Consider the following 55,360-nt stretch of genomic DNA (forward strand, 5'->3'; position numbering starts at 1 on the left):
CTGGGTACCCTAGTTCGGGGTCCAATCGGGGGCGGATCCCCGCCCACCGGGCCCCCGCCACGGGAGCAAGGAATCAGCTCGAGCGGCGCATCGCCCGTACGCCGACCACGAGGCCGAGAGCGGCCACGACGGCCGCACCGGCGACACCCTGCGCGATCACGTCGGCCGGGTAGGTGCCGGCGAAGAGCGCGCGCGTCGCGTCGACGACGTACGTCATCGGGTTGAGCATCGAGACGACCTCGAGCCAGCGGGGCGCCCCGTCGACCGGCAGCAGGACGCCGGCGGTGAGCAGCGCGGGGAAGAGCAAGGTCTGCTGGATCGTCCAGAACATCCAGTCCTGGCCCTTCGACGCCAGCGCCAGTGCAAAGGACAGCGCGCCGACGCCGATGCTGAACAGCGACAGGACGAGTGCCGCGACCAGCACGCCGCCGAGGTGCAGGTCGAAGCTGAACGGCGTCACCACCGCGACGATGATCGCGACCTGCATCAGCATCGGCACGACCTCCTTGAGCGCCCGGCCGACCAGGAGCGCCGGTCGCCCGAGCGGCGAGACCAGCTGGCGCTCGTGCGAGCCGGACTGCATCTCCTCCATGAGGTTCGCACCGGTGAAGGACGCGCCCATCAGCGCCGTCATCGCGACGATGCCCGGCACGAACCACTGCAGCGCCGACCCGTCGCCCACCTGCGGCAGCAGAGGCGCGAAGAGCCCGAGGAAGACCAGCGGCTGGATCATCGCGAAGACCACGGACATCGGCTCGCGCCAGACCGGCTTGAGCTCCCGGTTCATCACGTTGACGGTGTCTGCGACGAAGGTGCTCATGCTGCTACCTCGCTCTCGATCTCGGTGGACCCGTCGGCGGGCGCCGACGAGGGGGACTGCTGGGTCTCGCGCAGGCTGCGGCCGGTCAGGTCGAGGAAGACGTCGTCGAGGGTGGGCCTCGCGACCTCCACCCGCGTCGGCGGTACGCCGTCCGCGGCCAGGTCGGCGAGCACCTCGCCGACCAGCGTCGAACCGTCCTTCACCCGCAGGTCGACGGACTCGGCGGAGACGTCGACGCGCGACTCGGGCACCCGTGACAGCCGGGTTGCCGCCCGTGCCGCGTCTGACGCCGTACCGAACCCGAGCCGGACCAGGTCGCCCAGCCCGGACTTGAGACGGGCCGCCGAGTCGTCGGCAATGACGCGGCCGTGGTCGACGACGACCACGCGGCCGGCGAGCGCGTCGGCCTCCTCGAGGTAGTGGGTGGTGAGGACGACGGTGCTGCCGCTCTCGGCGTGCAGGCGCCGGATCAGCTCCTGCAGGTTGGCCCGGTTCTGCGGGTCGAGGCCGGTCGACGGCTCGTCGAGGAACAGCACCCGCGGCAGGTGCACCAGGCCCATCGCGATGTCGAGGCGGCGACGCTGCCCGCCCGACAGCGTCGAGACCTTGCGGTCGGCGACGGCCTCGAGTTCGAGGTCCGCCACCAGCTCGGCCGCGCGTCGCCGGGCGTCCGCGCGGGACAGGCCGTGGGCCCGGCCCTGGCTGATCAGCTCGTCGCGACCGAGCTGCCGGTGCCCGGCGCCGTTCCCCTGCCCGACGAAGCCGATCGCCCGGCGCACCTCGCGCTGGCCGCTCACCACGTCGTGGCCTGCCACCGACGCGGTGCCGGAGGTGGGTGGGATGAGGGTCGTGAGCATCCGCAGGGTCGTCGACTTCCCGGCCCCGTTGGGCCCGAGGAAGGCGACCAGCTCGCCCTGCCCGATCTCGAGGTCGAGGCCGCTGACGGCCTCGACGGTCTGCTTGCGCGAGGTGAAGTGGCGGGTCAGGCCACGCGTCACGATCGCCGGTCCATGTGGGTGGTTGTGGGTCATGTGGACGACGCTAAGGATGCATCAGGTCAGTTCCTGACCGCATTACGAATATTCTGGACGACATGAGCACGAGCGAGCGGATGCTGCGGCTGCTGTCATTGCTCCAGACCCACCGCTACTGGCCCGGACCGGAGCTCGCGGACCGGCTGGAGGTCAGCGCGCGCACGCTCCGCCGCGACGTCGAGCGGCTGCGCGACCTCGGCTACACCGTCGACGCCGTCCGCGGCGCAGCCGGTGGCTACCAGCTGCGCGCCGGCGGGTCGCTCCCGCCGCTGCTCCTGGAGGACGAGGAGGCCGTCGCGATCGCGGTCGGCCTGCGTACGGCGGCCGCGAGCGCCGTCGCCGGGACGGACGACTGGTCGGTGCAGGCGCTGTCGAAGGTGCTGTCGCTGATGCCGCCCCGGCTGCGCCGCCAGATGGATGCCATCGCCAGCCAGACCGATGCGCCCGGCCCGTGGGAGGGGTCGCCGGTCGTCGACGCGACCGTCCTCACCACCCTCGCCCAGGCCTGCCGCGACAGCGAGCTGGTGCGCTTCGACTACACCGCGCGTGAAGGCGAGGTGACCCACCGCCGCGTCGAGCCGCTCCGGCTGGTGAGCCTCGGCCGCCGCTGGTACCTCGTCGCCTGGGACCGCGACCGGACGGACTGGCGCAGCTTCCGCCTCGACCGGATCTCCGACGCGGAGCCCACCGGTCAGCGGTTCCGCGCCCGCGACCTGCCCGCCGACGACGCGCTCGCCTTCGTGCAGCAGGGCATCCGCCGGATGCCCCAGCGCCACGCCGTACGGGTGCGGCTGGCGATGCCCGCGGACGAGCTCGCACACCGGGTCGGCCGGTGGGGCACGGTCACGGCCGACGGCGCCGGGTGCGTCCTGGAGATGAACGTCGACGACCTCGACTGGCCGCTGATGGTGATCGCCTCCTCGGGCGCCGAGTTCGTCGTCGAGTCCCCGCCCGAGCTCGTCGAGAAGGTCGCCGAGGTGACCGCGCGGTTCTCGCGCGCGTCCGCCTAGGCTCGAGCGCATGGCCCGTCCCCGGCTCGACCGGCGCGCCCTGCTCGCAGGGATCGGCGTCGTGACGCTGGCGGGGTGCGCCTCCGGTCCCGAGCCGCCCGGCTCGCGGACGACCGATGCCGACCAAGCAGGGGAGCGGCCAGTGAGCGGCGCACCGGAACGGATCACCTACGGCGACGACCCGAGCCAGTGGGTCGACCTGCACACGCCCGACGGCGACAGCCGCGGGCTCGTGGTCGTGGTCCACGGCGGCTTCTGGAAGGCGCAGTACGGCGCGGAGTACGGCGCCCCGCTCGCCGAGGACCTCGTCCAGCGCGGGTGGACCGCGGCCAACGTCGAGTACCGCCGGGTCGGCAACGGCGGCGGGTTCCCCGAGACCCTCGACGACGTCCACGCCGCCATCGGCGCCGTGGCGGCTGACGTGGACGGACCGGTCATCACCCTCGGCCACTCGGCCGGCGGTCACCTCGCCACGTGGGCCGGGGCGCGCGGGCGCTTCGACCGGTGGTCCGGCGGGCCGGCCCTCACCCATGTCGTCAGTCAGGCCGGGGTGCTCGACCTGGGCGCCGCGGTCGCGGACGGGCTCGGCACCGACGCGGCCCGCGCGTTCCTCGGCGACGCCGGCGAGTCGTCGTACGACGAGGTCGACCCGCTCACGCAGGTCCCGCTCGACGTGCCGATGTGGGCCGTCCACGCGGCCGACGACGACATCGTCCCGTTCAGCCAGGCGAGCACCTACGTCGACGCCGCCACCGCGGCCGGCGCCGAGGCGACGCTCGTCGAGGTGACCGGGGGCCACTTCGGCGTCATCGAGCCGGGCAGCGACGCCTGGGCCGCCTGCGTCGAGGTCCTCGACTCCCTCGGCTGACCCTCACCGGGGTAGTCCGCATCAAAATTCATCCTGCGAAGCCGTCGTCGGTGAAAACTGATGCGGACTACCCCGCGACGGTCCAGCCCCGGCGGTTGATCAGGCGGCGGCGGGCTGGGTCACAGCCGCCGGCTGCTCCTCGAGGTGAGGCCACATCTCCGGGCGCGGGATGCGACGCACGGTCGCGCTGGCGGTCGGGATGAGTGCGCTGATCGTGACGATGACGAGCAGGCCGACCGTGGCCGCGCGGCCCCCGAGGTGCTCGAGCAGGACGCCGCCCAGGACGGGGGCCAGCGGCATCAGGCACATGCCGACGAACTGCATCGAGGAGGCCACCCGGCCCTGGAGGTGGCGTGGCGTGATCGCCATGCGGTACGACTGCGAGCCGGCGTTGCCCGCCGGGTTGAGCAGGATGCCGAGGAACAGCACCGCGCCGACGACCAGCGGGGAGGTCCAGAACAGCAGGGGCACGAGCAGCGGGACCCAGCTCCACGCCACCGCGAGCGTGAGCCGGCCGGTCGGGACGCGGTCGATGACCCGCGGCGCCACGAGCGCGCCGAGGATGCCGCCGAGGCCGGCCAGCATGTCGATCACGCCGATGGCACCGGGGTGCACGCCGTCCTGGACCAGGCTCATGATCGCGACGTAGAAGACCGCGTTGACCGCCAGGTTGCTGGTGGCCGCGAACGCCATCATCGTGCGGAAGTAGGGCCGGCCGAGCACGTAGCGCAGGCCCTCGGCCAGGTCGGCGCGCACGGTGCCCGGCGCGCGGTCGGACTGCGGCGAGAGGTCCGTCCGGATCCGCGACAGCGTCACGAACGAGATCGCGAAGGTGACCGCGTCGAAGACGAACGGCATCGCCCGTCCGAGCCCGACGAGGAACGCGCCGAGCGGGCCGCCGACGAGGGCGGCGACGTGGTGACGCGCCTGGTTCTGGCTGAGCGCGGTCGGCAGCTCCTCGCGGGTGACCACCGAGCGCACCGCCGACGCCTCCGCCGGGCCGAACACGCCGGTGCCGATCCCGGTGAGCAGCGCCGCGACCACGAGGTGCCAGAGCCGGAGCTCGCCCGCCAAGGCGGCGACGGCGACGAGTCCGTAGACGACCGACCCCGAGCCGCTGGCGAGCATCATCAGCCGCTTGCGGTCGCTGCGGTCCACCACGGCACCGGCCGGCAGGAGCGCGGCGACCATGCCGGTCAGGAAGGCGGCGGTCGGCAGGCCCGCGAGCACGGCCGAGCCGGTGAGGCCGTAGCCGACGAGCGAGAAGGCGAACATGCTCACCGCGCTGCCGAGCTGGCTGACCGCCTCCCCGGTCCAGAGCGCGGTGAAGTCGCGGTTGCGGGCGAGGGAGCGATAGGCCATCATGTCCCGCACCATATGTTGCGCAAGCAATGTTGCGCAATAGTGCGTGCGGAACTTGGTACGGTGGGTGCATGGCCGAGACGAGGGGGACCGTGCACGACCCGCGGGTGCTGCGGGCCATCGCCCACCCCGTGCGCAACCGGATCCTCACCGAGCTGGCGGCGGGCGGTCCGATGCGCGCCGCCGACCTGGCGCAGGAGCTCGGCATCCCGGCCAACCAGGCGAGCTTCCACCTCCGGCAGCTCGCCAAGTACGGCCTCATCGTGGAGGCGCCGGAGGCCGCGCGCGACCAGCGCGACCGCGTCTGGAGGTCGGCCGACGACGGCAGCCTGAGCATCGACGTCGGCGCCATGGAGAAGGAGCCCGGCGGCAAGGCCGCTGCGACGGTGTTCCTCCGCAACGCCGCCGGCTACGCGCACCAGCTCGTCGACGCCGCCTACGGGCGGGACCGGCGCCCGGACACCCACCGCTCCACGATGGACACCGCCGTCCGGCTGACCAAGGACGAGGCGGCGCAGCTCTCGGCCGAGGTCGCTGCCCTCGTCCAGCAGTGGACCGAGCGCAACCAGGGCCGCGGCGACGGGCGGACGACGTACGCCTTCCACGCGATGCTGCTGCCGCAGCCCGACGGGACGGACGACCACGGTGAAGGCAGTTCGGGCGACTGAGCCGCAACGCCGCGCTCGACGGACGCTGACCTGTCGCGAACTGCCTGCACGGTGTCCGGCTAGCCTCGAGCGGTGCCCGCGCGCCTGAAGGTCCTGACCCCCGATGCCCTCGCGAGTGCGCAGGCCGCGGCCGACACCAAGGCGCTGGTCAAGCACTACCTCGCGGTCCTCGAGCAGCGCGCGCCGGGGAAGTCCGTCGAGGTCCGCGTGCCGCCGTATGCCGCCGTGCAGGTGATCCCCGGCGTCCGCCACACCCGCGGCACCCCGCCGGCCGTCGTCGAGACCGACGCCGACACGTGGCTGTCGGTCGCCACCGGTCGTACGACGTGGCACGAGGCGCTCGACAGCGGCAGGGTCGTCGCCAGCGGTGAGCGCACCGACCTCTCGCCCTACCTCCCCCTGGGCTGACCCCGGCAGCGGCTAGCCTCCGCACCATGCACGTGAGCTCCCTCGGATTCCGCACCGACCTCGCCCTGCTGACCGCGTCTGGCAGCGTGGTCGAGGACCGCGGCACGCACCTGGTGGTGCGCTCGCCGGACAACCCGTCCTACTTCTGGGGCAACTTCATCCTCCTCGCGCACCCGCCCGTCCCGGGTGGCGAGAAGGAGGTCGTCGGCGCCTTCCACACCGAGTTCCCGCTGGCCGACCACGTCAGCATCGGCATCGACACCGCCGAGCTCACCGACGAGGCACGCGCCGCGTTCGAGGCGGCGGGGATGACGGTCGACGTCGCCACCGTGCTCACAGCGTCGTCGCTGGTCGCGCCGGGCGAGGTCGAGGCGGAGGTCCGCGAGCTGACCAGCGACGAGGACTGGGAGGCGCGGGCGCGGCTGAGCCAGCAGCTCTACCCCCAGACCTCCGAGGAGACGTTCATGACCTTCGCGCGCCAGAAGAACGCCCAGGAGCGGCGGCTCGTCGACGCCGGACAGGGCACGCGCTTCGGGGCGTTCGTCGACGGCACGCTCGCCTCGACCGCCGGCATCTTCGTCACCGAGGAGGGCCGCGCGCGCTACCAGAGCGTCGAGACGCACCCCGACCACCGCCGCCAGGGCCTCGCGTCGGCGGTCGTGCACGCCGCAGGTCAGCACGGCCTGACCCGGCTCGGCGTACGCACCCTCGTCATCGTCGCGGACACCTACGGTGAGGCGATCGGTCTTTACCGGCGCCTCGGGTTCGCCGACGTCGAGCGCCAGCTGATGATGGAGAAGCGCAGCGGCGAGTGGGCCACTCTCGACTCCTGAAGGGCCGGTCCTAGGGTTGCCGCATGAGCATCGACATCGCCGCCCGTCTCGCCGAGGTCATGCCCGGCGTCCGCCGCGACCTGGAGGACCTGGTCCGCATCCAGTCGGTGTCCGCCGACCCGGCCCGGGCGGGCGAGGTCGAGCGCAGCGCCGAGGCGACCCGCGACCTCTTCGCGGCCGAGGGCTTCGAGGCCGAGATCGTCCGGGCGTACGACGGTGCGCCGCCGGCCGTGATCGCCAGGAAGTCCGGTCCCGAGGGCGCGCCGACCGTCCTGCTCTACGCCCACCACGACGTCCAGCCGGAGAACGACCACGCCGACTGGGACTCCCCGCCGTGGGAGCCGACCGAGCGAGGCGACCGGCTCTACGCGCGTGGCGCGGCCGACGACAAGGCCGGCATCGCCGCCCACCTCGGCGCGGTCCGCATCTTCGGCGACGACCTCCCGGTCAACCTCGTGATGTTCATCGAGGGCGAGGAGGAGGTCGGCTCCGACACCCTCGTCGACCTGCTCACCACCCACAAGGACCGGCTCGAGGCCGACGTCATCGTCATCGCCGACTCCGGCAACTGGGACATCGGCGAGCCCGCGCTGACCACCTCGCTGCGCGGGCTGGTGCGGATGGACGTCGAGGTCCGCACCCTGACCCACGCGGTGCACAGCGGCATGTGGGGCGGCCTGGTCCCCGACTCGATCATGACGCTCAGCCGCCTGATCGCCAGCCTCAACAACGACGACGGCAGCGTGGCGATCGAGGGCCTCCACTCCGGCCCGGCGGCAGACGTGGAGTACCCCGAGGCCCGCCTGCGTGCCGAGTCCGGCGCCGCCGAGGGCATCGAGTGGATCGGCGCCGGCAGCGTCGTCGAGCGGCTCTGGACCCAGCCGGCGCTGTCCATCACCGGCCTCGACGCCCCCAAGGTGGAGGGCGCCTCCAACACGCTCGTCCCCGCCGCCCGCTGCCGGATCAGCCTCCGCATCGCGCCGGGCGACACCACGGCCAACGCCGTCCAGTGCCTGCAGGCCCACCTCGAGAAGCACGTCCCGTGGGGCGCCACGCTCAGCACGACGGTCGTCGACACCGGCGAGGCCACGCAGATCGACGCCAGCGGACCGGCGTACGACGCCGCGCGCGCCGCCTTCGCCGAGGCCTGGGACGGCACCGCCCCGGTCGACATGGGCGTCGGCGGCTCGATCCCGTTCATCGCGGAGTTCCTCGAGGCCTTCCCCCAGGCGAGCGTGCTCGTCACCGGCGTCGAGGACCCCGACACCCGCGCCCACGGCGCCAACGAGGGCCTGCACCTCGCCGAGTTCGAGAAGGTCGTCAAGGCCGAGGCCCTCCTGCTCCGCAACCTCGGCGACCTCCCGCGCTGACTGGGACCCGCCGGTAGCCTCGCGACATGGCGACCTTCCGTGCTCGTGACCGTTCGTCGGCGGTGCTCCGGTCGCCGCGGGGCGAGGTGTGGGCGGCGCTGACCGATCCGGACCTGATCGCGAAGATCACGCCCTACGTCACCTCGATCACCGCCGACGGCGACCGGTGGGTCTGGCGGATGGGCACGATCCCGGTCCTCGGCATCTCGGTCGCACCGACGTTCACCGAGGTGATGGAGCTGCACCCCGAGGAGCGGATCGTCTTCAGCCACGACCCGGCCCGGAAGGACGAGATGACGGCCGTCGAGGGCACCTACGTCCTCGCCGACCACGCCGGCGGTGGCACCGACGTGAGCATCGACCTCGAGATCGCGTGCAGCCTCCCGCTCCCGGGCCTGGCCCGGCCGGCGGTCGAGCGGGTGATGGCCGGGGTCGTGAAGCACATGGGCTCGGTGTTCTCGCGCAACCTCCTCAAGCACCTGGGCGAAGCGTGAAGGTCCTCGTCCTCGGCGCGACCGGCTACGTCGGCTCCCGCCTCGTCCCGCACCTGCTCGACCTGGGCCACGACGTCGTCGCGGCGTCGTCGTCGCAACCGGACCCCGACCGCTTCGGCTGGGACGAGCGGGTGGTGATGGCGCGGTGCGACGTCACCGACGCCGCGTCCGTCGCGGATGCCGTCGCCGGCGTCGACGCGGTCGTCTACCTCGTCCACTCGCTCCAGCGCAGCGACTTCACGGACCGCGACCGCATCGGGGCCGAGACCGTCGCGGCCGCGGTGGAGGAGCACGGCGTACGACGCCTCGTCTACCTCTCCGGGCTCGTGCCCGACGCCCCCGAGAGCGAGCTGTCCGCGCACATCTCGAGCCGGCTCGAGGTCGAGCGGATCCTCCTCGCGGCGGACACCGAGGCGACGGCGCTGCGGGCCGGGGTCGTCATCGGCGCCGGCTCGACGTCGTTCGAGATCATCCGGCAGATCGCGACGCTCTTCGTGGTCCAGCCGGTGCCGCTGTGGATGAACCACCGGGTCCAGCCCATCGCCGTCTCCGACGTGCTCCGCGCGATCGGCGAGGCGCTCGACGACGACGGGCCGCGCGGGGCGGTGGACATCGGCGGTCCCGACGTCGTGACCTACCCGAGCCTGATGAGCGCCTGCTCGCGCGGGGCCGGACTGTCCCGCGTACGACTGCCCGCACCGGTCGCGCCCGCCGGCATCGTCGGACTGGCCACCGCGCTCGCCACGACCGCGCCGTTCCACACCGTCACCTCGCTCATCGAGTCGCTGCACCACGACATGGTCTGCCGCCCCGGGCACACGTGGACACCGCGCGACGGCGGCCCCCTGCTCGGCCTCGCCGAGGCGATCGACCGCGCCAGCGACCCGTCGTACGACGGCCCGGAGGGCGCCCTGTCCTCCGACCCCTCCTGGACCCGGCCGCACCGGCTGCTGGAGGCGCTGCCCCTCCCCGCGACCACCCGCGCCGCGGCCCGGCTCGCCCTCCACCGGGTCCGGACGCTGCTCGCCTGACCGCGGCCGAAGGGTGGACCGACCTTGCACTCTGACAGCGTCACTGTCAGAGTGGGGTGTGGTTCCTGGGGAGGGACCTCAGCCTCGGGAGGCCGCCGGGGCCGACCAGATCGGGTGACTCGGTGCCTGACTCCCGCGACCTCCACGACCCCCGCGACGCCCACGCCCTCGAGGCGTCCCCCTACGCCGTCGACCGACGGCGGTTCGTCGGCTACGTCCTCGCCGGTGCGACCCTCGTGGCCGCCGCCGATCTCGTGCTCGCCGACGCTCCGCCCGCAGGCGCGGCGGTCCCGACGCTGCCCCAGCCGGCCGAGCTCTACGACCTCAACGACATGCTCACCGACGCTGCACGACCGACCGCGAACCTGATCACCGTCACGATCGACGAGGACGGCACCGCGAGCTTCGAGCTGCCGCGCGCCGAGGTCGGCCAGGGGATCACCACCTCGACCGCGATGCTGGTCGCCGAGGAGCTCGACCTGCCGGTCGAGCGGGTGCGCGTGACCCTCGCGCCGGCGCGTCCCGAGCTGCTCTTCAACCAGCTCACCGGAGGCTCCAACACCACCATCTCGACCTACACCCCGATCCGGGTCGCCGCGGCCGTCGCCCGAGCCGCGCTGCTCGACGCGGCCGCGATCGTGCTGGGTGACACCGTCGCCGGCCTGGTCGCCAAGGGCGGCGTGATCACGGCGCGCGACGGCTCGTCGGTCACCTACGGCGAGCTGGCCGTCAGGGCAGCCGGCGGTGCCGGCGGCCGCGCGGTCGAGGTCGAGCTCAAGTCCGAGGCCGAGTTCACCGTGATCGGTACGCCGACCAACCGGGTGGACGCGCTGGCCGCCGTCACCGGGCAGAAGGACTACACGACCGACCTCGCCGTCCCCGGGGCGCTGCCCACCATGGTGTGCCGTGCACCCACGCTGAACGGCACGCCGGTCGCCGTACGCAACCAGGCGCAGGTCGAGGCGATGCCGGGCGTCACCCACGTGGCCCAGGTGAGCACCGGCGTGGCCGTGCGCGCCGCGACGTTCGGTCAGTGCATCGACGCCGTGCGCGCCCTCGACGTGGTCTGGAAGGACGGACCGGTCGCCGGCGAGAGCGACGCGACGATCCTGCGCAAGGTCCGCGCCGCGCAGCTGCCGATGCCGGCGCTGCCCGACACCCCGCTCGCCCAGACGGTGTCGGGCGACTTCACCTTCTGGTTCCGCAGCAACTCCCCGATGGACACCAACAGCGCGATCGCCGACGTCCGCCCCGACGGCGCCACGATCTGGGCTGGTCTCAAGTCGCCGATCGTCGCCCAGCAGCGCATCGCGGAGAGGCTCGGCATGAGCCAGGACCGGGTGACGGTCAACGTCGTCACGGCCGGCGGGTCCTTCGGCCGGCGGCTCTTCTTCGACGGCGCCCTCGAGGCCGCGGAGGTCTCGCAGGCGATGGGTGTGCCGGTCAAGCTCATGTGGCACCGCGCCGACGACGCCCGCGTCGGTCGTACGCACCCGCTGGGCACGTGCCGTGTCCAGGCCACCGTGAGCGGCAGCAACGTCCTGGCGTTCAACCAGTCGCTCACCTGCGTCGAGACCGACTTCCGCCACGGGCTCGGCGAGATCATCACCGCTGCCGCCGCCGACCTGCCGGCCGGCGTCGGCAACCTCGGCTTCGCCGAGACGATCTTCGCCCTCACGCAGGAGGTGCCCTACGACTTCGGAGCAGTGACGCAGACGCTCGTCGAGACCGACGACCGCTTCAACACCGGGTCGATGCGCAACATCTACTCGCCCGACGTCCGCGTCGCCAGCGAGCTCGTCGTCGACAAGCTGGCGGCGAAGATGAAGATGGACCCCTACCAGTTCCGCCGCAGGTTCCAGCGCAACGAGCGGCTCCTGAAGGTCCTCGACACCGTCGCCCAGGCGGGCGAGTGGGGCCGGTCGATGCCGGCCGGGACGGCGCAGGGCATCGCGATCCACAAGGAGTACAAGGGCGTCTCGGCCTGCCTGGTCGAGATCGACACGCGGCCCGCCACGACGGGACGGCAGGTCCGCGACGCCGTCACGGGACCGCGCGTCACCCGCGTGACCTTCGCGATCGACGCCGGACTCGTCATCAACCCGCGCGGGCTCGAGGCGCAGATGCAGGGCGGCATCAACGACGGCATCGCGCTGGCGCTGACCTCCAGCCTGCACCTGCGCGACGGCCACTTCCTCGAGGCGAGCTGGGACAACTACTTCTACACGCGTCAGTGGAACACCCCGCCCGACGTCCGCGTCATCGTGGTGCCCTCCGAGGAGAAGGTCCCCGGCGGTGCCGGCGAGGCCGGGGTCGCCGCGACGTTCGCCGCGGTGGCGTGTGCCTACGCCCGGGCGACCGGCACCATGCCGACCGAGTTCCCGATCAACCACCGCACGCTCTCGTTCGAGCCCAAGTCCTTCGTCCCGCCGATCCCGCAGTCGCCGGTCAACGGCCTCGAGCTCACGTCCTGAACCGCTGAGGAGCACCGACATGCCAGAGCAGACCTTCATCGTCAACGGCGAGCGCGTCACGGTCGACGTCGAGGACGACGTACGACTCCTCTGGGTCCTGCGAGACCTGCTGGGGATCACCGGGCCCAAGTACGGCTGCGGGATCAACGTGTGCAAGGCGTGCACGTCCCACATCAACGGCAAGGCGTTCAACCCGTGCGCCGTGCCGGTCGGCGAGCTCGCGGACGACGACGAGGTGACGACCATCGAGGGCCTGCCCGGGGAGGTGGCCGAGCAGCAGCGCGGCGCACACGGCCTGCACCCGATGCAGGAGGCGTGGCTCGAGCGCGACGTGGTGCAGTGCGGCTACTGCCAGCCCGGCCAGATCATGGCCGCTGTCGCGCTGGTCAACCGGGTGAAGGCCGAGGGACGCCAGGTCACGGGCGCCGACCTCGACACGATCCGCAACATCTGTCGCTGCGGCACCTACACGAGGATCCGCGAGGCGATCACGGACGGCGCTTCGAGGATGTGATCCGACGGCCGTAGACTCGCGTCGTGCCCTACCAGATGAGCAAGCGCACTGGTGGCGACGGCCGCCTGACCACGGCCATCGACCCCCAGGACCAGGGCCCCCAGGACGCCTGCGGTGTCTTCGGGGTGTGGGCCCCCGGCGAGGACGTCGCCAAGCTGACCTACTTCGGCCTGTACGCCTTGCAGCACCGCGGGCAGGAGTCCGCGGGCATCGCGGTCAGCAACGGCCGCCAGATCCTCGTCTACAAGGACATGGGCCTGGTCTCGCAGGTCTTCGACGAGTCGACGCTCGAGTCGCTCAAGGGCCACCTCGCGATCGGCCACTCGCGCTACTCGACGACCGGTGCGTCCACGTGGCAGAACGCCCAGCCGACCTTCCGGCCGACCGTCGACGGCTCGATCGCGCTGGGCCACAACGGCAACCTGATCAACACCCACGAGCTCGCCCAGATGGTCGCGGACCTCCCCGGTCCCGACGACGAGCTCGACCTCCACACGCGTCCCCAGGGCGAGTCGACCAACGACACCAGCCTCGTCACCGCGCTCCTCGCCCACCACCCCGACACCTCGCTCGAGCAGCGCGCGCTCGAGGTGCTGCCGCAGGTGCGTGGCGCCTTCTGCTTCGTCTGGATGAACGAGGGCACCCTCTACGCCGCCCGCGACCCGCAGGGCATCCGTCCGCTCGTCCTCGGCCGCCTCGAGCGCGGCTGGGTGGTCGCCAGCGAGGACGCCGCCCTCGCCACGATCGGCGCCAGCCTGGTGCGCGAGGTGGAGCCCGGCGAGATGGTCGTCATCGACGAGAACGGGCTGCGCTCGCACAGGTTCGCCGAGCCCGACCGCAAGGGCTGCGTCTTCGAGTACGTCTACCTCGCCCGCCCCGACGCCACGATCAGCGGTCGCAGCGTCCACGAGTCGCGGGTCGAGATGGGTCGCCAGCTCGCCCGCGAGTTCCCCGTCGAGGCCGACCTGGTCATCCCGGTCCCGGAGTCCGGCACGCCTGCGGCGTCGGGGTACGCCGAGGAGTCGGGGATCCCGTTCGGCCAGGGCTTCGTCAAGAACGCCTACGTCGGCCGCACGTTCATCCAGCCCAGCCAGACGCTGCGCCAGCTCGGCATCCGGCTCAAGCTCAACGCCCTCGAGCACATGATCCGCGGCAAGCGGGTCGTCGTGGTCGACGACTCGATCGTGCGCGGCAACACGCAGCGGGCGCAGGTGCGGATGCTCCGCGAGGCGGGCGCCGTCGAGGTCCACGTGCGGATCTCCAGCCCGCCGGTGAAGTGGCCCTGCTTCTACGGCATCGACTTCGCCACCCGCGCCGAGCTGATCGCCAACGGGCTCTCACCCGACGAGATCGCGGCCAGCATCGGCGCGGACAGCCTCGGCTACATCTCGCTCGACGGGATGATCGACGCGACCAAGCAGCAGCGCACCCAGCTGTGCACGGCCTGCTTCACCGGCGAGTACCCCGTCGAGCTCCCCGACGAGAGCCTGCTCGGCAAGCACCTGCTCGAGGCCACGCTGCAGTCGCCCACCATGGGGCGCGCGCTCCCGGTCCTCAACAACCCCTGACCCATACCGAGAACAGCCGAGACCAGCCGGACGCCACAGGAGCCCGCGTGACCGATCAGCCCACCGCACCCACTCCCGGCGCCTACGCCGCGGCAGGCGTCTCGATCGAGGCGGCCGACCGTGCGATCGACCTGATGAAGGGGTGGGTCGAGAAGGCCCGCCGTCCCGAGATGATCGGCGGCCTGGGCGGCTTCGCGGGGCTCTTCGACGCCTCGGCGCTGACCCGCTACGAGCAGCCCCTGCTGGCGACCTCCACCGACGGTGTCGGCACGAAGGTCGCGATCGCGCAGCTGATGGACGTGCACGACACCATCGGCTTCGACCTCGTCGGGATGGTCGTCGACGACCTCGTCGTGTGCGGCGCCGAGCCGCTCTTCATGACCGACTACATCGCCTGCGGTCGCGTCGTGCCGGAGCGGATCGCCGCGATTGTCAAGGGCATCGCCGAGGCGTGCGTGGTCGCCGGCTGCGCGCTCATCGGCGGCGAGACCGCCGAGCACCCGGGCCTGCTCGACCCCGACGACTACGACGTCGCGGGCGCGACGACCGGTGTCGTCGAGGCCAGCAAGCTCCTCGGCCCCGGGCGGGTCCGCCCCGGCGACGTGGTGATCGCGATGGAGGCCAGCGGGCTGCACTCCAACGGCTACTCGCTGGTCCGCCACGTGCTGCTGAACGACGCGGGCTGGACCGTCGACCGCCACGTCGACGACTTCGGTCGCACGCTCGGTGAGGAGCTGCTCGAGCCGACCCGCATCTACGCCAAGGCCTGCCTCGACCTCGCCGAGCGCACCGAGACCCACGCCATGTCCCACGTGACCGGCGGCGGGCTCGCCGCCAACCTCGAGCGGGTGCTCCCGGCCGAGGTGTCGGTCCGCCTCGACCGCTCGACGTGGACGCCGCAGCCGGTCTTCGACGTCGTACGACGGGTGGGCTCGGTGTCGCAGCCCGACCTCGAGGCGACCCTCAACTGCGGGGTCGGGATGGTGTCGCTCACCGCCCCCGAGTCGGTCGACACGGCGATCTCCGTCCTGGCCGGGCACGGCATCACGGCGTGGGTCGCCGGCGAGGTCCGCCTCGACGACGAGCAGGGCGGCAGGGTCGTCCTGGAGGGCCAGCACCCCGGGTGGTGAGCCCGATCTGCCGTCAATTGTTCAGCCGTCGGCAGAAAACCGGGATGTGGTGTGCGGGAACAGCCACCGCTCAGGTAGCGTTGCCCTCACGACATGTGACCGTTCAGACCGGGCGCGCCTCAGGCGGCCCCGGCCAAGTGTGCGAGGGGGTCGACCCTATGGGGCGCGGCCGAGCGAAGGCGAAGCAGACCAAGGTCGCACGCGACCTGAAGTACCGGACTCATGAGACGGACTTCGGCGCGTTGGCGAAGGAGCTGCACGGTGAGGACACCCATCGGCCGACTGAGGTCGAGCCGGACGAGGACGAGTGGGCGGACTATGCCGACCCCCGTCGTCGCGCAGACTGACTGATCCCGGTCACGCCGGCCGGTCCGGCTGGTGACGGCGCACCCGGTACCGGGTGCTGCGACGTACGACCGCGCCCCGAACTACACGTGAGCGGGCGCTTCCTGCCCGTCTGAGGACGTGACCGGGCACTTCCTGCTCGTGTGCGAGCGCTGACGGGCAGGAATCGCCCGGTCGGCGGTCACGACCGGCAGGAAGTGCCCGGTCACGTGTAGTGAGGTCAGAGGTGGATGCCGCGCAGGCGGCCGACCTCGCGCATTCGGCGCTCGGCGAGCCGGTCGGCGGCCTCGGCCGACGTGATGCCCTCGGCCTTCGCGAGCTCGAAGACCCGCCGGGTGGTGTCGAAGATGCCGCTGGCGCGCTGCTGGGCACGCTCGAAGGAGAAGCCCTCGAGCTCGTCGGCGACCTGGATGACCCCGCCGGAGTTCACGCAGTAGTCGGGGGCGTACAGGATGCCGCGCTCGGCGATCTGCTTCTCGATGCCGGGGTGCGCGAGCTGGTTGTTGGCCGCGCCGCAGATGATCGTCGCGCGCAGGACCTCGAGCACCTCGTCGCTGATCGCGCCGCCCATCGCGCACGGGGCATAGACGTCGATCTCGCTCGCGACCAGGTCGTCGGTGGTGGCGACCGCCGTGACATCGGGGTGCTCGGCGCGGACCGCCTCGACCGACGGGGCGTGCACGTCGGTGACGACGACCTTCGCGCCGTCCTCGACGAGGTGGCGCACGAGGTGGCGGCCGACCTTGCCGACACCGGCGATGCCGACGGTGCGTCCGGCGAGCGTGGGCTCGCCCCACACCTGCTCGGCCGCGGCGCGCATGCCCTGGAAGGTGCCGTAGGCGGTCAGCACCGAGCTGTCGCCCGCGCCGCCGTGGGCGACGGTGCGGCCGGTGACGTAGTCGCACTCGCGGGCGATGTGGTCCATGTCGACCGAGAACGTCCCCACGTCGCACGCGGTGTAGTAGCGCCCGCCCAGCGACTGCACGAAGCGACCGTAGGCGCGCAGGAGCGCCTCGGTCTTGAGCACGGCCGGGTCGCCGATGATGACGGCCTTGCCGCCACCGAGGTCGAGGCCGGCGAGCGCGTTCTTGTAGGACATCCCGCGCGAGAGGTTGAGCACGTCGACGGTCGCGTCGTCGGTGCTGGCGTAGGGGTAGAACCGCGTGCCGCCGAGGCCCGGCCCGAGCGCCGTGGAGTGGAGGGCGACGATGGCCCGCAGGCCCGTCGCGCTGTCGTTGCAGAAGACGACCTGCTCGTGCTCACTGCCGAGCTCGAAGACGTCGACGCCGGAAGGTGCTCCAGACATGCTCTTGCGTCCTTTTCTGGTGGGGTGCGGCCGCGGGGTGTGCGGACCTGGTCGGAGCGGTCGAGGGGTGGTGACCGCCGTCACGGTCAGCGTATCGCCGCTGTCGGGGCACCTCGAATCAGCGTGACCGCATCACCACGAGGTCACCGTGGGTCCCGTAGCCGAGCAGGTCGCCGCCGGTCCGGCTGCCGTCGAAGGTCACCATCACCCAGCCGTCGTCGACCGCGGCGAGCGTGGGCCAGGGCAGGTTGGTGGGGTAGGGCGCGGCGAGGACGCCGAGGTCCGTCATGTCGAGGTCGAGCACCGGGAACCTCGCCCGCACGCCTCGTCGCGAGTCGCGTCCGTCGCTGGCGAGCACGACCATCCGGCCGTCCACCTCGAGCAGGGTCGTGCCCTCGGTCGCCGTGCGGTCGACGGCAGCGGCGCGCAGCCGCAGCTCGTCGAGCGACGGTCCCGCCGCGAGCGCGGGATGGAAGTCGAAGAACCTCCGCGCGCTGACGAACCCCACGAGCCACTCGCCTGCTCCGTCCGGGGCGTCGCGGCGGACGAGGTGGGGGTCCCACGTGGCGATCGACGCCAGGCCGTCGGTCGGCAGCGGCAGCTCGCGGGTGTCGAGGACGTGCGTGCCGCGGAGGAGGTCGGCGTCGGACTCGGCGAGGGTGACCCGCAACCCCGCCGGCGTACGACGACCGGCGCGGGTCGTGGGGGTCTCGAAGTCACCCCACGTGCTGGTCGCCACCAGCCACCGTCCCTCGGTGCGGACCAGGTGGGTGGCGTGGTCACCGAAGACCCCGGGCCGGTCCGGTCGGCGGAAGAAGAGGTCGCCGGCGTGCTCGACCTCGAGGTCCGGGCCGAGGCGCCAGGTGCTGGTGTGGGCGGTGTCGAAGAAGCCGGGGCCTGCGGAGGTGGCGGTCAGCCACGTCGCGCCGTCCTCCCGCAGCGGGCGTCCGGTCTCGTCGGTGACGAACCGGACGTCGCGCAGCCCGAGCTGGCCGAAACCCCCGGCCGTCCCGCCGTGGTCCGGCAGCTCGACGCGCAGGTCGGCCAGCAGGGACTCGTCGCGGGTGTCGACGGTCTCGCGCAGGTCGTGGCGCGCGCGGGCCACCCACGAGCCGGCCTCGTGGACCCAGGCCGTCACGTGCGTGCCGGTGAGGGTCAGCCCCAGCTCGGTGGCCGTCTCCCGGGCCTGGTGGAAGCGCCGGCTGCGCAGCGCTCGTGTCGCCCCGCCGTCCGTGAGGGCCAGTGACACCGACCCGTCGCGCACCTCCGCCCGGATGCGGTGGCTGCCGAGGTGGATCGCCAGCGGCGACCGGTCCCGCGCGGCGGTCGTCGCGGCGACGTACGGCGCCACGGCGGGCATCGTGACGACGCCGCCGGCAGTGGCGTCGACCCGGACCGCGCCGGGCGCGACGAGGTCGACCGGCCGCACCCGGCGGACGACCTCGAGGCGGGGGAGCTCGGGCATCACCGCGCCGGCACGCCCCGCACAGTCGTCCCGGGGGCGACGTCGCGCACCACGACCGAGCCGGCGCCGACCACGGCGCCCTCCCCGACCTCGGTGCCGGGCAGGACCTGGGCGCCGCTGCCGATCTGCGCGCCGCGTCGCAGCACCGGCGGCCCTGAGGGGCGCGACCCCATCGTCAGCCCCCCGTTGATGATGACCTGGGCGCCGAAGAAGCAGTCGTCCTCCACGACGACCCCGCTCGCGAGGCCGACGTAGCCCTGCATCCGGACCCGCTCGCCGAGGACGCAGTCGCGCCCGATCGTGCACGCGTGGCCGATCGAGGCGTCGGCCCCGACCTGCGAGCCCTCCCGGACCAGGCAGTGGTCGCCGAGCCAGCTGTGCGGGCCGAGGACGGCGCCGACGTTGACCACGGTGAAGCACCCGACCACGGCGTCCTCCCCGATGACGGTGGGGGCGGGCGCGGGTGCGGGCGAGCCGGACCCACGGCCCATGCGCGGCTGCCGGCCGATCACCGCCCCGTCGTCGACCCGGCAGCCGTCGTGCAGCACGGTGCCCGCGTGCAGCACGACGTTGGCGCCCAGCTCGACACGGGCGCCGATCACCACGTCGGGCGCGAGGAGGAGGTGCGGTGCGAGGTCCGACTGCCGCAGGTCAGTCATCCTCGCCGCCCGGCTCGCCCGCGCCGCCGAGGCGGCGCACCTTGCGACGCAGCCGCCGGTTGCGCTGCTGGTAGTCGTCGACGCGTGCGCGGAGGTTGTCCAGCTCGGCCTCCGCGGCCCTCAGGAGGTCCGCGGCCTCCCAGGCCGACCTGCGCGCCTCGACGGCCTCGGCCTCGGCCGCGTCCGCCCGGTCGTTGACGCGCCGCGCCATCGCGCGCAGGCCGAACAGCTCGGCCTCGGCGGCCCACCGCCGTCCGATCTGGCGGCTCAGCTCCAGCTCGAGCGTCGGTGGTCGGCCCGGACCGGCCCCGATCGACGACAGCACCTCGAGGACGGACTGGGCGTGCATGCGGGCGTCGTGCTGGCGCAGGACCAGCTCGCGGCCCAGTCGCCCCCACTCCGGGTCGTAGGCCGCGATGTCGGCGGCCATCCGCGCGACGTCGAGGCCGGTGCCGCCGGTCTGCCCGGTGAAGCCGTCGGCCTCGATGGCCGGGTAGGTCTCCGGCGTGACCCAGCCGTCGCCGCCGAAGCTGTCGAAGAGGTAGGCGGGACGGCCGCACGCCATCGCCTCGAGGACCACCCGGCCCTTGCCGACGACGACGTCGACGTCGTTCATGCGCAGCTCGGGGGCCAGGTCGACGTCGTCGATGCCCAGCGACACCAGCTCGACGCCGTGGGCACCCCACGCGTCCTCGAGCGCCTGCCGGGGAGCTCCGTCGAGGTAGGAGCTGAGGACCAGGGCCCGTCGAGGCGGCGCGTGCGGCGCCGAGAGCGGGGAGAAGCGCTGCGTGTCGATCGGCTGCGTCAGTCGTACGACGCGGACGTCGGCGTTGAGCGCCTCGACCCGTCGTCGTACGCGGTCGTTCAGCACGATCACCGCGGTCGCGATGCCCGGCACGAGCGGTGGTTGCTGGAAGTCGAACAGCGAGCTGTGGCAGACGAACGCCTGCGGGACCCCCGGCCACGCGTGGGCCAGGTCGTGGGCGACGACACCGTCCTGCGTCACCACGGCGTCGGCCGGCTCCCCGAGGTCCTCGAGGCGGTCGACGGTGGTGATGCCCTGCTGTGCCGCGGACCGCGCCATGTCCCCGGCGGTGCGCGCGTAGATGCGCACGTCGTGGCCCAGGCGCACGAGGTTCTCACCGAGGGTCAGGAGGTACGTCTGGCTGCCGCCGACCTCGTGGAACGCCGAGTTGGCCAGCACTATGCGCACGGTGGTCCTCCGGGAGGTCGGCGGTGGTCGGTGGGCAGTCATCCTCGCGGACGGTCGTGGTGCGCAGAAAGGCCCCGACCGGGACGTGGTCGGGGCCTTCCTGTGCTTGTGGGCAGGGGCGGGGTCGAACCGCCGACCTATCACTTTTCAGGCGATCGCTCGTACCAACTGAGCTACCTGCCCAAGCGGGACGAGGATACATGAGGGCGCCGGTGCACCCTGAATCGGCCCGGAACGGCTCAGTCCGTCGAGGACGGCACCGACGCGAGGGGGTCCGCGGGGAGCTCGAGCCAGAAGGTGGAGCCCGTCCCGGGGACCGACTCGCCCTGCACCGCGCCACCGTCGCGCTCGGCCATGGTGCGCGAGATCGTCAGCCCCAGGCCGGTGCCCTTGCGCCCGTCGGCCGCGAAGCGGACGAACGGCTCGAAGGCGCGCGAGAGCTGCTCGGCGTCGAGTCCGGGGCCGTCGTCGCGCACGACGATCCGCACCATCGGGTGGCCGCTCTCGCCGACGAGCCGGTCGGCGGAGATGTGGACGGTGCCGCCGGCGGCGCGGTGGTGGTTGATGGCGTTGCCGACGAGGTTGGTCAGGATCTGGCGCACGGCGGACGCGTGGGCCCACACGGTCACAGCGGGGTCGATGTCGACGGTCATCTCCACCGAGCCGGTGGCGGCGGGCGAGAGGTGCCAGTGCACGACGTCGGCGACGGCGTCGGCGACCCCGACCTGGGTGCGGCCGTCGTCGCCGGCGAGGGTGCGGCCGGCGCCGAGCAGGCTGTCGACGATGGCGAGCAGCTGCTCGGACGCGCGCACGATCCGCGGACCGTCGCGCAGCACCCCGGACACGACGTCGTCGGGGGTGCCGTGCTCGGCGTCGTCGATGAGGCCCTCCGTGTAGCCGAGGACCGCCGTCACCGGCGTGCGCAGCTCGTGCCCGACCGCGCCGAAGAGCTGCTGGTAGCCCAGCTGCGCCTCGGCGCTGGCGTCCAGCGCCTCGGCGAGCGCACGCCGGGCCTGCTCGAGGGTCAGCCGGGAGGTGATCGCAGCCGTGAGCAGCCGGAAGTCGTCGAGCAGCTGCGCGGGCCACGCGCCGGCCTCGTCGCACGACAGCGACATGCTGCCGAACATCCCCCCGCGCGAGCGGAACGAGGTAGCGACGAAGCTGCCGACCCCCTCGCGCTCGAGCTGGTCGCGGTCCTCGGCCGCCTCCGGGGGGAGGAGCGCGCGATCGGTCAGGACGACCATGCGGCTCTCGCGTCCGCGCTGGGAGAGCCACGGCATCGTCAGCGCCGCCTCGGGGCCGGCCCCCGGCGGTGGCAGGAGGGTGCGGGTCGACCCCGGCGGTGTCCACTCGCGCACCCACGCCCGACCGCCGAGCTGGATCCACCTGCTCGGGTCGTCGGGGGTGAAGCTGGTCAGGACGGCGGTGACGGTCTGGACGCGCGGCTCGGCCAGGAGGTGGTCGACGGTGCGCTGCAGCGCCTCCTCGAGGGCGAGGTCCTCGTCGACGACCTCGGCGGCGAGGGCGGCGGCGGTCGCGGAGACCGGGCCCGCGGCGACGCTGGTCTGCAGCGCGGAGTCCTCGCTCACAGAGACCCTCCTCGCCCCGCGTCGTCGACGGCGTCGTCGATCGTCAGGAGACACGGTAGCGGTGCGATGCCCCGGCTCTGGTCGATCCCCACGTGCCCCGCGAGGCCCAGCCGGTGCCGGCCCGCCCACGTCGCGAGGTGCACGAGCTGGGCGAGCCCGAGCGTCCTCCCGGGGCAGGCGTGTGGACCGGCGCCGAACGGCAGCCACGCCCCGGGGCGGTGGGACCCGTCGGTCCATCGGGACGGGTCGAACCCGGCGAGCGCGTCCGGGTCACCGGGCACCAGCTCGGGGAGCCGGCCGAGGAGCAGCGGGCTCACCAGGACGACGCGTCCGGCCGGGACCTCCGTGCCGGCGAGGTCGACCGGCTCCGTGGTGATGCGGGCCGTGACCCACGTCGGTGGCGTCAGCCGCAGCGTCTCCCAGACCGCGTGCAGCGGATCGCGGTCGGGGTCCTCCGCGGTGTCGGCGGGGTGCGCGGCGAGCCAGGCGAGCAGCCACGCGCCCGCGGCGATCGGGACCTGCACGCCCGCGGCGAGCATGGTCGCGACCTGCTCGGGCGGCGTCGCGAGGTCGGGCACGGCCCTCAGGGCGTCGTCGAGGGCGAAGCGGGCGTCGCGCTCGGCACGCCTGGCGCGGCTCCATCGACCGGGCGGTCGCCGCGCGGAGATGACGGGTGCGAGCGCGTCGATCCACGCGAGGGTCAGGTCGGCGACCCGGTCGCGGGTGGGCACGTCGGTGACGAGCACCGCCGCCACCGTCGAGCGGGCCACCGGACGCCGCAGCAGCACCGTGGCGTCGTACGGCGTCCCGGGGGCGGTGCGGTCGTGCTCGGCGATCGCCGAATGCCACTCCGTCTCGAGCACCTCGCGTCCCCTGGCCACCTCGGCGGGGGTGAGGGGAGGGAGCACGACGTGGCCCGAGCGGGTCTCGCCCCGGCTGGCCGAGAGGTCGCCGCTGCGGCTCACGTCACCGGGGAAGTCGAAGCGGTCGGGCTCGGTCAGCACCCGCCGCGCGAGCGCGGGCGTGGTGACCAGCCACGGTCCGTGGGGGCCGAGGGCGACGGCCCCCGACCGTGGGGCCGAGAGGACAGCGCCGAGCCGGCCACCGGCCGACTCGACGCTGTCCAGGTGCATCACGGTGTGAGCATCACTGTCGATGCCTCACGTCCGAGTGCCGGACCAGCCTCAGCGACGGCCGGGGGCCGGACGCCACAGGTAGTAGGACTGCAGCTGGTTGTTGGCACGGGCGGACTCGATGCGGGTGCGGATGCGGTTCATCATGATTTCTTCTCCAGGGGGATTGCCGAGAAGCACGGTCGGTCGACCGCGCCCCGACGCCACCCGGAGTCCGAACCCCCGTGAAGCTGTCAGGGTCGGGAGTCAGGACTCCACGTCGGGCAGCGTCTCGGCAATCAGATCAGTCAATTGCTGAATCCGCAGCGGCTTCTGCATGACTGTCTCAACTCCGAGCTCCTGGAGGGCCGCTCGGTGCTCCCCTGCCCAGGCGCTGATCACGACCACGCGCATCTCCGCGCCCACCTCCGGGTGGTCCCGCATCCAGCGCACCACCTCGACGCCGTTCATCCGCGGCATGGTGAGGTCGAGGAGCATCACGTCGAAGGTCTCGTGCTGCATCCGCTCGACGGCCTCGAGGCCGTCGTTGGCGGTGGTGGCCTCGTGGCCCGCGCGGCGGACCAGGCGGCAGAACACGTCGCGGATGTCCTCGTTGTCGTCGACAACGAGGAAGCGCAGCTGTCGTGCCCCCGTGCTCACTCGGCAAGGCTAGTCAAACTTCGGGGCATCTCGTGGCAAGTCTCAGCCAACTTTCGACCAATGTCGGCGTGTCGTGGTCCTCGACGGACGCCGACGGGCGGGTTTGGGGGCCCGCTCGCGGATGCCCCTATGCTGATGCCGTCTGACGGTTCGCCCGGCAGGCTGGCCCCCATCGTCTAGCGGCCCAGGACCCCGCCCTTTCACGGCGGTAGCGCCGGTTCGAATCCGGTTGGGGGTGCGACCGGTCCCGTGCCCGACGCCGATTCGTGGTCGCGGAAGGGCATGGGTTAGAGTTCCACCCGCTCCACCAGCACCACCGGAGGAGCACGAAGCAGCAGCATCACGAGGCCCCGTAGCGCAGTTGGTTAGCGCGCCGCCCTGTCACGGCGGAGGCCGCGGGTTCGAGTCCCGTCGGGGTCGCCAACGCATGCCACACAGGCTGAGCCGCCAGGCTCAGCCTGTGTCGCATTTCGGGCACGGTGGCGGACAGGACGGGCGGTTTCCTGCCGCTCCTAGGGTGTCTCCATGCCGATCGACCTCGATCCCGTCGCCTTCGACGCCGTGGTCGGCCGCGCGCTCGACGGCCTGCCGGACGACCTCGCGCGGCTGGTGGACAACGTGGTCGTGCTCGTCGAGCCGGACGCCCCCGAGGACGACCCGGACCTGCTCGGCCTCTACGACGGACTCGCGCTCACCGATCGACCGGCCAACCACGCCGGCATGCTGCCGGACCGGATCCTGCTGTTCCGCGGCCCGCTCCTCGACATGGCCGACACCGTCGAGGACCTCGAGGAGGAGGTCCGCATCACCGTGGTGCACGAGGTGGCGCACCACTTCGGGCTCGACGACGCGCGGCTCCACGAGCTCGGCTGGGGTTGAGCGGCTCGAATTTTGCCGACCGCTGGCCTAGCCCACGAGCCCGGCGAGGCTCCAGCCGACCGCACACGCCCCGACCGACAGCACGGCCGTGGCCACGACGTACGCCGTCGCGGCGCGTGCCGGCCGCTCGACCGCCTGCACCGCGAAGGTGGAGAACGACGTGAAGCCGCCGCAGAACCCGGTGCCGAGCAGCGCCCACCCGGCGTCGCCCAGCGACAGGGCAGCCAGCACGCCGAACAGTCCCGAGCCGAGGGTGTTGACCAGCAGCATCCCGGCCGGGAACCTCCCGTCCAGGAGCTGGCCGATCGCGTAGCGCAGGGGCGCCCCCACGGCCGCGCCGAGGGCGACGAGCAACGCCGTCATGCCGTGGGGTTATTCACTCGACGGCTCCCGGCGGCTCGGCCCGGTGCGCCAGGTGCCGACCGAGGGCGGCGGCGGCGAGCCCGGCGGCGAGCGTCAGCGCCAGGACGGCCCCGGCGAGGCCGACGTGGCCGGTGTCCGCGAGCCCGCGCACCTGGCCCGCCCACGCCGACACCGTGGTGAACCCGCCGAGCACGCCGGGTCCGAGGGCGGCCGCGACCCTGCGTGAGCGCCGTACGACGGCCAGGGCGGGCAGCACGCCGAGGACGAACGCACCGACGACGTTGATCGCGAGCGTCGGCCACGGGAACAACGTGTCCGGCGCGGCCGTGTCGACAGCGAGGCGGAGCAGGGCGCCGACCGCACCTCCTGCCGCGACGACGGCGAGGTCGGTGGCGGCGAGGTGGCGCGTGCTCACCCGACCTGGCTGGCGGACGGGCTGGTGTGGGCCTGTGCGTCCCACGGCTGGGCGTTCGCGCCGGCGAGCTGCTGGACGACCTCGCTGAGCAGCCAGTTCTGCAGAGCGCGCTGGGCAGGCGTGCGCGCCATCGAGAGCAGCCGCTCGGCGCGGCAGAACGCGTCGGCGACGTCGAACATCTCCGTCATGGTCACGAAGATCGGGCCGGCCTCGCGCATCATCGGGAAGGCCAGGTCGATGCGGGGGAGTCCCTCGAGCTCGGCGCGACGCACCTGCTCGCCGAACTCGTCGGGGAACTGGCGCTCGTAGTTGGCGAACATCGACGTGAGGTCGCCGGCCAGCGGGTAGTCGGACTGGTGGGACAGCGACAGGAGCCGGAGCTCGCGACGCAGCTCGTGGTACTGCCGGGCGAGCGAGGCGTGGAGGGGCACGTCGAGACCGAGGAGGCGTACGTCGACGGCCGCGTCGCTGGTGGGCTCGGGGGTGGGTTGGTCGTGCGCGTCGATGACCCACTCGGCGCCGCCCTCGTCGCTCATCTGGGCGGCCGGCTCGAACCAGACGATCTTGCTGTCGGACTCGATGGTCGCGCCCCAGGCGGTCGCGCACTGGGCGACCATCGACAACCCGCGACCGAAGGTGAGGAGCAGGTCGAGGTCGTCGCCGGCCAGCGGGACCGGCGGGATCGGCGGGCTCGTGGACCCGTCGATCACCTCGATCCGCGGGTGGCTGGCGGTGCCGCGCACGCGGACCTTGAAGGGCGCGTCGGCGTGCAGGACGGCGTTGGCCACCAGCTCGGAGACCCCCAGCTCGGCACACTCCACGAGGTCGGCGCGCTCGAGCCGCACGAAGACGTCGCTGACCCACCGGCGCGCGTCAGCCGCGGCGCGCGGCGACGAGGCCAGGGTCAACTCGGAGCTCAGCGGCACTGGCTCTTCTTTCGAGGGGGTGGGCAGTCCGGTGGGGCGATGGTTACCCGGGGGCGGGGTAGTTCAAACCTCGACGATCACCATAGTTTCTCGCGGGTCTGGGTAGTGGATGTGAGCAACGAGACGCGTCCGGCGTTTCGCCTGCTGGTCGGCCCCGGGAGGACAATGGTGCTACAGCGTCAGGATGAGGGTCTGACCGCGGACCCGGTCCCGAGAACGTCCCATGACAAGGAGCTCCGATGAGCACGACGCAGGCCCCGCGACACCGTGTTGTCGTGATCGGTTCCGGCTTCGGCGGCCTGTTCGGCACGAAGGCCCTCCGCCGCGCCGACGTCGACGTGACGGTCATCGCCAAGACCACCCACCACCTCTTCCAGCCGCTGCTCTACCAGGTGGCGACCGGCATCCTGTCCGAGGGCGAGATCGCCCCTCCGACCCGCGAGGTCCTCAGTGGGCAGGACAACGCCAAGGTGATCCTGGGCGAGGTCGTCGCCATCGACCTCGAGGCCCGGACCGTCACCTCGCGCGTGCTGGGCCGCGACACGGTGACGTCGTACGACTCGCTGCTCGTCGCCGCCGGTGCCAGCCAGTCCTACTTCGGCAACGACCACTTCGCCGAGTTCGCCCCCGGCATGAAGAGCATCGACGACGCGCTAGAGCTGCGCGGGCGCATCTTCGGCGCCTTCGAGATGGCCGAGCTCGGCGCCACCCGTGGCGACGACGTCGACCACCTGCTGACCTTCGTCGTCGTGGGTGCGGGCCCGACGGGTGTGGAGATGGCCGGCCAGATCGCCGAGCTCGCCCACCGCACCCTCAAGAAGGACTTCCGCGCGATCAACACCCGTCAGGCGCGGGTGGTCCTGGTCGACGCGGCCCCGCAGGTGCTCCCGCCCTTCGGCCACAAGCTGGGGGAGAAGGCCAAGAAGGAGCTCGAGGAGCTCGGCGTCGAGGTGATGCTCGGCGGCATGGTCACCGAGGTCGACGAGCGCGGCCTCGAGGTGAAGTTCAAGGACGGGCGTGTCGAGCGGATCAACTCGGTCGCCAAGATCTGGGCCGCCGGCGTGCAGGCCAACCCGCTCGGCAAGACGCTGTCCGAGCAGTCCGGCGCCCCGCTCGACCGGGCCGGACGCATCGGGGTCAACCCCGACCTCACGCTGCCGGGCCACCCCGAGGTCTTCGTCGTGGGCGACATGATCGCCCTCGACAACCTCCCGGGTGTCGCGCAGGTGGCGATCCAGGGCGCCAAGTACGCCGCCAAGGAGATCCGCAACCGGCTCGAGGGCAAGGCGCCGCAGCCGCCGTTCAAGTACTTCGACAAGGGCTCGATGGCGATCATCAGCCGATTCCGCGCGGTCGCGATGGTCGGCAAGCTGCGCCTCACCGGCATCGTCGCCTGGCTGATGTGGCTCGGCGTCCACCTCGTCTACCTGACCGGCTTCAAGAACCAGGTGTCGGCGCTGATGCGGTGGGCGATCACCTTCATCAGCAACAACCGCTCCGAGCGGACGACCACCGAGCAGCAGATCTTCGCGAGGGCGGCGCTCGCGCGCCTGCGGCGAGGTGCGGCCGACCTGGTCTCCGACCCCGGCATCTACGACGCGACGCGGGCCATGATGGAGGAGACCCGGCGCCAGGAGCTGGAGGCCGCCGCGGAGCGCGAGGCCGAGCTGACCGACTCGGGCGTGCGCGGCGTGGCGACCGAGCGCGTCAGCGGCGCCTGACCCTCGCCGACCCGACCGCCGTGCGGTCGTCTTGACGATTCCTTCGATATTTATTCGGGATTCGTTGCACACTCGTCCACGTGCGAGCGACAGACGGGAACCGGGTGAGCATGTCGTCCGGGCGCGCCCTGCTGGCGCTGGCCACTGTGCTGAGCCTGGCCCTGCCGCTGGCGGCCGCCTCGTCCCCGGCGTCCGCCCGGCCCGACCGGGTGACGTCCGAGAAGACCCGCACGCTCACGCCGAGGGCGCTCGGCCTCACCGCCGACCTGCCCAACCCGCTGCGCGGGCAGTACCGCTGGTTCGGCACCGACCCCACGCCGTCGAGCGTCACCTCCAACGACGTCTACTACCGCGACCAGGTCTACTGGGGTCGCCTCGAGAAGTCCGACAACGCCTGGGACTTCTCGCTCATCGACGCCGGCCTCGCCGACGCCGGGGCGCGCGGCGGCAAGTTCGGCTTCCGGGTGATGGCCTACTGCCCCGGGTGCTGGATGAACTACCGCGAGGACCTGCCGGCGGTGACGCCGCCGTTCGTCCCGCTGCAGCCGGGCACCGACGTGCCCGACTGGAACTCGCCCGGGTTCCTCGCCCAGTGGCGCGAGCTCATGGCCGAGCTCGGCCGCCGCTACGGCGACGACCCACGACTGGGCTACGTCGACGTCGGTGGCTACGGCAGCTACGGCGAGTGGCACGTCGACACCGGAGCGCGCATCAGCGACGCCAACGGGCTCGCGGTGGTGAAGGCCGTGACCTCGGCGTTCCCCACCAAGCACGTCCTGATCAACACGATGACGCCGGTCGACTTCACGCTCGCGGCGCTGAAGGCCAACCCCCACCTCGGCATCCGCACCGACAGCCTCGGCTGCCCCGACATGTACTCGATGGTCGCCGTCGACGAGCGGCTGCAGCAGGTGTGGCGGACTCGGCCCTTCTTCTCCGAGTGGTGCACGCGGGCAGACCCGGTGCTCGGCGCGAAGCAGGTCCGCCAGTTCCACGTCTCGACGCTGTCGTCGAGCAACATGCCGTGGACGCACGAGTCCCTCGACGCCCGCCAGCGGGCGGCGTACGACACCGCGCTCGCGACGGCCGGCTACCGCCTCCGACTGCGCGCACTCACCCTCCCGCGCTCGGTCGCCGCGGGCGACAAGGTCGACGTCCGGACGTCGTGGGTCAACGAGGGCAGCGCGCCGACGTACGACCGCTGGGACGTCCGGCTCACCTTCGCCCGCAACGGGAAGGCCACCACGGTGTCGCTCGGCGAGCAGCTGCGCGGCGTCGTCGACACCTCCCGCCGCCGCGCGCGGGTCTCCGTCCGCGGCCTGGCGAAGGGACGGTACGACGTCAGCGTCAGCGTCGTCGACCCGGACGGCTACTCGGCGCCGATGTACCTCGCCAACCGCGGTCGTACGTCGTCCGGCACCTACCCGGTGGGCTCGCTCACGATCCGCTGACCAGCGAGCTCAGCAGCGGGACGCCGAGCCCCGCCCGCTCGACGTGGCGGTCGAGCGCCGTGACGGTCGCGGCGCGCATCGCGGCCACCGGATCGCCCACGGCGAGCAGCAGCTCGGTGGGATAGCTCACGGCGAAGGCGCCGTAGCCCGCGCGGCCCAGGACGCGTGTGACGTCCTTGAAGACGACCGTGAGGCCGGAGTGGCCCGCGGCGGCCCTCGCCGCGCAGTAGTCGTCGACCCATCGCCCCACCGAGGGGGACGACGTCACCAGCTGCTCCCACGCCGTGTCGACGGCCTCGTCCCAGCCGTCGACCCGCACGGCGCTGCCGCCCAGCTCCCGAGCGACGTCGGCCCACTCGCCCAGCAGCTCGTCGTCCTCGGAGTCGTCCTCGCGGTAGAGCCGGTCGCTCAGCCACACCACGCCGAAGGGGCGGGGCGGGTCGACGGCCATGCGCAGGAGGCTAGGGGCATCAGGGGCAGTAGGCCTCCAGGGGCTCGAACCCTGAACCAACGGATTAAAAGTCCGCTGCTCTACCCATTGAGCTAGAGGCCCCCGGCACGGTGCGTGCCGGCGACGATCATCTCAGAGGGACCGGCCCACCGCTGAGGCGCGGGGTCTGGACCACCTGCGTCGGGGCTGGTCAGTAGCGCGGGACTGCTGAGAGCATCCGAGCCTCAGCGGACGGACCGCTGGCGACGGGGTCGAGGGATGCCATGAGGGGACGGCTGGCGCACCGGCTGCAGGCGGTCTTCGTCTCCCCGATCATCCGTCGCGTCGGCTTCCACCTGAACCGGCTCACCGCTGGGATGGAGCGCGGGTTCTTCCTGCGGCTCCTGCTCGGCCTCCTCGCCGTCGTCGGCCTCGCGGCGGTGGTGGTGACCGCGATCGAGGGCAGGCACGACTCGGTCGGCGGGGTCGCCGAGTCGTTCGGGGCGAGCTTCTACTGGGGCGTCACCACGGTCATGGGCGCCGGCGACGCGTCGTACGTCACCTCGGTGGCCGGCTACTTCGTGAGCTGGCTGCTCGTGCTGTTCGGCGTCGCGATCGTCGCCACGATCACCGGTGCCCTCGTGGGCTTCGTCATCGACTTCCTGCTGAAAGAAGGTCAGGGCATGGGTGCAGCGGGCTATCGCGACCACATCGTGGTGTGCGGGTGGAACCCGACCGCGCGGGAGCTGATCGCGGAGCTCTCGACCGACGAGTACACGCCCAAGGTCGTCGTGGTGCACGACTCGGAGAAGAACCCGGCCGGGTCGTCGGCCTACTTCGTCAACGGCGACTGCACCAACACCGACGACCTCCGCCGGGCCGGGATCGACGAGGCGATGGCGGCCATCATCTGCCCCGCGGACGCCAGCAACGACGCGGACATGCGCTCGATCCTCACCGTCATGGCCATCGAGACGATCGCCCCGCAGGTGCGCACGGTCGTCGAGGCCAACAACCCCGCGCACGTCGAGCACTTCAAGCGGGCGCGCGCCGACGAGATCGTGGTGACCTCGCGCATCTCCTCGCGGCTGCTCGCGCGGTCGTCGCTCTACCCCGGGATCGCCGGGATCGTCACCGACATCGTGTCCGGCGGCGAGGGGTCCGAGCTCTACCGGGTCGCGCTCCCGGACGACTACGTCGGCCTGTCCGTCGACGACCTGTCCTCGAGGCTGCGCCGGGACCACAACGCGACGCTGCTGGCGGTCGGCCGCGACTCGGCGTCGTACGTCAACCCGGGTCCGGACTTCCGCCTGCAGCCCGGCGACGACGCCGTCGTCGTCGCCGAGTCCCTGGGCACCCTGGCGCCGTTGAAGGTCGACAACGGCTGACCCGGCTGCGTTCCCGGGCGCGAACTCCTCAGGACGACGGCCCGGGGTGCCGATCGAGGAGGAACAGGCCCGAGGGCCTCTTCCCGAACCCAGACCGGCGGCCACCATGAGCAGGAACATCTTCGTCTTCTCAGGCGGTGGCTCGCGCGGTGCGGCACAGGTCGGCATGCTCCGCGCCCTCCTCGGATCGGGCATCCGCCCCGACGTGGTCGTGGGCGCCTCGGTCGGTGCGATCAACGCGTGCTCGCTGGCCTACGACCCCACGCCCGAGCGCGTCGAGCTGCTCGCCGACCGCTGGCTGGAGATGCGCGCGAAGGACCTCACCGGGTCCCGCGCCTCGATCCCGGGCAACATCGTGCGGATGCGGCCCTACCTGTTCTCGTCCGAGCGGCTGCGGCAGCTGATCCGGTCGTGGATCCCGGTCCCCCGTCTCGAGGGTCTCCGGGTCCCCGCGGTGGTGGCCACGACGAACCTCGACACCGGCCAGGCGCACCACCACGACTCCGGGTGGCTCACCGACCTGCTGGCCGCGTCGACAGCGATCCCCGCGGTGTTCCCGCCCGTCATGCTCGACGACGGCGTCAGGAGGGCCCCGCACGTGGACGCCGGCATCTCGGAGAACCTCCCCCTGTCGGCGGCGGTGGCCCTCGCACGGCCCGGCGACCGGGTCTTCACCCTCGACGTGACCAAGCCCCCGGTCGCCCGGTCGCTGCGCAACCCGCTCGACGTCCTCGTCGGCTCGCTCGCCATCTCCGTCCACCACCGCTCGCCGGCGGTGCTCGGTCCCGGCGTCGAGCTCGTTCCCTGCCTGCTCGACCGCACGTACCACTGCGGCACGATGCTCGACTTCACCCACACCGGCACGCTCTTCCGGATGGGGGAGGCCACCGCGGTCGACGCGCTGCACGCAGCGGGGATCGCTGCCTGACAGCAGGGGACCCGCGCTCTTGTACGTTCGGCCCATGGAGTCGCGTCACGCCTTGGTCCGGCAGCCGTCCTCGCGGCTGGGTGACGGGCTGGTCACCCACATCGAGCGCAGCGTGGTCGACGTCGACCTGGCGTGGCGCCAGTGGCGGGCGTACGTCGACGCGCTGCACGCCGCCGGCTGGACGACGACTGAGGTCGAGCCCGCCGACGAGCACCCCGACGCGGTGTTCGTCGAGGACACGATGGTCGTCTACGGCGACCTCGCGGTCATCGCCCGGCCCGGTGCCGACTCGCGCCGCGGGGAGACCGTGGCCGCTGAGGCGGCGGTGCGCGCCCACGGCTACCGCGTGGCCCGCATCGAGGCGCCCGGCACCCTCGACGGGGGTGACGTCCTCAAGCACGACGGCCGCGTCTGGGTGGGCATCGGCGGGCGGACCAACCAGGCCGGCGTGGAACAGCTCCGCCAGCTCCTCGCGCCACTCGGCGCCGAAGTGGTCGCCGTACCCGTGACGAAGGTGCTGCACCTCAAGTCGGCGGTGACGGCCCTCCCGGACGGGACGGTCGTCGGGCACCCGCCCCTGGTCGACGACCCCGACGTCTGGGCCGGTCACTTCCTCGGCGTGCCGGAGGAGTCGGGCGCCCACGTGGTCCTCCTCGGCGGGTCCACCGTGCTGATGGCGGCATCGGCCCCGGAGTCGGCCGCGCTCTTCCGCGACCGCGGCCTCGACGTCGTCACGGTCGACATCTCCGAGCTCGAGAAGATGGAGGGCTGCGTCACCTGCCTCTCCGTCCGGCTGCGGGGCGTGCCCGGATGACGCTGGTCGAGGTCTGCCTCGAGGACGTCGGCGGTGCGGCGGTCGCCGCTGCTGCCGGGGCGGAGGCGGTCGAGGTCTGCGCAGGCCTCGCCGACGGCGGTACGACGCCGACGATCGGGTTCGTCCTCCACTGCGTCGCGGCCGCGCCCGACCTCGAGCACCGGGTGCTCGTGCGCTCGCGGGCGGGCGACTTCGTGCACTCGCCCGCGGAGGTCGAGGTGATGGTCGCCGACATCGAGGCGGTCCGCGCGGCGGTGCCGGCGGGCACGAGGGTCGGCTTCGTCGTCGGCACGCTCCTGCCGGACGGCCACATCGCCCCGGACGCCGTACGACGACTCGTCGACGCGGCCGGCGACGCACCGGTCACCTTCCACAAGGCCTTCGACTCCGTGCCGGACATGCGGTCCGGGCTGGCGCTGCTGCGCGACCTCGGCGTCTCCCGCGTCCTGACCTCCGGCGGGCCCGGCCCGGCGCTCGAGCACCTGCCGGTCCTGGCCGAGCTCGTCAGGCTGGGCGGCGAGGACGTCCGCGTCGCGGTCGGCGGCGGCGTGCGGCCGGCCAACGTCGCGCGCATCGTCGCGGAGAGCGGCACCCGCGAGGTCCACCTGCGCGCGCCCGGCACGGTGGTTCCCGCCGGGACGTCGGCCGGCTACGACGACGGCCGCCGCAGCATCACCGGCGCCGACGTGCTCGCCGAGGTGATGACCGCCCTCGGCCGCTAGGCAGTGTCGCCGGGGAACAGCACCGCCCGGCCCAGCGGATCGACCCCCGACACGTCGTCGAGCGGGAACATCGGCCGCTGGACCCTGGTGTGCCCGAGCCGGGCGAGGTCCTGGTCGACCCCGCCCGGGGTGAGCGCGAGCATCCAGTCGGCGGCCATGTCGAAGAGCTCTGGCTCGAGGTAGCCGATCTTCACCACCACGATGTCGGCGTGCCGCGGGTCGAGGCCGAGCCGGGTGAAGTCCTGCTCGAGGTGGTAGGGCCGGCGCCGCCGGGTCAGGACCACGTCGACGGCCGGTGTGCGCACGACCACCTCCAGGTTGTCCTCGCTCGGCACGACCGCCACGACCTCTCCCGAGACCTCCACCGGGGGTGCGGGCCGGTCGTCGACCCGCGCGCCGAGCGTGAGGCGCACGTCCGCCCCGACACCGGCCTCCTGGGCCGCCAGCGCTCCCATCGCGTCGGGGATGGAGGCGTAGATCGCTCGCTTGCCGCTCGTCGCCAGCTCCTCGCTGGCGAGCAGCCGGGCGAGGGTCCACGTGACGTCGCCCGCACCGCCGGCCGTCGGGTTGTCGCCCGAGTCGGAGACGAAGTAGGGCGCGACGGGCGAGGCGATGGCCGTCGCGAGCACCTCGTCGAAGCTCCCGGTCGGGGCGACGAAGCCGAACTCCTCGCGCCGCTCCCACAGCTCGGCCGCCAGGCCCGAGGCCGACGCCAGGGCCAGGTCGGCGTCGTCGCCGACGGCCATCACGACGGCGCAGTTGCGCGGCTCGTCGGCCCACGGGTAGCCGATCCAGATCCCCGCGTCGAGGATCCCGTCGAGCGCCTCGATCTCGTGGACCCGCGCATAGAGGCTGCTCGCCGGCTCCTGCCGGGTGCTCGTCATCTCGCCGGGGAGCAGGATCGGCACGGGTACCCACGCCTTGGCCGGGCGCCGCCGGCCGGGCGGCAGGGCGAGCCGCTCGACCAGGGTGCGCGCGGCACGCTCCTTGGTCTCCAGCCAGTCGACGTGCGGCGCGGTGCGGTAGGTCGTCAGCAGGTCGACGGTCTCGGCGAGCCTGCGCGACACGTTGCCGTGGAGGTCCATGCCGCTGCTGATGAGGCAGTCGGCGCCCACCACGGCTCGTACGGCGGCGGCGAGGTCGCCCTCCATGTCGTCCATGCCGACGACGCTGGCCGCGCCGTGGATGTCGAGGACGAGACCGTCGAGCGGCGCCTGGCCGACCAGCGCGACGAGGCCGGCGAGGATCTCGGCCCGCAGCTGGGCGTAGTCGTCGGCCGGGATGGCGCCACCCGCGATGCTCCGCGCCTGCAGCACCCCGCGCCACTCCGCACGGTCGGCCAGCGACCCGCCCTCGCGCCAGAACTCCCACGCGTCGAGCACCTCGCGACCACGCCGGGGTGCCAGCATGGCCGCCGTCGTCAGGGCGGGTGAGAACGTCGAGGCCTCGAGGCTGATGCCGCAGACGGCGATCCGGGGGAGGGGCACTCGTCGATGGTGTCAGGGTCCGCCGACACGGCGCCCGGCGGACCCGTTGTCCCACTGTTCATCAACAGGGGGTCCGCGGACGGTGACGTCAGTCGATTTGTTGGTAGGGTTCGTGGTGCAACAGGTGCAAGTTCCAGCAGGTTGACGCCAGCGGAGTTTGTGATCCAACGGCGTTTCCCTCTTCGGGCCTTTCCAGCTTGTGAGTCGGAGCGACGTGTCACCGCACTTGGTGTGGAGTCGTCGAGGTGGCGGCTTCTCGTTCCGATAACAGGAGTACCGAGCACATGGCTCAAGGCACCGTGAAGTGGTTCAACGCCGAGAAGGGTTTCGGCTTCATTGCGCAGGAGGACGGCGGCGACGACGTCTTCGTGCACTACTCGGCCATCCAGACCAACGGCTACAAGTCGCTGGACGAGAACCAGAAGGTCGAGTTCGACGTCACCCAGGGCCCGAAGGGCCCGCAGGCGGAGAACGTCCGCCCGCTCTGATCGGCGGACGCTGGACTGCGTTCCAGATCTGACACAGCGGATCGGCCCCGTCCCCTTCGGGGGGTGGGGCCGATCCTGCTTTTGGACGAAACTGTTCCGAGCAACACTGGAGTGAGGCGACACTGGTCCGATCGGGCCATGTCGTCGGAGAGTTCAGTCCGTCACAATTGACCCAGGCGCTTACAGTCGCACTACGAGGAGATGGAGGAGGGTGACGTGCACGACCAGTTCGACGTGACCCTCGAGGACGGCGACCTCCTCAACGAGGTCGAGCTCACGACCACGCTCATCATCGCCGCCAGCGAGTCCGAGGAGCACCTCTCCCAGGAGGAGATCGACACGCTCCTCGGCGTGGTCCCCCGGCCGCCCGACCCGCGCCGTCCGTGACCCTGCTCGCGACCGCCGTGCTCAGCAGGTTGCGAACAGCACCGGACCGCTCGTGAGGTCCGAGAGGACGTACGTCCCCTCCTCCGGCTCGAGGTCGAGGGTGATCTCGCGCCCGTCCGAGGAGGCCGCCTCGACCGAGAACCGGTCGGTGAAGTCACCGCCCTGACCGGGTGCCGGTCCGGCGGCGAGCTGGGCCCGCGCGTCCGCGTCGCCGGGGGCGTCGTCGGCGTCCTCGACCTGCATCACCGCCCGGAGGTCGCCCCCGGGCAGGACGCCCATCGCGAACCCCGTCAGGGGGTGCACGTCACCGGCGGCGGCGAGCAGCTGGTCGGCCTCGGCCTGGTCGTCCTCGTCGGCCTGGGCCATCGCCAGCCGCTCGCACACGTAGTCGCCGTCGTAGACAGCAGCAGCGACCGGCTCGCCGAGTGCTCGCACGACGGCGCGCATGTCGTCCGTCGCGCCGTCGTCAGCCTCCACGACCTGCTCGAGGTAGGGCGCCTGGTCGGAGGCCAGGACGACGCCGCGGTCGGCCAGCAGGACGAAGTGCTGGAGCTCGGGGGTGAGGGACCCGACCCCGGCGACCACGTCCGGGCCGCCCACCCAGACGCCGTCGTCCTCGTCGGGCTCGGTCCACCCGGCGTCCGCGAGGCGGTCGGCGAGCTCGTCGAACGACGTGCCCTCCCCGACGCCGAGGACCTCGACCGCGCCCCGGGTCGACTGCGCGAGCAGCTCCCACCGCAAGGACGCGGGGGAGAACCCGAGCTCGGTCTGCATCGTGGAGGCGGACGTGCCGAGGGCGGACATGGACGACAGGTCGGCGCCGAACGCCTCGGTCACGAAGGCGTCGACCTCCTCGCCGGACGACCGCGCGTCGACGTCCGCGCCGAGCTCGCGTCGTACGGCCCCCCAGTCCGTCCACGACACCCGGCTCGCATCCGCAGGGACGTAGCCCAGCGCCTCCTCGATGGGGGTGGTGGGTGCGAGCAGGCGCCACGCGACCAGGGCGCCGGCGACCACCACGAGCACGGCCGCGAGGGCGGCGACGGCACGACGCGGCACGGTCTGTCTCCTCCGGTATCCACGTGGACGGCGGGCGGGTGTGAGACTACGGGGCATGCCTATGGGTGAGCCCCGCGACGTGCGCGCCGCCGGTGCCGTGGTGACGCGCAAGGGTGGCTCGAAGGAACCGCAGGTGCTGCTGGTGCACCGGCCGAAGTACGACGACTGGTCCTTCCCCAAGGGCAAGCTCGATCCCGGCGAGCACGAGGTCACCGCCGCCGTGCGAGAGGTCGCGGAGGAGACCGGGCTCGACGTCCGGCTCGGCCCGCCGCTGACCTCCCAGCGCTACCGGATGCTCAGTGGCCGCTACAAGCACGTCGACTACTGGACCGCGAAGGTCATCGGCAACGACGACGTCAGCCGCTACCGGCCCAACGACGAGATCGACGTCGTGGAGTGGGTGCCGTGGACGGCCGCGACGACCCGGCTCACCTACCCCCACGACCGCGAGACCCTCGCCGAGGCCCGCCCGCTGCGACGTCGTACGCACGCGCTCGTCGTGCTGCGGCACGCCAAGGCACGCTCGCGCGGAGGCTGGAAGAAGGACGACCGGCTGCGGCCGCTGGTCCAGCTCGGCGAGGCGCAGGCCGAGCGGCTGGTGCCGCTGCTGGCGGCCTTCGACGTGACCTCGGCGCACACCTCGTCGAGCACCCGCTGCGTGCAGACGGTGCGACCCTACGTCGACACGACCGGATGGCCCACCAAGCTCTACGACGAGCTCAGCGAGGAGGGTGCGAGCGTCGAGGGGGTGGTCGAGATCGTCGACGCGCTGCTCCACGGCTCGGAGAGCGTCGTGCTGTGCACGCACCGGCCCGTGCTGCCGACCGTCCTCGACGCCCTCGGTGTCCCCGACGCCGGTCTCGAGCCGGGGGCGATGCTGGTGGTGCACCACCGCAAGGGCCGGGTCGTCGCGACCGAGCTCCGCCGGGCCTGACCCGGCCCCGATAGTCCCGCCTGAGCGCCGCCGTCAAGCGCCGACGACGGTGTTCATGTGATCGCCGTCTCTCGCCCGCGCGGGCGACGCCATCCGGTCCGGTCGAGTTCACGCTGCGTTCACCGACGGCGCCGCGCTCGTTCTCCTGAGGTGCCTACCGTCACCGACGTCAGCACTCATCAGACTCATCAGGAGCAACCGAAGTGAATCGCACTTCCTTCCGCAAGGCGCTCGCCCCCAGCGTGGCGGTCCTTGCCCTCTCGATCTCCCTCACCGCCTGCGGCGCCGGCAACGAGACCTCCGCCGGCAGCGACGACAGCGGCTCGAGCGAGACCTCGGGCGGCCTGTCCGGCGACCTCAACGGCGCCGGCGCCTCCTCGCAGGAGAAGGCCCAGGGTGCGTGGGCCACCGGCTTCCAGGGCATGAACGACGGCAACGTCACCGTGAACTACGACCCGGTCGGCTCGGGTGACGGCCGCACCAACTTCATCGAGGGCGGCGTCAGCTTCGCCGGCTCCGACTCCTACCTCAACGACGACGAGGGCGAGCTCAGCGCCGCCAAGGAGCGCTGCAACGGCGAGGACCCGATCGAGGTCCCGGCCTACGTGTCGCCGATCGCCGTCGCGTTCAACCTCGAGGGCGTCGACTCGCTCAACCTCGACGCCGACACGATCGCGCAGATCTTCGACAACAAGATCACGACGTGGAACGACCCGGCCATCGCCGACCAGAACCCCGACGCCGACCTCCCGGACACCGCGATCACCCCGGTCCACCGCTCGGACGACTCGGGCACCACGAAGAACTTCACCGACTACCTCGGCAAGGCCAGCAGCTCGTGGTCCTACGAGGCCGAGGACGCTTTCCCGGTCAAGGGCGGAGAGGCCGCCGAGGGCACCTCGGGCGTCGTGTCCGCCATCTCCGGCGGCGACGGCACGATCGGGTACGCCGACGAGTCCCAGGTCGGCGACCTGTCGGTCGTCAAGGTTTTGGTCGGCGAGGAGTACGTCGCCCCGTCGGCCGAGGGCGCCGCGCTGGTCGTCGAGTCGTCCCCGGCCGCCGAGGGCCGCGCCGACGTCGACATGGCCGTCGACATCGACCGCACCACCACCGAGTCCGGCGCCTACCCGGTCGTCCTGCTGAGCTACCTCATCGCCTGCCAGACCTACGAGGACCAGAACGAGGCCGACCTCGTGAAGGGCTACCTGTCCTACATCGTGTCCGACGAGGGCCAGCAGGCCGCCTCGGAGGAGGCCGGCTCCGCACCGCTGTCGTCCACGGTCGCCGAGAAGGCCCAGAGCATCGTCGGCGCCATCTCGGCCGGCTGATCCACCAGGTCCGGAGGTGACTCCGAACCGCCCAGCACCGCGTGCGGCGGACCGAGGTCTCGGTCCGCCGCACCGGCGCATGACACCACTGAATGAGGTAGCACGTGGCAACCACCGTCGTTGCTGAGGACACCGGGCAGGGCAAGCCGCGCCTCGGTGACCGGGTCTTCTCCCGGCTCGCGCTCGTCGCAGGGATCGCGATCCTGGTCGCGCTCGCGGCCGTCTTCATCTTCCTGGCCATCGAGGGCGTCCCCGGCCTCGCCAAGCCCGCCGAGTTCTACGGGGAGGCGAGCAGCTTCTGGGGCTACGTCGCCCCGCTGCTGTTCGGCACGGTCCTCGCCGCGGTCATCGCGCTCGTCGTCGCCGTACCGCTCTCCTGGGGGATCGCGCTGACGGTCAGCCACTACGCGCCCAAGCGGGTGGCGACGCCGATCGCCTACGTGATCGACCTGCTCGCCGCCGTGCCGTCGGTCGTGTTCGGCCTGTGGGGCATCAGCGTGCTGGCGCCGCGGCTGAGCCCGGTCTACCAGTGGCTCGAGGAGCACGCGGGCTGGATCCCGTTCTTCGCGGGTCCGGCCTCGACCACCGGTCGGACGATCCTCACCGCCGGCATCGTGCTGGCGATCATGATCATCCCGATCATCACCGCGATCTCCCGCGAGGTCTTCTCGCAGACGCCGCGGCTGCACGAGGAGGCCGCCCTCGCCCTCGGCGCCACCCGCTGGGAGATGCTGCGGCTCGCGGTCTTCCCCTACGCACGCTCGGGGATGGTGTCCGCCGTGATGCTCGGGCTCGGCCGCGCGCTGGGCGAGACGATGGCGGTCGCGATGGTGCTCTCCGCCGGCGGCGGCATCTCGTTCAACCTGATCTCCAGCACCAACCCGGCCTCGATCGCGTCCAACATCGCGTCGAACTACAAGGAGGGCACGCCGGGCAAGATCCAGGTCCTCATCGCCACCGGCCTGGTCCTGTTCCTGGTCACCTTCCTGGTCAACTTCGCCGCCCGCTGGGTCGTCCAGCGCAGCGAGAGGAGGCTTGCTCGATGAGTGTCACCACCGCTCCCACCCGCTCGGCGTCGCGGTCCGTGTCGTTCACGGCCGCCAAGCTGCCGCGCTTCGCGCCCGCCCTGGTCGCAGCCGTCTCGATCGCCGCGGCCGCCCTCCCGGTCCTCTTCCTGGGCTGGGGCCTCGTCGCGTGGGCGATCGTCGCCGGTCTCCTCCACCTGGTCGCGCTGCCGCTCTGGGCGCGCGTCGTCGAGGGGTCCCGGGGAGCCACCGACCGCTTGGTCACCGGCCTCGTCTGGGCCGCCTGCGTGATCGCCATCGTCCCGCTGGCCTCGCTGCTGTGGACCGTCGTCGACCGCGGCCTGCCGCGGATCAGCACGACCTTCCTCACCTACTCGATGTACCGCACCGACCTCGACCAGGAGGTCGGGATCTACCACGCGCTGATCGGCACCCTGCTGATCACGCTGTTCGCGGCGATCATCTCGGTGCCGATCGGGATCATGGCCGCGATCTACCTGATCGAGTACGGCAAGGGCAACCGCCTGGCGCGCTGGATCACCTTCCTCGTCGACGTGATGACCGGCATCCCGTCGATCGTCGCCGGCCTGTTCGCCTTCGCGCTGTTCATCCTCATCTTCGGCCCGTCGACCCGCGTCGGCATCGGCGGCTCGGTCGCGCTGTCGCTGCTGATGATCCCGATCGTGGTGCGCTCGACCGAGGAGATGCTGCGCCTCGTGCCCGACGAGCTGCGCGAGGCGTCGTACGCCCTCGGGGTGCCGAAGTGGCGCACCATCGTCAAGGTCGTGCTGCCGACCGCACTCGGCGGCATCGTCACCGGTGTCACGCTCGCCATCGCCCGCGTGGTCGGCGAGACGGCGCCGCTGCTGCTGATCGCCGGCCTGACCACGCGCACCAACTTCAACGTGTTCGCCGACCGCATGACCACGCTGCCGGTGCTGATCTTCACGCAGAACGCCAACCCCGGCATCGCCGAGACGCCCGGCGGCATGCGCCCCGGGCTCGAGATCGCCTGGGGCGGTGCCCTGGTGCTGATCGTGATCGTGATGGTGCTGAACCTCGTGGCGCGCATCATCGGCAGGGTGTTCGCCCCCAAGACCGGCCACTGAGCCGGTTCCCGTTAGCAGAGACAAGAGAGACTCACCCCCATGGCCAAGAGCATCACCGTCGACGACCTCGACATCTACTACGGCGACTTCCTCGCCGTGCAGGGCGTCAGCATGACCGTCAAGGCGCGGTCGGTCACCGCCTTCATCGGCCCCTCGGGCTGCGGGAAGTCGACCTTCCTGCGCTCCCTCAACCGCATGCACGAGGTCATCCCGGGTGCCCGCGTGGAGGGCAAGGTGATGGTCGACGGCCAGTCGCTCTACGACAGCGCGGTCGACCCCGTCGCCGTACGGCGTCAGATCGGCATGGTCTTCCAGCGGCCGAACCCGTTCCCGACGATGTCGATCTACGACAACGTCCTGGCCGGGAACCGGCTCAACTCGAAGAAGATGGAGAAGTCCGAGGCCGACGACATCGTCGAGCGCTCCCTCAAGGGCGCCAACCTCTGGAACGAGGTCAAGGACCGCCTCGGCAAGCCCGGCATGGGCCTCTCCGGTGGCCAGCAGCAGCGTCTCTGCATCGCCCGCGCGATCGCCGTCGAGCCGCAGGTCCTGCTGATGGACGAGCCGTGCTCGGCCCTCGACCCGATCTCGACCTCCGCGATCGAGGACCTCATCCACGAGCTGAAGTCCGAGTACACGATCGTCATCGTCACCCACAACATGCAGCAGGCCGCCCGCGTCTCCGACGAGACCGGCTTCTTCAACCTCAAGGCCGCCGGCCAGCCCGGCCACCTGGTCGAGTTCAACTCGACCCAGAAGATGTTCGCCAACCCCGACAACGAGGCCACCGAGGCCTACATCTCCGGCCGCTTCGGCTGACAGCCGCGCCGCCGGGCCCCCGCCGGTCCAGGGGCCGCCTTCTCGTGCTGGGTATCTAGGGACGTTCTGGTAGGCCGATCGGGGGTTTGGCCGACCAGAACGTCCCTAGATACCCAGCGCGGGCGGTCGTCGGGACACGGAGTTGGCCATTGAGCGTCCACAGGTAGCCGACGGAGGGCTGTGCAGCGGCCGCTGTGGAGAGCGACAGCGTCCCCGCGACGTCGACAGCGACGCTCGTGCGGTGGATCGAGAAGCATGGACCGAGGGTGCGTGGCCGCTCACCGGGGTAGGGCCGCGCGAAGGCCTTCCGCCGGGTTTCGTGTGGCCGGCTCGCCGTGGAGCCGCAGGTGGGCCAAGCCAGTGGGGCACCCGGTCCGGCGCGTTCAGGCCCGTCGGCGGCGGCATGTGGGTGCCGGCGGGAGTCGAGCTCACCATCGCGCAGCGCGTGGTGGAGGCCGCGGCACGGCTGCCCGCGCACGGCGGCGTGACGGGGTGGGCAGCGCTGGCGTGGCTGAACGGCCGCTGGTTCGACGGCGTCGGTCCGCGGATGTCGCCGCGACCGGTGACGTTGGCGCTCGGGTGCCGACATACTCTGCGCCCCTCGCGCGGCCTCGCCGTGAGCCAGGAGCTGGTGCCAGCGGGCGAGATCCACCGCCTCCGAGGGCTACGGATCACGAGCGCGCTCTGGAGCGTCGCCTTCGAGATGCGAAAGGCTCCCGACGACGAGGCAGCTGTCATGGCCTTCGAGATGGCGGCGTACGACGACCTCGTGTCGGTGGCCGAGCTGGCCGCCTACGTCCATACCGACCTGTGGATCAGGCAGGGGGTCGGCCGCATCCGTGAGCTCCTCCCCGACCTCGAGGAGAACAGCTGGTCCCCGCAGGAGTCCGTCATGCGGCGGACGTGGGAGGCGGGTGGCTTCCCGCGTCCGCGGGCCAACCATCCAGTGTTCGACGCGGCTGGACGTCTCATCGGCACGCCCGACCTGCTCGACCTCGATGCAGGCGTCTACGGGCTGTACGACGGAGGGCTGCACCTTGCCGGCGACGTCCGCCATCGCGACATCACCCAGGATGCGGCGTACCGGGGGCTCGGACTCGAAGGTGTCGTGATGATGGCGGGTGACCGGGCGGACCGCGACCCGTTCCTCGCACGGGTCCGTGAGGCGTACGCACGGGCGAGCCGGCGCCCGTCCGACGAACGACGGTGGCTTCGGGGCGTCCCTCGCTGGTGGACGCCCACCTTCACCGTCGAGCAGAGGCGCGCCCTGTCGTCGTACGACCGGGCTCGCGTCCTTCGCTATCGCTCTGCCTCGTGAGGGCGCGTGCCCCCGGGGTATCTAGGGACGTCTTGGTAGGTCTTTGAGCCCTCCGACCTACCGAAACGTCCCTAGATGCCAATCCACGCGGACGTCGTACGACGCTGGCGGCGGTCAGGGCTGCGCGAGCCGAGGCCTTGACGTCAGGGGAGGAAGAGGTGGGCGACCGCGTAGCAGACGGCGGCGACGAGGCCGGCGGCCGGGAAGGTCAGGACCCAGGCGGTGAGGATGGACTTCGCGACGCCCCAGCGGACGGCGGAGAGCCGCTTGGTGGCACCGACGCCCATCACGGCGGACGTGATGGTGTGGGTGGTCGAGATCGGGGCCTCGAAGACGTACGCCGTCGTGTACAGCACCGACGCGGCCACCGACTCCGCGGCGAACCCGCGGGGCGGGTCGAGGTGGATGATCCGCCGGCCCAGGGTGCGCATGATGCGCCAGCCGCCGGACCAGGTGCCGAGCGAGATCGCCGTCGCGGCGGCGATGATCACCCAGAGGGGGAGGCCGTCGGACTCGGCGACGTAGCCGCCGGTGAGGAGCGCCAGGAAGATCACGCCCATCGTCTTCTGGGCGTCCTGGAGGCCGTGGCCGAGCGCCATGGCGGCCGCCGAGATCGTCTGCGCAACCTTGAACCCGCGGTTGGCGCGACTCGGGTTGGCGTTGCGGAACAGCCACATGATGCCGAGCATCACCGCGAAGCCGAGCGTGAAGGCGACGACCGGGGAGAGGAACATCGGGATGACGACCTTCTCCAGCACCACGGCCCAGTTGGCCGTCGCCCCGGCGGCCACGGCAGCGCCCACCAGCCCGCCGATCAGGGCGTGCGAGGACGACGACGGCAGGCCGTAGTACCAGGTGATGAGGTTCCAGGCGATGGCGCCGAGCAGGCCGCACATCACGATCACGAGCCCATGGCTCCCCGGCCCGGGGTCGATGGTGTCGGAGACGGTGTGGGCGACCTTCTGCCCGAGGAACGCACCGACGAAGTTCATGACCGCCGCCATGGCCAGGGCGACGCGCGGCTTCAGCGCACCCGTCGAGACCGAGGTGGCGATCGCGTTGGCAGCGTCGTGGAAGCCGTTGGTGTAGTCGAACACCAGGGCCACGACGACCACCGCGACGATGATCGCGATTTCCATCGAGTCAGGACTCCTTGACCGCGATCTGCTCCACGATGTTGGCGACCTTCTCGAACGCGTCGATCGCCCCCTCGAGGGACTCGACGATGTCCTTGAGCTTCAGCACCTCGAGCGCCTCGTAACCGCCCCCGAAGAGGTTGGCGAGGATCCGGCGGTACGACTTGTCGCCGGTGTTCTCGAGCCGGTTGATCTCGATCCAGTACTCGTCGAGCGAGGCCATCGACTCCAGCGACGGCATCGCCGCAGCGGTCAGCTCGGCGCAGCGCTGGAGCACCTCGACCTGCTGCATCGTCTCCGGCGGCAGGCTGGTGACCTCGTAGAGGAGGACGAGGTCGACGGCCTCGTCCATCATGTCCATCACGTCGTCGAGCGCCGAGGCGAGGTTGTAGATGTCCTCGCGGTCGAACGGCGTCACGAAGGTGCTGTTGACCCGACGCACGATCGAGTGGGTGGTCTCGTCGGCGGCGTGCTCGGCCTCGCGCATGCGCTGGGCGATGTCGGCCTTCGAGTTGCCGTCGGACAGCATCTCGCTCAGGAGCTGCGCCCCGACGACGAGGTGGTTGGCGGCTTCGCTGAACAGGTCGTAGAACGAGCTGTCGACAGGGCGGAACTTCAAACGCACGGTGAACTCCGGAGGGGGGACGGATGAACCGTGCTTCATGCTAGGGGGTGACCCGCGTGCGGGCGCAACCGCGAGCCCCTCCCCAGGGCCGGGTGTGCCCGGACCCACGGCCGTACGACGTCAGTGCCGGCGTCGCCGCTGCCGCTGGATGAGCTCGTCGTGCAGGTGCCGCTCGCCGTGGTGGAGGTGCCACTCGCCGTCCGAGTCGAGGTCCCACGCGGTCGTGCCGGGGTCCAGCGCCAGGTCGAGGAGCGCGCGGACCTCCTCGACCACCTGCTCGTCGCGGAGCCGGACGAGCACCTCGACGCGGCGGTCGAGGTTGCGGTGCATCATGTCGGCCGAGCCGATCCAGGCAGCCGGCTCGCCGCCGTTCTCGAACCAGAACACCCGGCTGTGCTCGAGGAACCGGCCGAGGACCGAGCGGACCCGGATCGTCTCCGACAGCCCGGGCACGCCTGGTCGCAGGGAGCAGATGCCGCGGATGACCAGCTCGACCCGCACGCCCGCCTGCGAGGCGAGGTAGAGCGCGTCGATCACCGCCTCGTCGACCACCGAGTTGGCCTTGATCCGGATGCCCGCCGTGCGGCCGGCCTGGTGGTGGGCGATCTCCTGGTGGATCTGCGCGACGAGGCCGTCGCGCACCCCGTGCGGGGCCACGAGGAGGTGCTCGTAGGTGCGGTTGCGGCTGATGCCCGAGAGGTTGTTGAACAGCAGGGCGACGTCCTCGCCGATCTCCGCATCGGCCGTCAGCAGCCCCAGGTCCTCGTAGAGGCGTGCCGTCTTGGGGTTGTAGTTGCCCGTCCCGACGTGCACGTAGCGCCGGATGCCCTCGGGCTCGTCGCGGACCACCATCGAGAGCTTGCAGTGGGTCTTGAGCCCGACCAGGCCGTAGACCACGTGGCAGCCGGCCTGCTCGAGCTTGCGGGCCCAGCGGATGTTGGCCTGCTCGTCGAAGCGGGCCTTGATCTCGACGATCACCAGCACCTGCTTGCCGGCCTCGGCCGCGTCGATGAGCGCCTCGATGATCGGGCTGTCGCCCGAGGTGCGGTAGAGCGTCTGCTTGATCGCCAGGACGTGCGGGTCGGCCGCCGCCTGCTCGAGGAAGCGCTGCACCGACGTCGCGAACGAGTCGTAGGGGTGGTGCAGCAGCACGTCGTGGCGCGCCACCGAGTCGAAGACGTCGACGGGGGAGGCCGACTCGACCTCCGCCAGGCTGGGGTGGGTCGAGGGGAGGAAGGCGGCGTACTTCAGGTCGTCGCGCGGCAGGTCGGCGATCGAGTGCAGCCCCGTCAGGTCGAGCGGGCCGGGCAGCGAGACCACCTCGTCGCGGCTCACGCCGAGCTCGGAGACCAGCAGGTCGAGCACCTTCGGGTCCATCGACTCCTCGACCTCGAGCCGCACCGGCGGGCCGAACCGTCGCCGCTGCAGCTCCTTCTCGAGCGCCTTGAGGAGGTTCTCGGCGTCGTCCTCCTCGACCTCCAGGTCCTCGTTGCGGGTGACCCGGAAGGTGTGCGCGCCGAGGACCTCCATGCCGTTGAAGAGCTTCTTGAGGTGCTCGCCGATGACGTCCTCGATCGGCACGAACCGCTGGTTGCCGAGCTCGATGAACCGCCCGAAGGTCGGCGGCACCTTCACGCGCGCGAAGTGCTCGGTGCCCGTCTTCGGGTGCCGTACGACGACCGCGAGGTTGAGCGACAGCCCGGAGATGTAGGGGAAGGGGTGCGCCGGGTCGACGGCGAGGGGGGTGAGGACCGGGAAGATCCGGTCCTTGAAGAGCTTCTTGCAGACCTTCTGCTCCTCGCGGTCGAGGTCGGCCCACCGGACGATCTCGATGCCCTGCGCGCCGAGCTCGGGGAGCAGGTCGGCGAAGGCGCGGGTGTGCCGCTCCATGAGCTCGCGGCTGCTCGCCCACAGCTGCTCGATCTGCTCGCGCGGCATCAGGCCGCTGGCCGCCCGCACGGCCACCCCGGCGGCGATGCGGCGCTTGAGGCCGGCGACCCGGACCATGAAGAACTCGTCGAGGTTGCTGGCGAAGATCGCGAGGAAGCGGGCCCGCTCGAGCAGCGGCAGCTGCGGGTCCTCGGCGAGCTCGAGCACGCGCTGGTTGAAGTGCACCCACGAGATCTCGCGATCGATGAACCGGTCCTCGAACTTCTCGACGGCCTCGATCTGGGCCGCGTCGGGCGTGTAGGGCGGCTCGACGTCGAAGGTCTCGGTGGGGTGGCCGAAGGGCTCCGACACCGGCCCCTCGTCGACCGACGGCGAGGTCGTGCTGGTGAGGGTGGCGGGGTCCGGCATGGGCCCAGTGTGGCACCGCGAGGTGAACGGCGGATGACCTGAACGGCTAGTAGACGAGGGCCTGCACGCCGTCGCCCAGCACCTGCTCGGCGAACACCGCCGCACCGGCGATCCGGACGCCCTCGCGCAGGTCGTCCTCGCCGATCCCGCGCCGCGCGGCGCACTGCGAGCACACGGTGACCGACCCGGTGTCGAGCACGACCGCCAGCAGCTGGTCGAGGGGCGTCGCGAGGTCGAGCTCGAACTCCTCGGCGCGGCCCGGGACGCCGTACCAGGCCGCCTCGCCGGTCAGCCACAGCGAGACCTCGGCACCGGCGGCGGCCGCCGCGGCGGCGACGGTGAACCCCTGGTTGAGCCGCTCGGCCTCCTCGGCGCCGCAGGTGACCTTGACGACCAGTGAGCGAGCCATGTCGCCACACTAGAGTGACGGCCATGCCCTTCGAGCTGCCGGACAACCTGCACCCCAACTGCGGCCCCGTCGCCTGGCTCCTCGGCACGTGGCGCGGCAACGGTCACGGTGCGTACCCGACGATCGAGTCCTTCCAGTTCGGCCAGGAGCTGATCTTCACCCACGACGGCCGCCCGTTCTTCCACTACATGTCGCGCTCGTGGATCGTCGACGAGCAGGGCGAGTTCGTCCGCGACGCCGCGATGGAGACCGGCTTCCTCCGGTGCCCCGAGCCGGGCAAGGTCGAGCTCCTCCTCGCGCACAACATCGGCTTCTCCGAGATCTGGTACGGCGCCGCCGACGCCGGCAAGCTCGAGCTCCACACCGCCGGCGTCTCCTTCACCGAGACCGCCAAGGAGGTCACCGCGGGCTCGCGGATGTACGGCAACGTGGAGGGCGACCTGCTCTACGCCTACGACATGGCCGCCGTCGGCCAGGAGCTCCAGCCCCACACGTGGGGTCGGCTCAAGCGAGCCTGACCACCCGAGACGACCGATGAGCGACGACCTCGCCGCCCGGCTGCGGGAGCAGGGACTGCGGCTCACCCCGCAGCGCCAGCTCATCCTGCGGGCGGTCGAGGAGCTGCGGCACGCGACGCCCGACGAGGTCCTCGCGCACGTGCGCAGCCAGGTCAGCTCGGTCAACGCCTCGACGGTCTACCGCACGCTCGAGGTGCTCGAGGAGCTCGGGTTGGTGCGCCACACGCACCTGAGCGACCGCGCGCCGACGTACCACTCCAACCTCGAGCACGAGCACGTCCACGCGGTCTGCCGCCGCTGCCGGAAGGTGCGGTCGTACGACCCCGCTGTCGTGCAGCCGGTCGTCGACGCCCTCGCCGCCGACGGGTTCGTCGTCGACGTCGGCCACCTCGCGATCTTCGGGGAGTGCGCCAACTGCGAGTCCTGAGCGCATATTGCAAGAAGTCTTTCGAAAGAGTACTTTCGACGAGTGCCTGATCCTCGTCGCCTCCGTGACCCCCGTGCGCTGACCGCGCTCGCCCATCCCGTGCGACTCGGCATCATCGAGCTGCTCGCGACCGAGGGCCCGATGACCGCCAGCCAGCTGGCCGACCGGCTCGACGAGTCGCCGGCCAACTGCTCGTGGCACCTGCGCAAGCTCGCCGAGCACGCCTTCATCGAGGAGGCCGAGGGCGGCACCGGTCGCCAGCGTCCGTGGCAGATGGCCTACCAGGGCCTCAGCTGGGGCGAGGACGACGACGCATCGCCCGAGGAGCAGCGCGCCGGCGAGGCCCTCGCCCGGGCGATGATGGAGCGCTGGGTCGACCGCTACCTGCGCGCCGACGTGTCGGAGACGGTGCCGGCCTGGCGCGAGGCGAACCGCCTCACGCAGACCATGGGGTGGCTCACGGTCGATGAGCTGCGGGAGGTCAACGACCGGGTCGTCGAGCTGATCCGTGCCTACGAGGACCGGATGGCCGATCCCTCGGCCCGTCCGGAGGGCTCCCGCCTGGTCGAGATGGTGGCGTGGGGTGCCGCCGTCGAGGTGACCCGGTGAGGGCCGCCTTCGCCCAGCCCGGCTTCACCCGGCTGTTCGCCGGCCTCTCCACCTCGATGCTCGGCGACTCGATCATGCTGCTGGTCCTCAGCATCTGGGTGAAGACGCTGACGGGCTCGAGCGCGATGGCGGGCTTCACCTTCTTCTTCATGTGCATCCCGGCGATCTTCGCACCGCTCGTCGGCGTGTGGATCGACCGCCTCAGGCGCAAGCCGATGCTCGTGTGGGGCAACCTGCTCACCGCGGTCGCGGTGCTGCCGCTGCTCCTGGTGCGCGACGCCGGCGACGTCTGGATCATCTGGACCGTCGCGGGACTCTACGGCGTCAGCTTCGTCGTGCTGCCCGCCGGCATCAACGGCCTCCTCAAGGAGCTCATGCCCGACGACCTGCTGGTCGAGGCCAACTCCAGCCTCCAGACGATCAAGGAGTCCTACCGCCTCTTCGGCCCGCTCCTCGGCGCCGCGCTCTTCGCCTGGCTGGGCGGCTGGGCGGTCGCGCTCGTCGACATCGCGTCGTTCGTCATCGCGGCCGCCGTGATCTCCACCATCACGGTCGACGAGGAGGCGCCCGAGCGGGAGGAGTCGGCGTACTGGACCCAGCTGACCGAGGGCCTGACCCACCTCGTGCACGACCGGGTCCTCGGCAACCTGCTGATCGGCTTCGGCCTCTCGATGCTCGTCCTCGGCTTCACCGAGTCCGCGATCTTCGCCCTCACCGACCACTTCGGGAAGGAGGCGACCTACGTCAGCGTCATCGTGTCCGTGCAGGGCATCGGCGCGGTCGCCGGAGGGGTGCTCTCCGCGCGATGCGTACGACGCTTCGGCGAGGTCGCGACGAGCACGCTCGCGCTGGTCCTGCTCGGCGCGAGTGCCCTCGGCATCGCCGCGTCACCGGTCATCGCCGGGGTGCTGGTCAGCGTGGTGCTCTTCGGCGCCTCGCTGCCGCTGCTCGTCGTCGCCTACATGACGATCCTCCAGCGACGCACGCCCCAGCGCCTGATGGGGCGGGTCTCCACCGCTGCCGAGGTGGTGATGACGGTCCCGAGCGCGATCTCGCTGGCCTTCGGCGCGGTGCTGGTGTCGCTGGTCGACTGGCGCTGGATCTTCCTCGTCATCGGCCTCGCCACCTTCGCGGGCGCCGGTCACGTCGCCTTCTGGCTGCGCGACGAGCTGCGCGGACGTACGACCGTCGCGCCCGAGGTCGCGGACGAGCCGCCCGCGCCGCTCGACCCGTCCTCGCCGCTGGGGCCGGGCGTCGGCGCCTCCTAGGATGGGGTCATGGCAAGCCCGCTCCTCGCCCTCCCCGGGGCCGTCGCCGGTGACGGCATCGACGCCCCGGTCGCCGCGCACTACGGCTCGTTCAACACCGAGCAGCGCGCCCTGGCGCAGGGTGACGGGTTCGTGGACCTGTCCCACCGCGACGTCCTCCGGATCTCCGGTCCCGAGCGGCTGAGCTGGCTGCACAACCTGACGACCCAGTACTTCGACGGCCTCGCTCCCGGCACCTGGACGCAGGCGCTGGTGCTCAGCCCGCAGGGGCACGTCGAGCACGCCTTCACCGGCGTCGACGACGGCGAGGCGTTCACCGCGCACACCGAGCCGGGGGCCGGCGCGGCCCTCGTCGACTGGCTCGAGCGGATGAAGTTCATGACCCGCGCCGAGGTCTCCCTCGTCGACGACCTCGCCGTGATGTGGCGACCGTGGGAGGGCCCGGGGCGCTACGACCTCGTCCCCCGCGACCGCCTGATGGCGTACGCCGACGCGGCCGGGCCGGCCGCCGGCCTGTGGGCGTTCGAGGCGCTGCGCATCGAGCGCGGCGAGCCGCGTCTCGGCCTGGACACCGACCACCGCACGATCCCCAACGAGGTCGGCTGGATCGGTCCGGCGGTCCACCTCGACAAGGGCTGCTACCGCGGCCAGGAGACGGTCGCCCGGGTCCACACCCTCGGCCGCCCGCCGCGCCGGCTGGTGCTGCTGCACCTCGACGGCTCGGAGAACCGGCTCCCGCCACCCGGCTCGCCCGTGTCCTACGAGGGCCGTGACGTCGGCTTCGTCGGCTCGAGCGCGCGCCACCACGAGCTCGGCCCGGTCGCGCTCGCGCTCGTGAAGCGCAACGTCCCGGTCGAGGCGACCCTCACGGTCGACGAGATGCCCGCCGCCCAGGAGGTCGTCGTCGACCCCGAGGTCGGCCTCCACGTCCGCCCCCTCCGCTGACCCGAATCTCCTTCGTCACCGCGAGCATCGGTCGTCTACCCGGGTATCTAGGGACGTTCTGGTAGGTGGATCGGCCCTCGGGCCTACCACAACGTCCCTAGATACCGGGCTCGGGAGGGTCAGGGGTGGCGGCGGTACTGCACGTGGGTGTCCGCGTCGGCGTGCGCGAACCCGAGGCGCGAGTAGACGGCGAGAGCCGGGGCGTTGTCGGCCTCGACGTAGAGCAGCACCTCGCCGACGCCGAGTCCTGCGAGGTGGCGCAGCCCGGCGAGGGTGAGCACCCGCCCGAGGCCGCGGCCCTGGGCCTGCGGCGAGACGCCGACGACGTACACCTCTCCGAGCGAGTCGTCGTGCTGCTTGGTCCAGTGGAAGCCGAGCAGGCCCGACTCGTCCTCCGCGACCAGCAGGCCGGCCGGGTCGAACCACGGCTCGGACATCCGCCGCGCGAGGTTGGCGCGGTCCATCGCGCCCTGCTCGGGGTGGCTGGCGAAGGCGGCGGCGTTGACCGCGACGATCGCGTCGGCGTCGGAGTCGACGTAGGAGCGGATCGTCAGTCCCTCGGGGACCGTCAGCGGCGGCAGCGGCAGCGTGGCGTCGCGCCGCATCACCCACAGGTCGCGGACCCGTTCCCAGCCGTACGACGCCGCGAGCCGCGCCGCGGCGGGGTGGTTGCCGTGGGACCAGGCGACCAGCTCGCCGTCGTACGACACCCGCTGCAGGAGCGCGGCTCCGACACCGCGCCCGCGAGAGCCGGGGTGCACGGCGAGGCTGAGGTCGCCGTCGTGGAGCAGTGCGAAGCCGTCGCCGTCGACCACGACCGTGGCGACCCCGTCGGCGAGGGCCATGCGGGCGGCCTCGTCGAGGGGTGACGCCCCGTCGCTGGCCGCGGCGGCCTCGGCGATACGGGTGACCTCGGCGACCTCGTCCATGGCGCGACCCTAGGCCAGACGGCGCGGAGGGGTCAGGCGGGTCAGGCGACTCAGCCGGCTCAGACGTCGGCTGACGAGCGGTCCGAAGGGACGGAGGTGTCGGACGACTCGCGCGCGGGCACGACGAAGCGGTAGCCGACGTTGCGGACCGTGCCGATGTGGTGCTCGTGCTCGGTGCCGAGCTTGGCGCGCAGGCGCCGCACGTGCACGTCGACGGTGCGGGTGCCGCCGAAGTAGTCGTAGCCCCACACCTCCTGCAGCAGCTGCTCGCGGCTGAAGACGCGACCCGGGTGCTGGGCGAGGTACTTCAGGAGCTCGAACTCCTTGTAGGTCAGGTCGAGCGGGCGACCCCCGATCCGCGCGGTGTAGGTCGCGTCGTCGACCACCACCTCCCCGCGGTGGATGACGTGCGCGGCCGGGTCGTCCGGCATCTCCGCGCCGGCGCGGCCGATGGCGAGCCGGATCCGGGCCTCGAGCTCGGCGGGACCGCAGGTGTGCAGCACCACGTCGTCCATGCCCCAGTCGTGCGCGACCACGGCCAGCCCGCCCTCGGTGACGACGAGGAGGACCGGGGCCTCGGCGCCGGTCGTGCGGATCAGTCGGCAGAGGTCCCGCGCGGCGGCGAGGTCCTGCCGGCCGTCGACGAGCACCAGGTCGGCGGAGGGGGCGTCGATCAGCGCGCTGCCCTGCGCGGGAAGGATCTTGACCGTGTGGGACAGCAGGGCCAGCCCGGGAAGCACCTCTGCGGAGGGCTGGAGCGCACCCGTGAGCAGCAGGAGTGAACTCATGGCTGACCTCCTCGGATGCTGGGGCGATGAGGAAGGATATCGGGCATGGGAGCAAGGACGGGACTCGAACAAAGTCGTGAGACGGTCACCGTGCGCTACTGGGCGGGTGCGCGCGCGGCTGCGGGCACGGCCGAGGACTCCTTCGACGTCGACGGCGAGCTGACCCTCTCCGACGTCGTCGCCCGGGTGCTCGAGCGCCACCCCGGCGACCGGATGTCGCGCACGGTGGCGGTCTGCTCGGTGCTGTTGGGCGACCGGCCCGTGCGCTCGCAGGACCCGGCGACCGTCGTCGTGGCGCCCGGCTCGGTCGTCGAGCTGCTGCCCCCCTTCGCCGGGGGCTGATCGCCGCCCGGCGGGAACACGCACGGGGTCCGCCGTCGTTGAGCCCCGCATGACCTCCGGAGCCTGGATCGCCGTGGCAGCCGTCGTGCTCGCGCTCGCGTTCGGCCTCTGGCGGCTCGGGACCGACGGCCGTTTCCGCGGCACCCGTGTCGTACGACGGACCAGTGCTGCCGCGGTCGCCGAGGACGTGCCGGCCGAGCGCCCGGCCGCCGACGTCGTCACCGCGGTGGGGGAGAGCCTGGGGGAGCGGGCCACGCTGCTGCAGTTCTCGAGCGCGTTCTGCGCGCCCTGCCGCGCGACCCGGCGGGTCCTCGCCGACGTGGCGGGGCTCGTCGACGGTGTCGCGCACGTCGAGGTCGACGCCGAGCACCACCTCGACGCGACCCGCGCCCTCGGCATCCTGAGGACACCGACGACCGTCGTGCTCGACGCGAGCGGCGCCGAGGTCACCCGAGCGACCGGAGCACCCACCCGCGACCAGGTCCTGAGCGCGCTGACCCGTCTCTGATCTCAGGATGTGGATGCAGTAACCACATGGTGAGACGAGGCGACATGCATGAGGGGTCCTCACCTACTGTCGTCCCCATGTCCTCGACCATGCTCACGCGACGCCGCGCAGTGGACCACTGCCGCGTGCGCTCGGCGCTGTGTCGAATGTCGTAGCGGTCCCGCCGCTCAACTGAGTCACAAAGTCCATGTAGTTACTGGACTATGCTCACGGTGGGATCCAGCCGCCGGGCGTCGCCCCGGTGCGCCCGGCCTCTGTGCTGCGCCGACCACCTCAGGAGAGACATGACCACGACTGCAACGCCCCGCACCGGGACCGGAAGCGACGCGACGTCGCGCGGACTCGACCCTCGCGGTCCGCAGCTCGCCGCCGGCATCACCGCGGCGGTGCTGGTCGCCGTCCTCCTTCTCCCGCAGCCGGCCGCGACCGTGCTGCTCGCCGTCCAGGCCGCGGTCTTCGCGACCGGTGCCGTGCGCGGCGTGCAGGCGTCGCCGTACGCCTGGCTCTTCCGCACCGTCGTCCGCCCGCGACTCGCCCCTCCGGCCGAGCTGGAGGCGCCGGAGCCGCCCCGGTTCGCGCAGGGGGTCGGGCTGGTCTTCGCGCTCGTCGGCCTGGTCGCCTTCCTGGCCGGAGC

58 protein-coding genes and 4 tRNA genes (1 of these 62 cut by a window edge) are annotated in these 55,360 nt (G+C 72.0%); 38 read left to right on the top strand and 24 right to left on the bottom strand.

The genetic code is table 11. The features are described from left to right. Positions 1-73 precede the first annotated feature (73 nt). Together L2K70_RS00980 and L2K70_RS00985 are read right to left on the bottom strand one after the other, a co-directional pair. On the bottom strand, positions 74-820 hold the full coding sequence (locus L2K70_RS00980) for an ABC transporter permease (protein ID WP_236397684.1): 747 nt from the start codon (positions 818-820) through the stop codon (positions 74-76). Then, positions 817-1,851, bottom strand: coding sequence for an ATP-binding cassette domain-containing protein (locus L2K70_RS00985; RefSeq protein WP_236397686.1), 1,035 nt, complete (start codon positions 1,849-1,851; stop codon positions 817-819). Before L2K70_RS00985 ends, L2K70_RS00980 begins: the two co-directional genes overlap by 4 nt. A gap of 62 nt (positions 1,852-1,913) precedes the next feature. Here L2K70_RS00985 and L2K70_RS00990 point away from each other — a divergent pair, with 62 nt between their 5' ends. After that, positions 1,914-2,864, top strand: a complete 951-nt coding sequence (locus L2K70_RS00990) for a helix-turn-helix transcriptional regulator (protein ID WP_236397689.1) — start codon at positions 1,914-1,916, stop codon at positions 2,862-2,864. A gap of 10 nt (positions 2,865-2,874) precedes the next feature. Continuing rightward, positions 2,875-3,732, top strand: a complete 858-nt coding sequence (locus L2K70_RS00995) for an alpha/beta hydrolase (protein WP_236397692.1) — start codon at positions 2,875-2,877, stop codon at positions 3,730-3,732. A 99-nt stretch (positions 3,733-3,831) separates the two neighbouring features. Here L2K70_RS00995 and L2K70_RS01000 read toward each other — a convergent pair whose 3' ends face one another. Then, a complete protein-coding gene (locus L2K70_RS01000; protein WP_236397695.1) occupies positions 3,832-5,097 on the bottom strand; it encodes an MFS transporter in 1,266 nt (421 codons plus the stop codon). Positions 5,098-5,165: 68 nt separating this feature from the next. Between L2K70_RS01000 and L2K70_RS01005 the strand changes: the two genes are divergently transcribed. The 11 genes from L2K70_RS01005 (at position 5,166) to L2K70_RS01055 (ending at position 15,931) form a co-directional block, all read left to right on the top strand. Next, complete coding sequence (locus tag L2K70_RS01005) at positions 5,166-5,762, top strand: winged helix-turn-helix domain-containing protein (protein WP_236397698.1); 597 nt, start codon at positions 5,166-5,168, stop codon at positions 5,760-5,762. A gap of 72 nt (positions 5,763-5,834) precedes the next feature. After that, positions 5,835-6,170, top strand: coding sequence for a sterol carrier family protein (locus tag L2K70_RS01010; RefSeq protein ID WP_236397701.1), 336 nt, complete (start codon positions 5,835-5,837; stop codon positions 6,168-6,170). Positions 6,171-6,196: 26 nt separating this feature from the next. Then, positions 6,197-7,003 carry a GNAT family N-acetyltransferase gene (locus L2K70_RS01015; RefSeq protein ID WP_236397704.1) on the top strand — a complete coding sequence of 269 codons (807 nt, stop codon included), beginning with the start codon at positions 6,197-6,199 and terminating at the stop codon, positions 7,001-7,003. A gap of 23 nt (positions 7,004-7,026) precedes the next feature. Next, complete coding sequence (locus L2K70_RS01020) at positions 7,027-8,373, top strand: dipeptidase (protein ID WP_236397706.1); 1,347 nt, start codon at positions 7,027-7,029, stop codon at positions 8,371-8,373. A 26-nt stretch (positions 8,374-8,399) separates the two neighbouring features. Continuing rightward, the gene (locus tag L2K70_RS01025) at positions 8,400-8,867 is read left to right on the top strand and encodes an SRPBCC family protein (protein ID WP_236397708.1); all 468 of its coding nucleotides are present in this window, start codon (positions 8,400-8,402) and stop codon (positions 8,865-8,867) included. Then, positions 8,864-9,898 (top strand): NAD-dependent epimerase/dehydratase family protein, encoded by a 1,035-nt coding sequence (locus L2K70_RS01030; protein ID WP_236397710.1) that lies wholly within the window; start codon positions 8,864-8,866, stop codon positions 9,896-9,898. Before L2K70_RS01025 ends, L2K70_RS01030 begins: the two co-directional genes overlap by 4 nt. Positions 9,899-10,020: 122 nt before the next feature. Continuing rightward, the gene (locus L2K70_RS01035) at positions 10,021-12,372 is read left to right on the top strand and encodes a molybdopterin cofactor-binding domain-containing protein (protein WP_236397712.1); all 2,352 of its coding nucleotides are present in this window, start codon (positions 10,021-10,023) and stop codon (positions 12,370-12,372) included. A gap of 19 nt (positions 12,373-12,391) precedes the next feature. Next, a complete protein-coding gene (locus tag L2K70_RS01040; protein ID WP_236397714.1) occupies positions 12,392-12,886 on the top strand; it encodes a (2Fe-2S)-binding protein in 495 nt (164 codons plus the stop codon). A gap of 35 nt (positions 12,887-12,921) precedes the next feature. Next, positions 12,922-14,454, top strand: a complete 1,533-nt coding sequence (gene purF, locus L2K70_RS01045; protein WP_236397968.1) for an amidophosphoribosyltransferase — start codon at positions 12,922-12,924, stop codon at positions 14,452-14,454. Positions 14,455-14,501: 47 nt separating this feature from the next. Then, the gene (gene purM / locus L2K70_RS01050; protein WP_236397716.1) at positions 14,502-15,584 is read left to right on the top strand and encodes a phosphoribosylformylglycinamidine cyclo-ligase; all 1,083 of its coding nucleotides are present in this window, start codon (positions 14,502-14,504) and stop codon (positions 15,582-15,584) included. Between the two features lie 158 nt (positions 15,585-15,742). After that, entirely contained in the window at positions 15,743-15,931 is a 189-nt protein-coding gene (locus L2K70_RS01055) for a DUF3073 domain-containing protein (RefSeq protein WP_236397718.1), read from the top strand. 218 nt (positions 15,932-16,149) lie between these two features. Here L2K70_RS01055 and L2K70_RS01060 read toward each other — a convergent pair whose 3' ends face one another. The 8 genes from L2K70_RS01060 to L2K70_RS01100 form a co-directional block, all read right to left on the bottom strand. After that, on the bottom strand, positions 16,150-17,235 hold the full coding sequence (locus L2K70_RS01060; RefSeq protein WP_236397721.1) for a Glu/Leu/Phe/Val family dehydrogenase: 1,086 nt from the start codon (positions 17,233-17,235) through the stop codon (positions 16,150-16,152). A 118-nt stretch (positions 17,236-17,353) separates the two neighbouring features. Then, positions 17,354-18,700 (bottom strand): hypothetical protein, encoded by a 1,347-nt coding sequence (locus tag L2K70_RS01065; protein ID WP_236397725.1) that lies wholly within the window; start codon positions 18,698-18,700, stop codon positions 17,354-17,356. Then, complete coding sequence (locus tag L2K70_RS01075) at positions 18,700-19,359, bottom strand: DapH/DapD/GlmU-related protein (protein WP_303645844.1); 660 nt, start codon at positions 19,357-19,359, stop codon at positions 18,700-18,702. Before L2K70_RS01075 ends, L2K70_RS01065 begins: the two co-directional genes overlap by 1 nt. After that, on the bottom strand, positions 19,352-20,572 hold the full coding sequence (locus tag L2K70_RS01080; RefSeq protein ID WP_236397728.1) for a glycosyltransferase family protein: 1,221 nt from the start codon (positions 20,570-20,572) through the stop codon (positions 19,352-19,354). Before L2K70_RS01080 ends, L2K70_RS01075 begins: the two co-directional genes overlap by 8 nt. 109 nt (positions 20,573-20,681) lie before the next feature. Beyond that, positions 20,682-20,755, bottom strand: a tRNA-Phe gene (locus tag L2K70_RS01085). A gap of 56 nt (positions 20,756-20,811) precedes the next feature. Then, positions 20,812-22,161, bottom strand: coding sequence for a sensor histidine kinase (locus L2K70_RS21445; RefSeq protein ID WP_236397731.1), 1,350 nt, complete (start codon positions 22,159-22,161; stop codon positions 20,812-20,814). Continuing rightward, positions 22,158-23,294: a cytochrome P450 gene (locus tag L2K70_RS01095; RefSeq protein ID WP_236397972.1), complete on the bottom strand. Its 1,137-nt coding sequence runs from the start codon at positions 23,292-23,294 to the stop codon at positions 22,158-22,160. Before L2K70_RS01095 ends, L2K70_RS21445 begins: the two co-directional genes overlap by 4 nt. Positions 23,295-23,540: 246 nt before the next feature. Then, complete coding sequence (locus L2K70_RS01100) at positions 23,541-23,933, bottom strand: response regulator (protein WP_236397734.1); 393 nt, start codon at positions 23,931-23,933, stop codon at positions 23,541-23,543. Between the two features lie 165 nt (positions 23,934-24,098). On the opposite strand from L2K70_RS01100, the gene L2K70_RS01105 reads away from it, so the two are divergent. The 3 genes from L2K70_RS01105 (at position 24,099) to L2K70_RS01115 (ending at position 24,812) form a co-directional block, all read left to right on the top strand. Next, a tRNA-Glu gene (locus tag L2K70_RS01105) sits at positions 24,099-24,171 on the top strand. A 108-nt stretch (positions 24,172-24,279) separates the two neighbouring features. Next, positions 24,280-24,356, top strand: a tRNA-Asp gene (locus L2K70_RS01110). A gap of 102 nt (positions 24,357-24,458) precedes the next feature. Continuing rightward, on the top strand, positions 24,459-24,812 hold the full coding sequence (locus L2K70_RS01115; RefSeq protein ID WP_236397737.1) for a metallopeptidase family protein: 354 nt from the start codon (positions 24,459-24,461) through the stop codon (positions 24,810-24,812). 27 nt (positions 24,813-24,839) lie between these two features. On the opposite strand, the gene L2K70_RS01120 is transcribed toward L2K70_RS01115, so the two are convergent. From L2K70_RS01120 to L2K70_RS01130, 3 genes are read right to left on the bottom strand one after another with little or no spacing between them, the layout of a single operon-like run. Next, positions 24,840-25,175, bottom strand: a complete 336-nt coding sequence (locus L2K70_RS01120; RefSeq protein ID WP_236397740.1) for a fluoride efflux transporter FluC — start codon at positions 25,173-25,175, stop codon at positions 24,840-24,842. A 13-nt stretch (positions 25,176-25,188) separates the two neighbouring features. Beyond that, positions 25,189-25,590 (bottom strand): FluC/FEX family fluoride channel, encoded by a 402-nt coding sequence (locus L2K70_RS01125; RefSeq protein WP_236397744.1) that lies wholly within the window; start codon positions 25,588-25,590, stop codon positions 25,189-25,191. Next, positions 25,587-26,516: an ATP-binding protein gene (locus L2K70_RS01130; protein ID WP_236397746.1), complete on the bottom strand. Its 930-nt coding sequence runs from the start codon at positions 26,514-26,516 to the stop codon at positions 25,587-25,589. The genes L2K70_RS01125 and L2K70_RS01130 overlap by 4 nt, the downstream gene beginning before the upstream one ends. A 239-nt stretch (positions 26,517-26,755) precedes the next feature. Here L2K70_RS01130 and L2K70_RS01135 point away from each other — a divergent pair, with 239 nt between their 5' ends. Continuing rightward, a complete protein-coding gene (locus L2K70_RS01135) occupies positions 26,756-28,237 on the top strand; it encodes an NAD(P)/FAD-dependent oxidoreductase (protein WP_236397749.1) in 1,482 nt (493 codons plus the stop codon). 80 nt (positions 28,238-28,317) lie between these two features. Then, the gene (locus L2K70_RS21450) at positions 28,318-29,688 is read left to right on the top strand and encodes a DUF4832 domain-containing protein (protein ID WP_236397752.1); all 1,371 of its coding nucleotides are present in this window, start codon (positions 28,318-28,320) and stop codon (positions 29,686-29,688) included. Here the strand turns inward: L2K70_RS21450 and L2K70_RS01145 are convergent. Then, the gene (locus tag L2K70_RS01145) at positions 29,675-30,139 is read right to left on the bottom strand and encodes a hypothetical protein (protein ID WP_236397755.1); all 465 of its coding nucleotides are present in this window, start codon (positions 30,137-30,139) and stop codon (positions 29,675-29,677) included. The two genes, L2K70_RS21450 and L2K70_RS01145, sit on opposite strands and share 14 nt — an antisense overlap. Before the next feature lie 29 nt (positions 30,140-30,168). Next, a tRNA-Lys gene (locus L2K70_RS01150) sits at positions 30,169-30,241 on the bottom strand. A gap of 161 nt (positions 30,242-30,402) precedes the next feature. Here L2K70_RS01150 and L2K70_RS01155 point away from each other — a divergent pair. The 4 genes from L2K70_RS01155 to L2K70_RS01170 all read left to right on the top strand — a co-directional run bounded on the left by L2K70_RS01155 (position 30,403) and on the right by L2K70_RS01170 (position 33,970). Further along, entirely contained in the window at positions 30,403-31,506 is a 1,104-nt protein-coding gene (locus L2K70_RS01155; RefSeq protein ID WP_236397758.1) for a potassium channel family protein, read from the top strand. Between the two features lie 106 nt (positions 31,507-31,612). Then, positions 31,613-32,434: a patatin-like phospholipase family protein gene (locus L2K70_RS01160; RefSeq protein WP_236397761.1), complete on the top strand. Its 822-nt coding sequence runs from the start codon at positions 31,613-31,615 to the stop codon at positions 32,432-32,434. A 34-nt stretch (positions 32,435-32,468) separates the two neighbouring features. Further along, entirely contained in the window at positions 32,469-33,248 is a 780-nt protein-coding gene (ddaH, locus tag L2K70_RS01165; RefSeq protein ID WP_236397764.1) for a dimethylargininase, read from the top strand. Then, positions 33,245-33,970 carry a copper homeostasis protein CutC gene (locus L2K70_RS01170; protein WP_236397767.1) on the top strand — a complete coding sequence of 242 codons (726 nt, stop codon included), beginning with the start codon at positions 33,245-33,247 and terminating at the stop codon, positions 33,968-33,970. Before ddaH ends, L2K70_RS01170 begins: the two co-directional genes overlap by 4 nt. Here L2K70_RS01170 and L2K70_RS01175 read toward each other — a convergent pair. Beyond that, positions 33,967-35,457, bottom strand: a complete 1,491-nt coding sequence (locus L2K70_RS01175; protein ID WP_236397771.1) for a M81 family metallopeptidase — start codon at positions 35,455-35,457, stop codon at positions 33,967-33,969. The genes L2K70_RS01170 and L2K70_RS01175 overlap by 4 nt on opposite strands. A gap of 284 nt (positions 35,458-35,741) precedes the next feature. Between L2K70_RS01175 and L2K70_RS01180 the strand changes: the two genes are divergently transcribed. Both L2K70_RS01180 and L2K70_RS01185 read left to right on the top strand, forming a co-directional pair. Continuing rightward, complete coding sequence (locus L2K70_RS01180) at positions 35,742-35,945, top strand: cold-shock protein (RefSeq protein WP_045548871.1); 204 nt, start codon at positions 35,742-35,744, stop codon at positions 35,943-35,945. 216 nt (positions 35,946-36,161) lie between these two features. Further along, positions 36,162-36,332: a hypothetical protein gene (locus L2K70_RS01185; protein WP_236397775.1), complete on the top strand. Its 171-nt coding sequence runs from the start codon at positions 36,162-36,164 to the stop codon at positions 36,330-36,332. A 21-nt stretch (positions 36,333-36,353) separates the two neighbouring features. On the opposite strand, the gene L2K70_RS01190 is transcribed toward L2K70_RS01185, so the two are convergent. Then, positions 36,354-37,391, bottom strand: a complete 1,038-nt coding sequence (locus L2K70_RS01190) for a hypothetical protein (protein WP_236397778.1) — start codon at positions 37,389-37,391, stop codon at positions 36,354-36,356. Between the two features lie 61 nt (positions 37,392-37,452). Here L2K70_RS01190 and L2K70_RS01195 point away from each other — a divergent pair, with 61 nt between their 5' ends. The 6 genes from L2K70_RS01195 (at position 37,453) to L2K70_RS01220 (ending at position 43,924) form a co-directional block, all read left to right on the top strand. Then, positions 37,453-38,325, top strand: coding sequence for an NUDIX hydrolase (locus L2K70_RS01195; protein WP_236397783.1), 873 nt, complete (start codon positions 37,453-37,455; stop codon positions 38,323-38,325). A 203-nt stretch (positions 38,326-38,528) separates the two neighbouring features. Then, on the top strand, positions 38,529-39,653 hold the full coding sequence (gene pstS, locus L2K70_RS01200) for a phosphate ABC transporter substrate-binding protein PstS (protein ID WP_236397786.1): 1,125 nt from the start codon (positions 38,529-38,531) through the stop codon (positions 39,651-39,653). Positions 39,654-39,757: 104 nt separating this feature from the next. Then, positions 39,758-40,699, top strand: coding sequence for a phosphate ABC transporter permease subunit PstC (pstC, locus tag L2K70_RS01205; RefSeq protein WP_236397790.1), 942 nt, complete (start codon positions 39,758-39,760; stop codon positions 40,697-40,699). Beyond that, on the top strand, positions 40,696-41,787 hold the full coding sequence (gene pstA, locus L2K70_RS01210; RefSeq protein ID WP_236397793.1) for a phosphate ABC transporter permease PstA: 1,092 nt from the start codon (positions 40,696-40,698) through the stop codon (positions 41,785-41,787). The genes pstC and pstA overlap by 4 nt, the downstream gene beginning before the upstream one ends. A gap of 39 nt (positions 41,788-41,826) precedes the next feature. Continuing rightward, positions 41,827-42,606 (top strand): phosphate ABC transporter ATP-binding protein PstB, encoded by a 780-nt coding sequence (gene pstB / locus L2K70_RS01215; protein WP_236397797.1) that lies wholly within the window; start codon positions 41,827-41,829, stop codon positions 42,604-42,606. Positions 42,607-43,009: 403 nt separating this feature from the next. Then, positions 43,010-43,924: a hypothetical protein gene (locus L2K70_RS01220; RefSeq protein ID WP_236397800.1), complete on the top strand. Its 915-nt coding sequence runs from the start codon at positions 43,010-43,012 to the stop codon at positions 43,922-43,924. Positions 43,925-44,067: 143 nt separating this feature from the next. On the opposite strand, the gene L2K70_RS01225 is transcribed toward L2K70_RS01220, so the two are convergent. The 4 genes from L2K70_RS01225 to L2K70_RS01240 form a co-directional block, all read right to left on the bottom strand. Further along, complete coding sequence (locus L2K70_RS01225) at positions 44,068-45,063, bottom strand: inorganic phosphate transporter (RefSeq protein ID WP_236397803.1); 996 nt, start codon at positions 45,061-45,063, stop codon at positions 44,068-44,070. Positions 45,064-45,067: 4 nt separating this feature from the next. Continuing rightward, positions 45,068-45,685: a DUF47 domain-containing protein gene (locus tag L2K70_RS01230; protein WP_236397806.1), complete on the bottom strand. Its 618-nt coding sequence runs from the start codon at positions 45,683-45,685 to the stop codon at positions 45,068-45,070. A gap of 120 nt (positions 45,686-45,805) precedes the next feature. Beyond that, positions 45,806-47,983 carry an RNA degradosome polyphosphate kinase gene (locus tag L2K70_RS01235; protein ID WP_236397809.1) on the bottom strand — a complete coding sequence of 726 codons (2,178 nt, stop codon included), beginning with the start codon at positions 47,981-47,983 and terminating at the stop codon, positions 45,806-45,808. Positions 47,984-48,029: 46 nt separating this feature from the next. Next, complete coding sequence (locus tag L2K70_RS01240) at positions 48,030-48,392, bottom strand: DsrE family protein (protein ID WP_236397812.1); 363 nt, start codon at positions 48,390-48,392, stop codon at positions 48,030-48,032. Between the two features lie 23 nt (positions 48,393-48,415). On the opposite strand from L2K70_RS01240, the gene L2K70_RS01245 reads away from it, so the two are divergent. Genes L2K70_RS01245 through ygfZ form a run of 5 tightly spaced genes read left to right on the top strand, consistent with a single transcriptional unit; the run spans position 48,416 to position 52,159 of the window. Continuing rightward, on the top strand, positions 48,416-48,910 hold the full coding sequence (locus tag L2K70_RS01245) for a heme-binding beta-barrel domain-containing protein (protein ID WP_236397815.1): 495 nt from the start codon (positions 48,416-48,418) through the stop codon (positions 48,908-48,910). 16 nt (positions 48,911-48,926) lie between these two features. Beyond that, entirely contained in the window at positions 48,927-49,337 is a 411-nt protein-coding gene (locus L2K70_RS01250) for a Fur family transcriptional regulator (protein ID WP_236397817.1), read from the top strand. Positions 49,338-49,379: 42 nt separating this feature from the next. Beyond that, positions 49,380-49,946, top strand: coding sequence for a winged helix-turn-helix domain-containing protein (locus L2K70_RS01255; RefSeq protein WP_236397820.1), 567 nt, complete (start codon positions 49,380-49,382; stop codon positions 49,944-49,946). Then, positions 49,943-51,214: an MFS transporter gene (locus tag L2K70_RS01260; RefSeq protein ID WP_236397822.1), complete on the top strand. Its 1,272-nt coding sequence runs from the start codon at positions 49,943-49,945 to the stop codon at positions 51,212-51,214. Before L2K70_RS01255 ends, L2K70_RS01260 begins: the two co-directional genes overlap by 4 nt. 9 nt (positions 51,215-51,223) lie before the next feature. Continuing rightward, positions 51,224-52,159 carry a CAF17-like 4Fe-4S cluster assembly/insertion protein YgfZ gene (gene ygfZ, locus L2K70_RS01265; RefSeq protein WP_236397825.1) on the top strand — a complete coding sequence of 312 codons (936 nt, stop codon included), beginning with the start codon at positions 51,224-51,226 and terminating at the stop codon, positions 52,157-52,159. A gap of 119 nt (positions 52,160-52,278) precedes the next feature. Here the strand turns inward: ygfZ and mshD are convergent, their stop codons facing one another. After that, entirely contained in the window at positions 52,279-53,088 is an 810-nt protein-coding gene (gene mshD, locus L2K70_RS01270; protein ID WP_236397828.1) for a mycothiol synthase, read from the bottom strand. A gap of 59 nt (positions 53,089-53,147) precedes the next feature. Then, on the bottom strand, positions 53,148-53,876 hold the full coding sequence (locus tag L2K70_RS01275) for a winged helix-turn-helix transcriptional regulator (protein ID WP_236397831.1): 729 nt from the start codon (positions 53,874-53,876) through the stop codon (positions 53,148-53,150). Between the two features lie 45 nt (positions 53,877-53,921). On the opposite strand from L2K70_RS01275, the gene L2K70_RS01280 reads away from it, so the two are divergent. From L2K70_RS01280 to L2K70_RS01290, 3 genes are all read left to right on the top strand, one after another. After that, positions 53,922-54,218 carry a MoaD/ThiS family protein gene (locus tag L2K70_RS01280; protein WP_236397834.1) on the top strand — a complete coding sequence of 99 codons (297 nt, stop codon included), beginning with the start codon at positions 53,922-53,924 and terminating at the stop codon, positions 54,216-54,218. Between the two features lie 49 nt (positions 54,219-54,267). Beyond that, positions 54,268-54,726 (top strand): TlpA family protein disulfide reductase, encoded by a 459-nt coding sequence (locus L2K70_RS01285; RefSeq protein WP_236397836.1) that lies wholly within the window; start codon positions 54,268-54,270, stop codon positions 54,724-54,726. Positions 54,727-55,010: 284 nt separating this feature from the next. Then, positions 55,011-55,360, top strand: partial view of a DUF4395 domain-containing protein gene (locus L2K70_RS01290; RefSeq protein ID WP_236397839.1) — the 5' portion only. 118 nt of this gene lie beyond the right edge of the window; the window shows 350 of its 468 coding nt (coding positions 1-350); it begins with the start codon at positions 55,011-55,013; the stop codon falls past the right edge of the window.

Source organism: Nocardioides potassii (genome assembly GCF_021648885.1).
In the GTDB taxonomy this organism is placed as follows: Bacteria; Actinomycetota; Actinomycetes; order Propionibacteriales; family Nocardioidaceae; genus Nocardioides; species Nocardioides potassii.

Coding starts and splice junctions, on each gene's coding strand:
- L2K70_RS00980 (WP_236397684.1), bottom strand. CDS start 820: ATGAGCACCTTCGTCGCAGACACCGTCAACGTGATGAACCGGGAGCTC.
- L2K70_RS00985 (WP_236397686.1), bottom strand. CDS start 1,851: ATGACCCACAACCACCCACATGGACCGGCGATCGTGACGCGTGGCCTG.
- L2K70_RS00990 (WP_236397689.1), top strand. CDS start 1,914: ATGAGCACGAGCGAGCGGATGCTGCGGCTGCTGTCATTGCTCCAGACC.
- L2K70_RS00995 (WP_236397692.1), top strand. CDS start 2,875: ATGGCCCGTCCCCGGCTCGACCGGCGCGCCCTGCTCGCAGGGATCGGC.
- L2K70_RS01000 (WP_236397695.1), bottom strand. CDS start 5,097: ATGATGGCCTATCGCTCCCTCGCCCGCAACCGCGACTTCACCGCGCTC.
- L2K70_RS01005 (WP_236397698.1), top strand. CDS start 5,166: ATGGCCGAGACGAGGGGGACCGTGCACGACCCGCGGGTGCTGCGGGCC.
- L2K70_RS01015 (WP_236397704.1), top strand. CDS start 6,197: ATGCACGTGAGCTCCCTCGGATTCCGCACCGACCTCGCCCTGCTGACC.
- L2K70_RS01020 (WP_236397706.1), top strand. CDS start 7,027: ATGAGCATCGACATCGCCGCCCGTCTCGCCGAGGTCATGCCCGGCGTC.
- L2K70_RS01025 (WP_236397708.1), top strand. CDS start 8,400: ATGGCGACCTTCCGTGCTCGTGACCGTTCGTCGGCGGTGCTCCGGTCG.
- L2K70_RS01040 (WP_236397714.1), top strand. CDS start 12,392: ATGCCAGAGCAGACCTTCATCGTCAACGGCGAGCGCGTCACGGTCGAC.
- purF (WP_236397968.1), top strand. CDS start 12,922: ATGAGCAAGCGCACTGGTGGCGACGGCCGCCTGACCACGGCCATCGAC.
- L2K70_RS01055 (WP_236397718.1), top strand. CDS start 15,743: ATGGGGCGCGGCCGAGCGAAGGCGAAGCAGACCAAGGTCGCACGCGAC.
- L2K70_RS01060 (WP_236397721.1), bottom strand. CDS start 17,235: ATGTCTGGAGCACCTTCCGGCGTCGACGTCTTCGAGCTCGGCAGTGAG.
- L2K70_RS01065 (WP_236397725.1), bottom strand. CDS start 18,700: ATGCCCGAGCTCCCCCGCCTCGAGGTCGTCCGCCGGGTGCGGCCGGTC.
- L2K70_RS01075 (WP_303645844.1), bottom strand. CDS start 19,359: ATGACTGACCTGCGGCAGTCGGACCTCGCACCGCACCTCCTCCTCGCG.
- L2K70_RS01095 (WP_236397972.1), bottom strand. CDS start 23,294: ATGCACCTGGACAGCGTCGAGTCGGCCGGTGGCCGGCTCGGCGCTGTC.
- L2K70_RS01115 (WP_236397737.1), top strand. CDS start 24,459: ATGCCGATCGACCTCGATCCCGTCGCCTTCGACGCCGTGGTCGGCCGC.
- L2K70_RS01120 (WP_236397740.1), bottom strand. CDS start 25,175: ATGACGGCGTTGCTCGTCGCCCTCGGCGCGGCCGTGGGGGCGCCCCTG.
- L2K70_RS01135 (WP_236397749.1), top strand. CDS start 26,756: ATGAGCACGACGCAGGCCCCGCGACACCGTGTTGTCGTGATCGGTTCC.
- L2K70_RS01145 (WP_236397755.1), bottom strand. CDS start 30,139: ATGGCCGTCGACCCGCCCCGCCCCTTCGGCGTGGTGTGGCTGAGCGAC.
- L2K70_RS01155 (WP_236397758.1), top strand. CDS start 30,403: ATGAGGGGACGGCTGGCGCACCGGCTGCAGGCGGTCTTCGTCTCCCCG.
- L2K70_RS01160 (WP_236397761.1), top strand. CDS start 31,613: ATGAGCAGGAACATCTTCGTCTTCTCAGGCGGTGGCTCGCGCGGTGCG.
- ddaH (WP_236397764.1), top strand. CDS start 32,469: ATGGAGTCGCGTCACGCCTTGGTCCGGCAGCCGTCCTCGCGGCTGGGT.
- L2K70_RS01170 (WP_236397767.1), top strand. CDS start 33,245: ATGACGCTGGTCGAGGTCTGCCTCGAGGACGTCGGCGGTGCGGCGGTC.
- L2K70_RS01180 (WP_045548871.1), top strand. CDS start 35,742: ATGGCTCAAGGCACCGTGAAGTGGTTCAACGCCGAGAAGGGTTTCGGC.
- L2K70_RS01195 (WP_236397783.1), top strand. CDS start 37,453: ATGGGTGAGCCCCGCGACGTGCGCGCCGCCGGTGCCGTGGTGACGCGC.
- pstA (WP_236397793.1), top strand. CDS start 40,696: ATGAGTGTCACCACCGCTCCCACCCGCTCGGCGTCGCGGTCCGTGTCG.
- pstB (WP_236397797.1), top strand. CDS start 41,827: ATGGCCAAGAGCATCACCGTCGACGACCTCGACATCTACTACGGCGAC.
- L2K70_RS01220 (WP_236397800.1), top strand. CDS start 43,010: ATGTGGGTGCCGGCGGGAGTCGAGCTCACCATCGCGCAGCGCGTGGTG.
- L2K70_RS01225 (WP_236397803.1), bottom strand. CDS start 45,063: ATGGAAATCGCGATCATCGTCGCGGTGGTCGTCGTGGCCCTGGTGTTC.
- L2K70_RS01235 (WP_236397809.1), bottom strand. CDS start 47,983: ATGCCGGACCCCGCCACCCTCACCAGCACGACCTCGCCGTCGGTCGAC.
- L2K70_RS01240 (WP_236397812.1), bottom strand. CDS start 48,392: ATGGCTCGCTCACTGGTCGTCAAGGTCACCTGCGGCGCCGAGGAGGCC.
- L2K70_RS01245 (WP_236397815.1), top strand. CDS start 48,416: ATGCCCTTCGAGCTGCCGGACAACCTGCACCCCAACTGCGGCCCCGTC.
- L2K70_RS01250 (WP_236397817.1), top strand. CDS start 48,927: ATGAGCGACGACCTCGCCGCCCGGCTGCGGGAGCAGGGACTGCGGCTC.
- ygfZ (WP_236397825.1), top strand. CDS start 51,224: ATGGCAAGCCCGCTCCTCGCCCTCCCCGGGGCCGTCGCCGGTGACGGC.
- mshD (WP_236397828.1), bottom strand. CDS start 53,088: ATGGACGAGGTCGCCGAGGTCACCCGTATCGCCGAGGCCGCCGCGGCC.
- L2K70_RS01275 (WP_236397831.1), bottom strand. CDS start 53,876: ATGAGTTCACTCCTGCTGCTCACGGGTGCGCTCCAGCCCTCCGCAGAG.
- L2K70_RS01280 (WP_236397834.1), top strand. CDS start 53,922: ATGGGAGCAAGGACGGGACTCGAACAAAGTCGTGAGACGGTCACCGTG.
- L2K70_RS01285 (WP_236397836.1), top strand. CDS start 54,268: ATGACCTCCGGAGCCTGGATCGCCGTGGCAGCCGTCGTGCTCGCGCTC.